Annotated in this window: 50 protein-coding genes and 1 other RNA gene (2 of these 51 running past the window's edge); 20 read left to right on the top strand and 31 right to left on the bottom strand. The window is 69.0% G+C overall.

Features of this window, described 5'->3' with window-relative positions:
* The 3 genes in view from PGB34_RS01675 to nirB are tightly spaced (at most 27 nt apart) and all read right to left on the bottom strand, a layout consistent with a single transcriptional unit that may run on beyond the window.
* Positions 1-744, bottom strand: partial view of a nitrate reductase gene (locus tag PGB34_RS01675; protein WP_271426329.1) — the 5' end (the start) only. It extends 2,061 nt beyond the left edge of the window; 744 of the gene's 2,805 nt are visible here — the first part of the coding sequence; it begins with the start codon at positions 742-744; its stop codon lies beyond the left edge, outside the window.
* 23 nt (positions 745-767) lie between these two features.
* Positions 768-1,145 carry a nitrite reductase small subunit NirD gene (gene nirD / locus PGB34_RS01670; protein ID WP_271426328.1) on the bottom strand — a complete coding sequence of 126 codons (378 nt, stop codon included), beginning with the start codon at positions 1,143-1,145 and terminating at the stop codon, positions 768-770.
* Positions 1,146-1,172: 27 nt separating this feature from the next.
* Positions 1,173-3,632: a nitrite reductase large subunit NirB gene (gene nirB / locus PGB34_RS01665; RefSeq protein ID WP_271426327.1), complete on the bottom strand. Its 2,460-nt coding sequence runs from the start codon at positions 3,630-3,632 to the stop codon at positions 1,173-1,175.
* 63 nt (positions 3,633-3,695) lie between these two features.
* On the opposite strand from nirB, the gene PGB34_RS01660 reads away from it, so the two are divergent.
* A complete protein-coding gene (locus PGB34_RS01660; RefSeq protein WP_271426326.1) occupies positions 3,696-5,414 on the top strand; it encodes a bifunctional protein-serine/threonine kinase/phosphatase in 1,719 nt (572 codons plus the stop codon).
* 44 nt (positions 5,415-5,458) lie between these two features.
* On the opposite strand, the gene PGB34_RS01655 is transcribed toward PGB34_RS01660, so the two are convergent.
* A complete protein-coding gene (locus PGB34_RS01655) occupies positions 5,459-6,730 on the bottom strand; it encodes an MFS transporter (RefSeq protein ID WP_271426325.1) in 1,272 nt (423 codons plus the stop codon).
* A 247-nt stretch (positions 6,731-6,977) separates the two neighbouring features.
* Here PGB34_RS01655 and PGB34_RS01650 point away from each other — a divergent pair, with 247 nt between their 5' ends.
* Positions 6,978-8,252, top strand: coding sequence for a type IV pili methyl-accepting chemotaxis transducer N-terminal domain-containing protein (locus tag PGB34_RS01650; RefSeq protein ID WP_271426324.1), 1,275 nt, complete (start codon positions 6,978-6,980; stop codon positions 8,250-8,252).
* A gap of 55 nt (positions 8,253-8,307) precedes the next feature.
* Here the strand turns inward: PGB34_RS01650 and PGB34_RS01645 are convergent, their stop codons facing one another.
* From PGB34_RS01645 to PGB34_RS01630, 4 genes are all read right to left on the bottom strand, one after another.
* The gene (locus tag PGB34_RS01645; RefSeq protein WP_271426323.1) at positions 8,308-9,126 is read right to left on the bottom strand and encodes an ABC transporter ATP-binding protein; all 819 of its coding nucleotides are present in this window, start codon (positions 9,124-9,126) and stop codon (positions 8,308-8,310) included.
* Positions 9,123-10,046, bottom strand: a complete 924-nt coding sequence (gene ntrB / locus PGB34_RS01640) for a nitrate ABC transporter permease (RefSeq protein WP_271426322.1) — start codon at positions 10,044-10,046, stop codon at positions 9,123-9,125. The genes PGB34_RS01645 and ntrB overlap by 4 nt, the downstream gene beginning before the upstream one ends.
* A 30-nt stretch (positions 10,047-10,076) precedes the next feature.
* A complete protein-coding gene (locus PGB34_RS01635; RefSeq protein ID WP_271426321.1) occupies positions 10,077-11,333 on the bottom strand; it encodes a CmpA/NrtA family ABC transporter substrate-binding protein in 1,257 nt (418 codons plus the stop codon).
* Positions 11,334-11,675: 342 nt separating this feature from the next.
* On the bottom strand, positions 11,676-12,935 hold the full coding sequence (locus PGB34_RS01630; RefSeq protein WP_271426320.1) for a nitrate regulatory protein: 1,260 nt from the start codon (positions 12,933-12,935) through the stop codon (positions 11,676-11,678).
* Between the two features lie 90 nt (positions 12,936-13,025).
* On the opposite strand from PGB34_RS01630, the gene tsaD reads away from it, so the two are divergent.
* The gene (gene tsaD, locus PGB34_RS01625) at positions 13,026-14,066 is read left to right on the top strand and encodes a tRNA (adenosine(37)-N6)-threonylcarbamoyltransferase complex transferase subunit TsaD (protein ID WP_271426319.1); all 1,041 of its coding nucleotides are present in this window, start codon (positions 13,026-13,028) and stop codon (positions 14,064-14,066) included.
* A gap of 31 nt (positions 14,067-14,097) precedes the next feature.
* On the opposite strand, the gene PGB34_RS01620 is transcribed toward tsaD, so the two are convergent.
* Positions 14,098-15,294, bottom strand: a complete 1,197-nt coding sequence (locus PGB34_RS01620) for a helix-turn-helix domain-containing protein (RefSeq protein WP_271426318.1) — start codon at positions 15,292-15,294, stop codon at positions 14,098-14,100.
* A 232-nt stretch (positions 15,295-15,526) separates the two neighbouring features.
* Between PGB34_RS01620 and PGB34_RS01615 the strand changes: the two genes are divergently transcribed.
* On the top strand, positions 15,527-17,638 hold the full coding sequence (locus PGB34_RS01615; protein ID WP_408647807.1) for a PQQ-dependent dehydrogenase, methanol/ethanol family: 2,112 nt from the start codon (positions 15,527-15,529) through the stop codon (positions 17,636-17,638).
* Between the two features lie 140 nt (positions 17,639-17,778).
* Here the strand turns inward: PGB34_RS01615 and lapB are convergent, their stop codons facing one another.
* From lapB to gyrA, 10 genes are all read right to left on the bottom strand, one after another.
* Positions 17,779-18,981 carry a lipopolysaccharide assembly protein LapB gene (lapB, locus tag PGB34_RS01610; protein ID WP_271426317.1) on the bottom strand — a complete coding sequence of 401 codons (1,203 nt, stop codon included), beginning with the start codon at positions 18,979-18,981 and terminating at the stop codon, positions 17,779-17,781.
* The gene (locus PGB34_RS01605) at positions 18,971-19,315 is read right to left on the bottom strand and encodes a LapA family protein (protein ID WP_271426316.1); all 345 of its coding nucleotides are present in this window, start codon (positions 19,313-19,315) and stop codon (positions 18,971-18,973) included. The genes lapB and PGB34_RS01605 overlap by 11 nt, the downstream gene beginning before the upstream one ends.
* A gap of 68 nt (positions 19,316-19,383) precedes the next feature.
* Positions 19,384-19,704 carry an integration host factor subunit beta gene (locus PGB34_RS01600; RefSeq protein WP_271426315.1) on the bottom strand — a complete coding sequence of 107 codons (321 nt, stop codon included), beginning with the start codon at positions 19,702-19,704 and terminating at the stop codon, positions 19,384-19,386.
* A 91-nt stretch (positions 19,705-19,795) separates the two neighbouring features.
* Positions 19,796-21,481, bottom strand: a complete 1,686-nt coding sequence (gene rpsA, locus PGB34_RS01595) for a 30S ribosomal protein S1 (RefSeq protein WP_271426314.1) — start codon at positions 21,479-21,481, stop codon at positions 19,796-19,798.
* A 199-nt stretch (positions 21,482-21,680) separates the two neighbouring features.
* Entirely contained in the window at positions 21,681-23,690 is a 2,010-nt protein-coding gene (locus PGB34_RS01590; protein ID WP_271426313.1) for a bifunctional 3-phosphoshikimate 1-carboxyvinyltransferase/cytidylate kinase, read from the bottom strand.
* A 95-nt stretch (positions 23,691-23,785) separates the two neighbouring features.
* A complete protein-coding gene (locus PGB34_RS01585) occupies positions 23,786-24,670 on the bottom strand; it encodes a prephenate dehydrogenase (protein WP_271426312.1) in 885 nt (294 codons plus the stop codon).
* 63 nt (positions 24,671-24,733) lie between these two features.
* Positions 24,734-25,843 carry a prephenate dehydratase gene (pheA, locus tag PGB34_RS01580; RefSeq protein ID WP_271426311.1) on the bottom strand — a complete coding sequence of 370 codons (1,110 nt, stop codon included), beginning with the start codon at positions 25,841-25,843 and terminating at the stop codon, positions 24,734-24,736.
* A 50-nt stretch (positions 25,844-25,893) separates the two neighbouring features.
* Positions 25,894-26,961 carry a 3-phosphoserine/phosphohydroxythreonine transaminase gene (serC, locus tag PGB34_RS01575; RefSeq protein WP_271426884.1) on the bottom strand — a complete coding sequence of 356 codons (1,068 nt, stop codon included), beginning with the start codon at positions 26,959-26,961 and terminating at the stop codon, positions 25,894-25,896.
* A 50-nt stretch (positions 26,962-27,011) separates the two neighbouring features.
* Positions 27,012-27,587 carry a DUF2059 domain-containing protein gene (locus PGB34_RS01570; RefSeq protein WP_271426310.1) on the bottom strand — a complete coding sequence of 192 codons (576 nt, stop codon included), beginning with the start codon at positions 27,585-27,587 and terminating at the stop codon, positions 27,012-27,014.
* Entirely contained in the window at positions 27,584-30,265 is a 2,682-nt protein-coding gene (gene gyrA, locus PGB34_RS01565; protein ID WP_271426309.1) for a DNA gyrase subunit A, read from the bottom strand. Before gyrA ends, PGB34_RS01570 begins: the two co-directional genes overlap by 4 nt.
* 225 nt (positions 30,266-30,490) lie before the next feature.
* Between gyrA and ompA the strand changes: the two genes are divergently transcribed.
* The 4 genes from ompA (at position 30,491) to ssrA (ending at position 33,029) form a co-directional block, all read left to right on the top strand.
* On the top strand, positions 30,491-31,144 hold the full coding sequence (gene ompA, locus PGB34_RS01560; RefSeq protein WP_271426308.1) for an outer membrane protein OmpA: 654 nt from the start codon (positions 30,491-30,493) through the stop codon (positions 31,142-31,144).
* 101 nt (positions 31,145-31,245) lie between these two features.
* Positions 31,246-31,965 (top strand): bifunctional 2-polyprenyl-6-hydroxyphenol methylase/3-demethylubiquinol 3-O-methyltransferase UbiG, encoded by a 720-nt coding sequence (gene ubiG / locus PGB34_RS01555; RefSeq protein WP_271426307.1) that lies wholly within the window; start codon positions 31,246-31,248, stop codon positions 31,963-31,965.
* Positions 31,962-32,630 carry an HAD family hydrolase gene (locus PGB34_RS01550; protein WP_271426306.1) on the top strand — a complete coding sequence of 223 codons (669 nt, stop codon included), beginning with the start codon at positions 31,962-31,964 and terminating at the stop codon, positions 32,628-32,630. The genes ubiG and PGB34_RS01550 overlap by 4 nt, the downstream gene beginning before the upstream one ends.
* Before the next feature lie 13 nt (positions 32,631-32,643).
* Positions 32,644-33,029: a transfer-messenger RNA gene (gene ssrA, locus PGB34_RS01545) on the top strand.
* 172 nt (positions 33,030-33,201) lie between these two features.
* Here ssrA and PGB34_RS01540 read toward each other — a convergent pair.
* The 9 genes from PGB34_RS01540 to PGB34_RS01500 form a co-directional block, all read right to left on the bottom strand.
* Complete coding sequence (locus PGB34_RS01540) at positions 33,202-33,498, bottom strand: RNA recognition motif domain-containing protein (protein ID WP_271426305.1); 297 nt, start codon at positions 33,496-33,498, stop codon at positions 33,202-33,204.
* Positions 33,499-33,587: 89 nt separating this feature from the next.
* Positions 33,588-33,851 carry a translation initiation factor IF-1 gene (infA, locus tag PGB34_RS01535; RefSeq protein WP_271426304.1) on the bottom strand — a complete coding sequence of 88 codons (264 nt, stop codon included), beginning with the start codon at positions 33,849-33,851 and terminating at the stop codon, positions 33,588-33,590.
* Positions 33,852-33,883: 32 nt separating this feature from the next.
* Complete coding sequence (locus tag PGB34_RS01530; RefSeq protein WP_271426303.1) at positions 33,884-34,099, bottom strand: hypothetical protein; 216 nt, start codon at positions 34,097-34,099, stop codon at positions 33,884-33,886.
* 292 nt (positions 34,100-34,391) lie between these two features.
* Positions 34,392-35,012, bottom strand: a complete 621-nt coding sequence (locus PGB34_RS01525; protein WP_271426302.1) for a class I SAM-dependent methyltransferase — start codon at positions 35,010-35,012, stop codon at positions 34,392-34,394.
* Positions 35,013-35,029: 17 nt separating this feature from the next.
* Positions 35,030-35,779 (bottom strand): PIG-L deacetylase family protein, encoded by a 750-nt coding sequence (locus PGB34_RS01520; RefSeq protein WP_271426301.1) that lies wholly within the window; start codon positions 35,777-35,779, stop codon positions 35,030-35,032.
* Entirely contained in the window at positions 35,779-36,804 is a 1,026-nt protein-coding gene (locus PGB34_RS01515) for an acyl-CoA dehydrogenase family protein (RefSeq protein WP_271426300.1), read from the bottom strand. The genes PGB34_RS01520 and PGB34_RS01515 overlap by 1 nt, the downstream gene beginning before the upstream one ends.
* 93 nt (positions 36,805-36,897) lie before the next feature.
* Positions 36,898-38,076: an MFS transporter gene (locus PGB34_RS01510; RefSeq protein ID WP_333909004.1), complete on the bottom strand. Its 1,179-nt coding sequence runs from the start codon at positions 38,074-38,076 to the stop codon at positions 36,898-36,900.
* Positions 38,077-38,216: 140 nt separating this feature from the next.
* On the bottom strand, positions 38,217-38,474 hold the full coding sequence (locus PGB34_RS01505; RefSeq protein WP_271426298.1) for a hypothetical protein: 258 nt from the start codon (positions 38,472-38,474) through the stop codon (positions 38,217-38,219).
* A gap of 11 nt (positions 38,475-38,485) precedes the next feature.
* On the bottom strand, positions 38,486-39,205 hold the full coding sequence (locus tag PGB34_RS01500; RefSeq protein ID WP_271426297.1) for a glycosyltransferase: 720 nt from the start codon (positions 39,203-39,205) through the stop codon (positions 38,486-38,488).
* 254 nt (positions 39,206-39,459) lie between these two features.
* Here PGB34_RS01500 and PGB34_RS01495 point away from each other — a divergent pair, with 254 nt between their 5' ends.
* Positions 39,460-39,939, top strand: a complete 480-nt coding sequence (locus PGB34_RS01495; RefSeq protein ID WP_271426296.1) for a hypothetical protein — start codon at positions 39,460-39,462, stop codon at positions 39,937-39,939.
* 7 nt (positions 39,940-39,946) lie between these two features.
* Here the strand turns inward: PGB34_RS01495 and PGB34_RS01490 are convergent, their stop codons facing one another.
* Both PGB34_RS01490 and PGB34_RS01485 read right to left on the bottom strand, forming a co-directional pair.
* Positions 39,947-40,255, bottom strand: coding sequence for a plasmid stabilization protein (locus tag PGB34_RS01490; RefSeq protein ID WP_271426295.1), 309 nt, complete (start codon positions 40,253-40,255; stop codon positions 39,947-39,949).
* 44 nt (positions 40,256-40,299) lie between these two features.
* Positions 40,300-40,536, bottom strand: a complete 237-nt coding sequence (locus PGB34_RS01485; protein ID WP_271426294.1) for a hypothetical protein — start codon at positions 40,534-40,536, stop codon at positions 40,300-40,302.
* A 323-nt stretch (positions 40,537-40,859) separates the two neighbouring features.
* Here PGB34_RS01485 and PGB34_RS01480 point away from each other — a divergent pair, with 323 nt between their 5' ends.
* From PGB34_RS01480 to PGB34_RS01460, 5 genes are all read left to right on the top strand, one after another.
* On the top strand, positions 40,860-42,137 hold the full coding sequence (locus PGB34_RS01480) for a phospholipase D-like domain-containing protein (protein ID WP_271426293.1): 1,278 nt from the start codon (positions 40,860-40,862) through the stop codon (positions 42,135-42,137).
* A gap of 180 nt (positions 42,138-42,317) precedes the next feature.
* Positions 42,318-43,838 carry a GGDEF domain-containing protein gene (locus tag PGB34_RS01475; protein WP_271426292.1) on the top strand — a complete coding sequence of 507 codons (1,521 nt, stop codon included), beginning with the start codon at positions 42,318-42,320 and terminating at the stop codon, positions 43,836-43,838.
* A 6-nt stretch (positions 43,839-43,844) separates the two neighbouring features.
* Positions 43,845-44,159: a hypothetical protein gene (locus PGB34_RS01470; RefSeq protein WP_271426291.1), complete on the top strand. Its 315-nt coding sequence runs from the start codon at positions 43,845-43,847 to the stop codon at positions 44,157-44,159.
* A 134-nt stretch (positions 44,160-44,293) separates the two neighbouring features.
* Positions 44,294-44,701 carry a hypothetical protein gene (locus PGB34_RS01465; protein ID WP_271426290.1) on the top strand — a complete coding sequence of 136 codons (408 nt, stop codon included), beginning with the start codon at positions 44,294-44,296 and terminating at the stop codon, positions 44,699-44,701.
* A 320-nt stretch (positions 44,702-45,021) separates the two neighbouring features.
* Entirely contained in the window at positions 45,022-45,444 is a 423-nt protein-coding gene (locus PGB34_RS01460; RefSeq protein ID WP_271426289.1) for a CopD family protein, read from the top strand.
* A gap of 2 nt (positions 45,445-45,446) precedes the next feature.
* On the opposite strand, the gene PGB34_RS01455 is transcribed toward PGB34_RS01460, so the two are convergent.
* Complete coding sequence (locus PGB34_RS01455; RefSeq protein ID WP_271426288.1) at positions 45,447-45,944, bottom strand: DUF2231 domain-containing protein; 498 nt, start codon at positions 45,942-45,944, stop codon at positions 45,447-45,449.
* A gap of 66 nt (positions 45,945-46,010) precedes the next feature.
* On the opposite strand from PGB34_RS01455, the gene coxB reads away from it, so the two are divergent.
* The 6 genes from coxB to PGB34_RS01425 all read left to right on the top strand — a co-directional run.
* Positions 46,011-46,643 carry a cytochrome c oxidase subunit II gene (gene coxB / locus PGB34_RS01450; RefSeq protein ID WP_271426883.1) on the top strand — a complete coding sequence of 211 codons (633 nt, stop codon included), beginning with the start codon at positions 46,011-46,013 and terminating at the stop codon, positions 46,641-46,643.
* Between the two features lie 8 nt (positions 46,644-46,651).
* Positions 46,652-49,171 carry a cytochrome c oxidase subunit I gene (gene ctaD / locus PGB34_RS01445; protein WP_271426287.1) on the top strand — a complete coding sequence of 840 codons (2,520 nt, stop codon included), beginning with the start codon at positions 46,652-46,654 and terminating at the stop codon, positions 49,169-49,171.
* Positions 49,168-49,563, top strand: a complete 396-nt coding sequence (locus PGB34_RS01440; RefSeq protein ID WP_271426286.1) for a hypothetical protein — start codon at positions 49,168-49,170, stop codon at positions 49,561-49,563. Before ctaD ends, PGB34_RS01440 begins: the two co-directional genes overlap by 4 nt.
* A gap of 21 nt (positions 49,564-49,584) precedes the next feature.
* On the top strand, positions 49,585-50,376 hold the full coding sequence (locus PGB34_RS01435) for a cytochrome c oxidase assembly protein (RefSeq protein WP_271426285.1): 792 nt from the start codon (positions 49,585-49,587) through the stop codon (positions 50,374-50,376).
* Positions 50,373-52,427 carry a hybrid sensor histidine kinase/response regulator gene (locus tag PGB34_RS01430; RefSeq protein ID WP_271426284.1) on the top strand — a complete coding sequence of 685 codons (2,055 nt, stop codon included), beginning with the start codon at positions 50,373-50,375 and terminating at the stop codon, positions 52,425-52,427. The genes PGB34_RS01435 and PGB34_RS01430 overlap by 4 nt, the downstream gene beginning before the upstream one ends.
* A gap of 468 nt (positions 52,428-52,895) precedes the next feature.
* Positions 52,896-56,061, top strand: the start of a protein-coding gene (locus PGB34_RS01425; RefSeq protein WP_271426283.1) for a beta strand repeat-containing protein. Its footprint extends 6,080 nt past the window's final position; only the first 3,166 of its 9,246 coding nucleotides appear in the window; the start codon lies at positions 52,896-52,898; its stop codon lies beyond the right edge, outside the window.

Below are 56,061 nucleotides of genomic sequence, written 5' to 3'. Positions count from 1 at the left end.
GGCGATGTAGGCGGCGTCGGTCCAGCCCTCCCACAGCATCAGGTGCAGCATGCCGTGGAACAGCATCACGTCGGTGCCCGGCTGCAGGGGCAGGTGCAGGTCGGCGATCTCGCAGGTGTCGGTGCGGCGCGGGTCGGCCACGATGATCTTCATCGCGGGATTGGCGGCCTTGGCGTCCTCGATGCGGCGGAAGGCGATGGGGTGGGCCCAGGCCGTGTTGCTGCCGGCGATGAACAGGCACTGCGCATGCCCGAAGTCCTCGTAGCAGGCGGGCGGTGCGTCGGCGCCCAGCGTCTTCTTGTAGCCGGCCACGGCGCTGCTCATGCACAGGCGCGAGTTGGTGTCGATGTTGTTGGTGCCCACCAGGCCCTTGGCCAGCTTGTTGAAGACGTAGTAGTCCTCGGTCAGCAACTGGCCCGACACGTAGAAGCCGACCGCATCGGGGCCGTGCTCGCGGATCACGTGGGCGAACTTCTCGGCGGCGTTCTCCAGCGCCTCGTCCCAGCCCAGCGGCTGCGGCGCTGCGCCGCGCTGGGCACGATGCATCGGCTGCAAGAGCCGCGTCTGCCGCGTCACCGCCGCGCTGGCCGTCAGGTGCAGGGTCGAGCCCTTGGTGCAAAGCCGTCCGAAGTTGGCCGGGTGCGCGGGATCGCCGCGCACGCCGGTGATCTGCGCGCCATCGGATTCGATGATCACGCCGCAGCCTACGCCGCAGTAGGGACAGGTCGATCGCGTTTCAGTCATGTGGGTTCGGTCCGCCGCGGCGCTCATGCGTTGCGCAGGCTCGGGCCGGCGGTGGGGCGTTGCAGCTCGATGGCATGGCTGGCCAGCTCGCCGGCATCCAGGTGCACCACGTCGTTCTCCACCCAGACGGCGAACTTCGGCGTGCAGCCCTCGTCCGGCGCCTTGGCGCAGCCGTCCTGAAGGCCGATGGACCAGTTGTGCAGCGGGCAGGCCACGCTGGTGCCGAACACGATGCCCTGGCTCAGCGGGCCGCCCTTGTGCGGGCAGCGGTCGAGCAGGGCGAACACCTGGTTCTCGGCATTGCGGAAGACGGCGACGTCCAGGCCCGCGGGCCGCGCCACGCGGCGCGCGCCCAGCACGGGAATGTCGTCGATGCGGCAGATGGCTTTCCAGTCGCTCATGGGGCTTCCTCTTTTCTTGTTTTTTCTTCAGGCGGCGTGGGTGGTGCCGCCTGCAGGGGCCAGCGGCGTGAACTGCCGCACGTCCACCGAGGCCTGCGCCGATTCGAACCACGGATCGGGCTCGCCATCGAGCGCGAACTGCAGCCGCTCCCACAGGGCCGCGCGGCCGGGCGCGTCCTCCACGATCCTCTTTTTCACGTAGTCCAGGCCCACGCGGCCGATGTAGTGGACCGTGCGCTCGAGGTACCAGCCCTCCTCGCGGTAGAGCTGCAGGAAGGCACCCGCATGCGCCATCACCTCCTCGCTGGTCTTGACCTTCACGAGGAACTGCGCCACGTCGGTCTTGATGCCGCCGTTGCCGCCCACGTACAGCTCCCAGCCCGAATCCACGCCGATCACGCCCACGTCCTTGATGCCGGCCTCGGCGCAGTTGCGCGGGCAGCCCGAAACCGCCAGCTTGACCTTGTGCGGCGCGTACATGGCCCACAGCGCGCGTTCCAGGTCCTTGCCCATCTGGGTCGAATCCTGCGTGCCGAAGCGGCACCACTCGCTGCCCACGCAGGTCTTCACGGTGCGCAGCGACTTGGCATAGGCAAAGCCCGAGGGCATGCCGATGTCCTTCCACACGTTCTCCAGGTCTTCCTTCTTCACACCCAACAGGTCGATGCGCTGGCCGCCCGTGACCTTGACGGTGGGGATCTGGTACTTGTCCACCGCGTCGGCGATGCGCCGCAGCTCGTCGGCGGTGGTGTGGCCGCCCCACATGCGCGGGACCACCGAATAGGTGCCGTCCTTCTGGATGTTGGCGTGGCTGCGCTCGTTGATGAAGCGGCTCTGCGGATCGTCCTTCGCCTCCTTGGGCCAGTTCGAGATCAGGTAGTAGTTGATGGCCGGGCGGCAGCTGGCGCAGCCGTCGGGCGTGCGCCAGCCCATGCCGCGCCAGACCTCGGCGTGGGTGAGCCAGTGCTCCTTGCGGATCGCGTCGCGCACGTCCTGGTGGCTGTGGTCGGTGCAGCCGCACAGGGCCTTTTTCTTCGGTGCGGCCGAATAGTCTCCGCCGGCCGTGAACATCAGGATCTGCTCCACCAGCCCGGTGCACGAGCCGCAGGAGGCACTGGCCTTGGTGTGCTTCTTCACCTCGTCGAGCGTGAACAGGCCCTTCTCCTTGATGGCCTTGCAGATCGCGCCCTTGCTCACGCCGTTGCAGCCGCACACCTCGGCTTCGTCGGGCATGCCGGCGGCCTTGCTGTGGCCCTCGTGGCCGGTGTCGCCGATGTTCGATTCGCCGAACATCAGCTTGTCGCGGATGTCCTGCAGGCTGCGGCCGTCGCGCAGCAGCTTGAAGTACCAGCTGCCGTCCACCGTGTCGCCATAAAGGCAGGCGCCCACCAGCTTGTCGTCCTTGATCACCAGCTTCTTGTAGACGCCGCCGAAGGGGTCGCTCATCACGATCTCCTCGCAGCCTTCGCCGCCCATGAAGTCGCCGGCCGAGAACAGGTCGATGCCCGTGACCTTGAGCTTGGTGGAGGTGAGCGAGCCCGAATAGCGCCCGATGCCGAAGTGCGCCAGGTGGTTGGCCGCCACCTTGGCCTGCTCGAACAGCGGCGCCACCAGGCCGTAGGCCACGCCGCGGTGCGCGGCGCATTCGCCCACCGAGTAGATGCGCGCGTCGGTCACGGTCTGCATGGTGTCGTTGACCACGATGCCGCGGTCGCAGTGCAGGCGCATCTTCTGCGCCAGCTCCACGTTGGGGCGGATGCCCACGGCCATCACCACCAGGTCGGCCGCGACTTCGGTGCCGTCCTTGAAGCGGATGGCCTGCACGCGGCCTTCCTCGTTGCCCACCAGCTCCTGCGTGTGCGCGCCGATCATGAAGTGCAGACCGCGGTCCTCCAGCGACTTCTGCAGCAGCTTGCCCGCCACGTCGTCGAGCTGGCGCTCCATCAGCCAGGGCATGACGTGCACCACCGTGACGTTCATGCCGCGCAGCATCAGGCCGTTGGCCGCTTCCAGGCCCAGCAGCCCGCCGCCGATCACCACCGCGTTCTTGTGCGTGCGCGCGGTCTCGATCATGTAGTCGGTGTCGGCGATGTCGCGGTAGGCGATGACGCCCTTGAGGTCCTTGCCGGGCACCGGCAGCATGAAGGGATTGGAGCCGGTGCACATCAGCAGGCGGTCGTAGTGCGCCTCGGTGCCGTCCTCGGCGCGCACGATGCGCCTGACGCGGTCCACCTCCACCACTTTCTTGCCCGCGTGCAGCGTGATGTTGTGCTCGGCGTACCACTCCCAGCTGTTGAGGATGATCTCGTCCACCGTCTGCTCGCCCGCCAGCACCGGCGAGAGCAGGATGCGGTTGTAGTTCGGATGCGGCTCGGCGCCGAAGACGGTGATGTCGTAGAGCTCGGGCTCGATCTTGAGCAGCTCTTCGAGGGTGCGAACGCCGGCCATGCCGTTGCCGACCATCACGAGTTTCATCTTTTTCTTCATGGGGCTGGACCTTTCTGGGAATCAGGCAAGCGAAGACGCCCGGCGCGCCCGGACAATCGCGCCATGAGCTTTGAAGTCGACATCGGCTACAGCAGCCGGCGCGGGCCGCGCGAGGCGAACGAGGATTTCGCCGGCGCCGTGCATGCGCCGCGCAGTGAGGAATCGCGCGGGCTGATCGCCGCCATCGCCGACGGCGTTTCTGCCGGCGGCCATGGCCTGGAGGCGGCGCAGACCACCGTGATCGGCCTTCTGAACGACTACTTCGCCACACCCGCGACCTGGGAGCCGACGGTGGCCATGGACCGGCTGATCACCGCGCAGAACGCCTGGCTGGCCGACCACAACCGGCGCCGGCGCCAGGACGGTGCGATGACCACGCTCACCGCGCTGGCCCTGCACGGGCAGGGCTACACGCTGGCCCACGTGGGCGACACGCGCGCCTGGCGCGTGCGCCATGACGAGGGCGCGGCCACGCCGCTGACCGTGGACCATGCGCTGGACCATCCGGACCTGCGCAGCCGGCTGACGCGCGCCGTCGGGCTGGACGACTACGTGCGCGTCGACTACATGCAGGGCGAGTTGCGCGTGGGCGACTGTTTCGTGCTCAGCACCGATGGCGTGCATGGCGTGCTCAAGCCCGCGCGGCTGGCCGAGCTGGCGCTGGCCGGCAGCGCGCAGCAGGCCAGCGACGCGCTGGTGGAGGCCGCGCTTGCCGCCGGCACCCGCGACAACGCCACCGCGCTGGTGATCCGCGTGCTGGGCCTGGACGCGCGGCAGCTGCACGACGAACTGGGCGACGCACGCCGGCTGATGCCGCCGGCCGCGCTGAAGGTGGGCGAGCTGCTCGACGGCTACCAGGTCACCGCGCTGGTGGCCGACACCGGCGTGCACCGGCTCTACCAGGCCCGCGAGCTGCAAAGCCAGGCGCTGGTGGCGATCAAGACCCTGCACCCCGCGCGCGCCAGCGACCCCGAGGAGCGCGCCATGCTCGCGCACGAGGCCTGGCTGGGGCAGCGCGTGAGCGCGCGCGGCGAGCCGGGTTTCGTGCGCGTGCATCCGCGCGCCGGCCAGGCCAGCGCGCTCTACATCGTCTTCGACTGGCATGGCGGGCGCACGCTGGAGCAGCTGCAGGCCCAGGCGCGCCAGGAAGGCACGCGTGCGCCCGTGGCGACGGTCGTCGCCGCGGCGGTGCAGATCTGCAAGGCGCTGGGCCGACTGCACCGCCAGGGCGTGGTGCATCGGGACATCAAGCCCGGCAACCTGCACCTGGGCGAGGACGGCCAGTGGCGCATCCTCGACCTGGGCGTGGCGCTTTCGGGCCGCGAGAGCGCGGCGCAGCGCGAGCTGCACGCGGGCACGCCGAGCTACATGAACCCCGAGCAGTGGGAAGGCGGCCTGCCCGATGCCGGTAGCGACCTGTTCGCGCTGGGCGTGGTGCTCTACCAGTGGCTGGGCGCGCGCCTGCCCTACGGCGAGATCGAGCCCTACCAGAGCGGCGGTTACCGGCGCGACCCCGTGGCGCTGTCGCGCATCCGGCCCGACGTGCCCATGTGGCTGGACCACCTGGTGCGCAAGGCCGTCGCGCGCGACGCGCGCCTGCGCTTCGAGACGGCCGAGGAAATGCTGCTCGCGCTCGAGCGCGGAGCGGCCCGGCCGATCGGCGCGCCCGGCGCCACGCCCCTGGTGCAGCGCGACCCCGCCGCGCTGTGGAAGATCGCGCTGGCTGTCTCGCTGATCTTCAACGCGCTGATGGTGGTCTGGCTGCTGTTCCTGCCGCGCTGAAAGGCGGGCCAGGAAGGCGGGCGCGATGCGGGCGGGCATGGCCATCAGCCCTTGGCGCCCCGGCGCAGGGGGCTGGCGGCTTTCGCGGCCGGCACGGCGGGCGCCGTGCGCGCGCGGCCACCCTTTTCGGCCCAGGTGCGGGTCCAGCGGATCTGCATCACGCGCATCACGCCCAGCATCACCAGCGCCAGCACCGCGAACAGCAGAAAGCCCCACAGGTAGGTGCCGAAGTACTGCTTGGACAGGCCCATCGCATTGGGCACCAGGCCGCCGCCCAGGGCGCCGATCTCGCCGATCATCGAGCCCGCCACCGCGGTGGTGGTCGGCCAGCGCAGCGGCACCAGCTGGAACAGGGCGCCGTTGCCGGCACCCAGCGCGGCGAAGCAGACGATCAGCAGCAGCGTGGTGAGGGCCAGCGAACTGGCGCTCAAGCCGATGAGCGCCAGCGACACCGCGGCCACCACCAGCACCACCGTGAGCGTGTTGACCCCGCCCCAGCGGTCGGAGATCCAGCCGCCCATCACGCGCACCGCCGCGCCCATGAAGGCGGCCAGCATCGTGAGCTGGCCGGCCTGCACCTTGCTCACGCTGAACTGGTCGTGGTAGTACGAGGGCAGGAAGGTGATCAGGCCGATGAAGCCGCCGAAGGTGATGCCGTAGATCAGGCTGAAGGCCCAGCCGTCCTTCTCGAACAGGCAGGCCACGTGCTCGCGCAGGCCGGCGTGGCTGTCGACGTCGGGCGGCTCCTGCGCGAACACCACCATCACCACCATCGGCACCAGGATCGCGATGGCGGCCACGCCGTACACCGCCTGCCAGCCCAGCCATTGCGCCAGGGGCGGCGCCACCAGCACCGACAGCGCGGTGCCGACGTTGCCGGCGCCCACCAGACCCATCGCGAGGCCCTTGTTCTGCGGCGGGAAGGAGCCCGAGCCCAGCGACAGGGCCACGCCGAAGCTGGCCCCTGCGATGCCCAGCAGCACGCCCATGGCCAGCAGGTCGTTGAAGCTGTGCACCATGAAGAAGCCGAACAGCATCGCGACCGCGATCAGGCCCATCTCGACCAGCGTGGCGTTCTTGCGGCCGATGTATTGCGCCAGGATGCCCAGCGGAAAGCGCATCAGCGCGCCCGCGATGATCGGGATCGACAGCATCAGGCCCTTCTGCGCGGGCGTGAGCTGGAAGCTTTCGCTGATGAACGGCGCCATGGCCCCGTTGAGCACCCAGATACAGCACGAGAACGTGAAGTACAGGAAGGCTGCGAACAGGGTGGGCGAGTGCCCGGAGCTCAGGAAGGTCTTGAAGCGGTTGGACATGGCTGCGGGTTCTTCGTCAATGCGAATGCCCGCCGCAGGGCCGGTGCGAGGCCGCGCGGGAAGGCAAAGGCATGGGGAGTGGACCGCCGGGAGCCGGCGGCGCAGGAGGCGGCGAGGTGCCGGCGCTGCGGCCGGGGGCTTCACCAAAGCGGTGCTTCGTTACACCGCTGCTGTCGTCAAGCAAGGCGCGTGCCTGCCGGGCTTGCCCTATGCTGCGCGCCCGCCGTTCTTTGACAATGCGTTCGCCATGACCCGACTGCTGCTCGTTCTGCCCGATGCCGACGCCGTTCCCGAGGCGCTGCACGGCCTGCTGGCGCCGGCCGATGCGCAGGCCGTCGGCACCGCCACATGCGACAGCCTGGTGCAGCAGGCCGCCACGCTGGTGCCGCAGCAGGTGCTGGCCTGGCAGCCGGCTTCCATCGCCGGCCTGCGCGATGCGCTGAACGCCGCCTGGGCCGGTGCGCCGCCGTTTGCCGTGAGCCTGGTTTGCGGCACGCTGGCCGCTTCGCAGCACGAGGAACTGGTGGACGCCGGCGTGAACGCCTGGGCTGCAGCCGAGGGCCTGGACGCGCCCGCGCTGCGCGCTCTGCTGGCGCGCGCGGCGGCGCGGTGGCGGCGCGAGGCCGCGCTGCGCGAGGCCCAGGCGCGCGTGCACGCGCAACTGGACGAGCGCAAGTGGGTGGACCGTGCCAAGGGCTTGCTGATGTCGGCGCGCGGCATCGACGAGGACGCCGCCTTCGTGCTGCTGCGCGGTGCGGCCATGCATGCCAACCTGCGCGTGGGGGCGCTGTCGCGCTCGGTGGTGGAGGCCGCCCAGTGGGCCGAGGCCATCAACCGTGCCGGGCAGCTTCGCATGCTCTCGCAGCGCCTGGTGCGGCTGGCGGCGCAGGCGCTGGCGGGCGTCGATGCGCCCCGCAGCCGCACGCTGCGCACTGCGTCGGCCGCGCGGGTGAAGGACAACCTCGCTCATCTGGCGGCCCTTTCGCTCGACGAGCCGGGCCGCGATGCGCTGCAGCGCGTGCGGGCCGCCTGGGAGGCGCTGGGCACGGCGCTCGAGGCGCGCATGTCGCCCGCGACGCTGGCCGCCATCGACGGCCATGCGGAAGCGCTGCTGGCGAATGCCGAGGCACTGACGGACGCCCTGGAAGCGATGGCCGGACGCCGTGCCCTGCGCATCGTCAACCTGTGCGGCCGCCAGCGCATGCGCGCGCAGCGCCTGGCCAAGGACGCGCTGCTGGCCTCGCTGCTGGGCGGCGGCGAATGGCGATCGCGGCTGGCGCCCACCATGGACGCCTTCGAGGCCTCGCTGCTGGAGCTGGAGCGCGCGCCGCTGAGCTCGCCCGACATCCGCGCCGCGCTCGGCGGCGCGCGCGACGAATGGCTGCGCCTGGTGCGCGGCGTGCGCGAGGCCGACCGGGCCGAGGGCCGCGCCGACCTGGTGCGCGCCAGCGAGGTGCTGGCGGACACCTTCGACCGGCTCACGGCCTCGTATGAGCACAGCCTGCAGGTCATCATGGCTTGAGGAGCCGAGAACGTGAACACGTTCCGAGTCCGTGGCGGGTGGCTGCCGGCCCGGCTCAGGCGGCCGTTTTCTCCACATGCCCTTGGCGGGTGTAGAGAAAGTCGATCACGGCCTTGCGGCAGCGCACGTAGCCCGGGTGCTCGGCCAGTTCCACGCGGTTGCGCGGGCGCGGCAGATCGACGCTGAGCACCTCGCCGATGGTGGCGGCCGGGCCGTTGGTCATCATCACGATCCGGTCGGCCAGCAGCACGGCCTCGTCCACGTCGTGGGTCACCATGACGACCGTGCTGCGCGTCTTGTGCACGATGGCCAGCAGCTCGTCTTGCAGCCGGGCGCGGGTCAGCGCGTCCAGTGCGCCGAAGGGCTCGTCCATCAGCAGCACCTTGGGCTCCATGGCCAGGGCGCGCGCAATGCCCACGCGCTGCTTCATGCCGCCCGAGATTTCGCCGGGGCGCTTGTGCGTGGCGGGCGTCAGGCCCACCAGCGCCAGCGCCGCGTCGGTGCGCGCCTTGAGCTGGGCCCGACTTTCGCGGGCGCCGAAGACGCGCTCCACGCCCAGGTGGATGTTCTCGAAGCAGGTCAGCCAGGGCAGCAGCGAATGGTTCTGGAACACCACCGCGCGCTCCGGTCCGGGGCCGGCGATCTCGCGGTTGGCGCACAGCAGCGCGCCCTGCGTGGGCCGGGTCAGGCCTGCGATCAGGTTCAGCAAGGTGCTCTTGCCGCAGCCCGAGTGGCCGATCAGCGCCACGAACTCGCCCTTGGCCACCGTGAGGTCGATTCCGCGCAGGGCGACGAAGCGGCCTTTGGGTGTCTTGAACGCCTGTTCGACGCCCTGGATCTGGATGTACCTGGAATCGTGGGTATCGGGGCTCATGACTTCACCTCCTCGAACGTGAATGCGGTTGCGAGCTTGACCAGTGCGTACTCCAGCACCAGGCCGACGATGCCGATCACGAAGATCGCGATGATGATGTTCTTGACGTTGAGGTTGTTCCACTCGTCCCAGACCCAGAAGCCGATGCCCACGCCGCCCGTGAGCATCTCGGCCGCCACGATCACCAGCCAGGCCGTGCCCACGGCCAGGCGCACGCCGGTCAGCATGTAGGGCAGCACGGCCGGGAACAGGATCTTGGTGACGATCTTCCATTCGCTCAGGTTCAGCACGCGGGCCACGTTCAGGTAGTCCTGCGGCACGCGCTGCACGCCCACGGCGGTGTTGATGACCATGGGCCAGATCGAGCAGATGAAGATGGTCCAGATGGCGGCCGGGTTGGCGCCCTTGAACACCAGCAGGCCGATGGGCAGCCAGGCCAGCGGCGACACCGGGCGCAGCAGGCTGATCAGCGGGTTGAACATGCGCGCGAGGAAGTCGAAGCGGCCGATGGCAAAGCCCGCCGGAATGCCCACCAGCGCCGCCAGGCCGAAGCCCAGGGCCACGCGCTGCAGCGAAGACAGCACGTTCCAGCCCACGCCCTGGTCATTGGGGCCCTTGCTGTAGAAAGGGTCGCCAAAGACCTGCACGGCCTGCTGCCAGGTTTCCATGGGCGCGGGGAAGCTGCCCGCGCTGCGCAGGGCCACCATCTCCCACACCAGCAGCAGCAGGCCGAAGCCCATGAGCGGGGGCAGCACGTGCAGCCAGAAGGCGCCGAAGTCCGGCAGCGGAGTGCGCGCGCGGGCCGGGACATCGACGCTGGGCGCCCGGGGCGCGGTCCGGGCGGAGGGGCTCGCCGCGGCGGGTGCGGGTGGCGAAGGCGGTTCGGCCTCCAGGGGCAGGTGAAAGACGGCGGCAACCATGGTGCTCTCCGGTGGGTGGATGGGGCGCGCTCAGGCGCGGACCTTGAAGGCGTCGGCGTACTTAGCGGGCTCCTTGCCGTCCCACACCGTGCCGTCGATCAGCTTGCTGCTGCGCATGGGGCTGGCCGGCAGCGGCGTCTTGGTGGCCGCGGCCGCCTGCTTGTAGACATCGACGCGGTTGATGGCCGTGGCCACCTTCAGGTAGTCCGGATGCTCCTTGAGCAGGCCCCAGCGCTTGTGCTGCGTGAGGAACCACATGCCGTCCGAGAGGTAGGGGAAGTTCGCCGCGCCGTCGTTGTAGAACTTCATGTGGTTCGCGTCGTCCCAGTTCCGGCCCAGGCCGTTGGTGTAGCGGCCCAGGATGCGCTGGTTGATGGCGTCCACGCTGGTGTTGACGTAGCTCTTCTCGGCGATGGTCTCGGCCATCTTGTTCTTGTTCGTGAGGCCGGCATCGATCCACTTGCCCGCTTCGAGGATCGCGGCCGTCACGGCGCGCGCGGTGTTGGGGTACTTGCTGACGAAGTCGGCCGTGGTGCCCAGCACCTTCTCGGGGTGGTCCTTCCAGATGTCCTGTGTGGTCACGGCGGTGATGCCGATGCCGTCCATGATGGCGCGCTGGTTCCAGGGCTCGCCCACGCAGAAGCCGTCCATGTTGCCCACGCGCATGTTGGCCACCATCTGCGGCGGCGGCACCACGATGGCCTTGGCGTCCTTCATCGGGTTGATGCCGTGGCTGGCCAGCCAGTAGTACAGCCACATCGCATGCGTGCCGGTGGGGAAAGTCTGGGCAAAGGTGTATTCGCGCTTGTCGGTGGCCATCAGCTTGGCCAGCGAGGCGCCGTCCACCGCGCCCTTGTCCGCCAGCTTCTTGCTCAACGTGATGGCCTGGCCGTTGTTGTTCAGCGTCATCAGCACGGCCATGTCCTTCTTGGGGCCGCCGATGCCCAGATGCACGCCGTACACCAGGCCGTAGAGCACGTGGGCGAAGTCCAGCTCGCCGTTGACCAGCTTGTCGCGCACGCCGGCCCAGCTGGCTTCCTTGCTGGGCACGATCTTCACGCCGTACTTCTTGTCGATGCCCAGCACCGAAGCCATCACCACGCTGGCGCAGTCCGTCAGCGGGATGAAGCCGATCCTGACCTCTTCCTTCTCGGGCTTGTCCGAGCCCTGAGCCCACACGGCGGCGCGCAGCGCGGGGTCGAGGGTCAGGGCGCCGGCGGCGGCGGTCTGCAACACGCGGCGGCGGCTCAGGCGCTGGGCGTCGGGGGCGCGGGGGGCTTCGGTCATGGAGGCACTCCAAAAAAGAGGATCGAGGGGCGAGAGACAAAAAACAAAAAGGCGCCCTCGCCGCATCGGCCCTGTCGCATGGCGCGAACAGTTCCGGTGGCGAGGACGCCTTTGTCCTGGTGTGACCACAGCTCCCGCCGTTGGGAGCATTCGGCCTTCAGACCTTCGTCGGTCTCAGTCTGGCTGAGAGCAAGCCCCGTGCCAGGGCTGGAGCCTGCGCCGATGCGCCGGCTTTGCAGCAGCGTTGCCCAGGGGGGCGCGCGGGGGAGGGGCGCGGCCGCGGAGCCTTTGCCGCGTGCGTGCGGTTTGTGCGCTGCACCAAATTGGCGTGCGCGCGCTGCGTCAGTGCGGGGCGCCGCGCGGCAGGAAGTCGGCCATGGCCAGCACCGATTCGGCCACATCGACCAGGCGCCGGTTCTGGTTCATGGCGGTCTGGCGCAGCATCTTGTGCGCTTCTTCCTCGCTGAGATGGCGGTGCGCCATCAGCAGCCCCTTGGCGCGTTCGACCACCTTGCGCTCGTTGAGCGTGGCGCGCACCTGCTGCAGCTCGTCGTTCATGGCCTGCAGGCGCTGCGACTGCTCCTGCACCAGCTGCAGCACCGAATGCTCGAGCTGACGGCCGTAGCCGGTGCCGGGCAGGGCGGCGGGTTCGGCGCTGGGCGCTTCGGCAAAGAAGTGGCCGGACTGCACGCTGTTGCCCATCTTCAGCGCCTCGTCGCGCTGCAGCTCGGCACGCGCCTGCGCGACCTTGCGTCCGCACAGCGCACGCAGCTCCTCGGCCAGGGCGTCCTCCACGGCCTGCATGGCGTCGATGCGCTGGGTGCAGGCCTCGAACCATTGGGGGCCGAGGTTCGCGTCCAGCACGGTGCCGGCCGGCGAGGTGCAGCCAATGCGGCGCAGCCGCTCCAGCTCGGCCAGCTGGACCGCCGACGCGCCGGCGTGCCAGCGCGCGCGCAGGGCTTCGTTGCTGAAGTCGCGAAAAACGCGAAAGCAGCGCTCCTGCGATTCGATCAGGTGCAGCCAGTGCTGGCGCTGCACGTCGTCGTTGCCGCCGCGCAGAAAGGCCGCCACGCCGAAGGCACGCTCCTGGCCGGCGAATTCCTTGCCCTGCATGAAGTTGAACAGCGCCACCAGCCAGCGCGAGATGTCAGGGTCGGTGGCGCCGTCGGCGGCCTCGAACACCACGGCCAGCAGGGCGCTGAGCAGGCGCACGAAGGCGGCCATCGCCATCTCGGGCGACAGGGCCAGGCTCTGCACGCGCTGGCGCAGCGCGGGCAGCGCGTCCAGGCCCTGCAGCGCATAGGCCACGCGCGGAAAGAGGCGGGCGCCGCCGGCCAGGCGGCGCGGATCGTTCACCAGCGGGTCCAGCGCCGCGCGCACCTGCGCCTCGCGCTGCAGGCTCTCGGCCACCTGCGCCTGCCGCTCGGCCGCATAGCGCCGGCCGCCCGAGCCCAGGAACACGTTGCTCAAACCGCGCTCGCGCTGCAGGGCATGCACCAGCCGGCCGATGGTGCTGACCAGCTCGCTGGTGCGCGCGAGCTGGTCCAGCTCGTCGATCTCGCAGCGGCGGGCGGCCAGCAGGAAGCCTAGGCTGTTGGTCATCGAAGCGCTTGGGTCCGGATCCATGGGGTGAGGCGGTCGTGCAATTTCCATGCCGAAAGCCGGAAAACCGCGCACGCCTACACTCGGCAGATGCGAATTCTGGGCATCGAATCTTCCTGCGACGAGACCGGCGTGGCGCTGGTGCAGACCGAGGACGGCCCAGGGTTGCCTCGCCTGCTGGCCCATGCGCTGCACAGCCAGATCGCCATGCACCAGGCCTACGGCGGCGTCGTGCCCGAGCTGGCCAGCCGCGACCACATCCGCCGCGTGCTGCCGCTCACGCAGGCCGTGCTGGACGAGGCCGGCCTTGCGCGCGAGGCCATCGACGTGGTGGCCTTCACGCGCGGGCCGGGCCTGGCGGGGGCGCTGCTGGTGGGGGCGGGCGTGGCCTGTGCGCTGGGCGCCTCGCTGGGCAGGCCCGTGCTGGGCGTGCATCACCTCGAAGGCCATCTGCTGTCGCCCTTCCTGAGCGCCGATGCGCCCGAGTTTCCCTTCGTGGCGCTGCTCGTGTCGGGCGGCCACACGCAGCTCATGCGCGTGGAAGGCGTGGGCCGCTACGAACTGCTGGGCGAGACCATCGACGATGCCGCAGGCGAGGCTTTCGACAAGAGCGCCAAGCTCATGGGCCTGCCCTACCCGGGCGGCCCCTGGCTGGCCAAGCTGGCCGAAGGCGGCGATGAGCAGGCCTTCAGGCTGCCCCGGCCCCTGCTGCACAGCGGCGATCTGGATTTTTCTTTCGCCGGCCTCAAGACGGCCGTGCTCACGCAGGCCAGGAAGCTGGGCGAGGACCTGGAGGCCCGCAAGGCCGATCTGGCCGCGTCCACCCAGGCGGCCATCGTCGAAGTGCTGCTGCGCAAGTCGCTCACGGCGCTGGACCGCACGGGCCTCAGGCGCCTGGTGGTGGCGGGCGGCGTGGGCGCGAACCGGCAACTGCGCGCGCAGCTCGATGCGGCCTGCAAGCGCCGCGGTGTGCGCGTGCATTACCCGGAACTGCACCTGTGCACCGACAACGGCGCCATGATCGCCATGGCCGCCGCCATGCGCCTGCAGGCCGGCCTGGAACAGGCGCAGCCGCGCTATGCCTTCGACGTGCGGCCGCGCTGGCCGCTGGATGCGCTGGCGGCAGGCTGATCCCGATGATCCGGCGCCGCGCGCCTGGGCATCAGCCCTGGACGCTTCCCCACTGCCGCAGCCGGCGGTAAAGCAGCCCGCGCGACACGCCCAGCACGCGCGCAGCGCGCGACACATTGCCCTGGCACTGGGCCAGGGTCTGCTCGATCAGGCTGCGGTTGGCTTCGTCCAGCGAGGGCGATGAGGCGGCTGATGCGGGCGTCGTCGCGCTGTCCTCTTGCGGTTCGTGGGCCAGCGCTGCGGCCTGGGTGAGCGGCGACTCGTCCGTGCGGCTGTCGCGCGCGTCCAGTTGCGCCGCCATCCAGAGCGTGAGGCCGCAGGGCAGCATCCGCGGGCGGGCGCGGCCTGCATGGGACAGGGCCAGCAACTGCGGCAGATCCAGCCCGAACACCGCTTCGGCCTCCAGCCCCGCCTCGGGCACGCGCGGATGGCCGAGCAGCCGCGCGCCCACGCCATTGAACCAGAGCAGCCGCCCCTTGCCGTCCACGGCGGCCAGGCCTTCGAGCGGCGTGTCGAACATGGCCGGGCTGGCCTGGAAGCGCAGCAGCAGCTGCGCGCGCGCCGAGCGGGTCAGCAGGCGGTTCTCGATGCTGGTGGCGTACATGTGGGCCATGGCGCCGGCATCGAAGCGGAACGGCCCCTGTTCGGTGCTCAGGTCCAGCATTGCGACGATGCGGCCGCTGGCATCGCGCACCGGCGCCGCGGCGCAGTACAGGCTGGCCAGGCAGCGGAAGAAGTGTTCCGCACCCTGCACGACGCAGACCTCGCCGGTGTCGACGGCGACACCGGGCGCACCCGTGCCCACGGTGGTCTCGCCGATGCTCACGCCCACGCGCGCGACCGATCGCAGCAGCGGGCCATCGCCTGCGGTGGGCTGCGAGGCCAGCACCACCACGCCCTCGCTGCTGGTCAGCATGACGCGGGCCTGGCTGCCGGTGATCACGGTTTCCAGCTCGGCGATGGGGTCGGTGGCGGCCTCGAGCAGCGCGCGGTTCCTGGTCAGCACGGTCGCCACGCGCAGCTTGCTGATGGGGTCGAAGCTGAGGGTCTCGCCCGGGTCTCGGCTGGCGCCCAGGCAGCGGGCCCATGACTGGATGACCGGCTCGGGCACGAGCCCCGAGGGGCGCTCGCCGTGCTCGAAATAGCGTTCGCGCGCCAGCGCCACGCGGTCTTCCTGCGTCGCGAAGAAGGGGTTGGGCAGCGCTCGGGGCGAGATCGTGGGGCGCATGGTGGTGCCGTGCCGGCTGCGATTGTGTTGGCGCGCCGCCGCAGGGCATGACTAGGGGAATCACCCATGGTCGGGCGCCGCCCTGTGCGGCCTTTGTGTTCCGTGGCGGTACACATCGGGCCTAGGGTTCGTCCGGGTGTTGAGCGTCGGGGACGCATTTCTTAAGGTCCGTCCGTGGAGCCGCGCGCCGGTCTCCATGAACGCAGAACAAGTCATGCAGGAGGCACCACGAATGAATCTCCGTTCCATCCCTGCCGTGCTGTGGGCAACTGCGCTGCTGGCGCTGCCGGCCGGCGCCTGGGCGCAGGCCAAGGCCTCGCCCGAGCACATGCGCAGCGTGACGGCGCGCATCGACACCCAGAGCATCCGCGACAACGCGCAAGCCACCAGAGACTGGCCCAGCCACGGACTGGACCATGGCGAGACGCGCTTCTCGCGCCTGAAGCAGCTCGACACCGAGAACGTGAAGAGGCTGGGGCTGGCCTGGTCCTACGACCTGGAATCCACGCGCGGCGTGGAGGCCACGCCGGTGGTGGTGGACGGCATCATGTACGTCAGCGCGAGCTGGAGCGTGGTGCATGCCGTGGACGTGCGCAGCGGCAAGCGGCTGTGGAGCTTCGACCCCAAGGTGGACCGTGCCAGCGGCTTCAAGGGCTGCTGCGACGTGGTCAACCGCGGCGTGGCCGTGTACCAGGGCAAGGTTTTCGTGGCGGCCTTCGATGGTCGCCTGATCGCCCTGGATGCCGCCACCGGCGCGAAGGTGTGGGAGAAGGACACCATCGTCGACCGCAAGTACAGCTACACCATCACCGGTGCGCCGCGCGTCTTCAAGGGCAAGGTCATCATCGGCAACGGCGGAGCCGAATACGGGGTGCGCGGCTACATCACGGCCTACGACGCGGGCAGCGGCGAGCAGAAGTGGCGCTGGTTCACCGTGCCGGGCGATCCCTCGAAGCCCTTCGAGAACGAGGCCATGGCCCAGGCGGCGAAGACCTGGGACCCGGCGGGCAAGTGGTGGGAGGCCGGCGGCGGCGGCACGGCCTGGGACACCATGGCCTTCGACCCCGAGCTGAACCTGATGTACATCGGCACCGGCAACGGTTCGCCCTGGGCGCGCAGCAAGCGAAGCCCGGGCGGGGGCGACAACCTGTACCTGGCCAGCATCGTCGCGCTGGACCCGGACACCGGCAAGTACGTGTGGCATTACCAGGAGACGCCGGGCGACAACTGGGACTTCACGTCGACCCAGCCCATGATCCTGGCCGACCTCAAGATCCAGAACAAGCTGCGCAAGGTGATCCTGCACGCGCCCAAGAATGGCTTCTTCTTCGTCATCGACCGCACCAACGGGCAGTTCATCTCGGCCAGGAATTTCGTCGACGTGAACTGGGCCAGCGGCTACGACGCCAAGGGGCGGCCCATCGAGACGGCCATCGCCCGCAGCGGCGACCGCGCGCGCGACATCATCCCCAGCGCCTTCGGCGCGCACAACTGGCACTCCATGTCCTTCAACCCGCAGACGGGCCTGGTCTACCTGCCTGCGCAGCATGTGCCGCTGACCTTGCAGGACAACAAGAACTGGCGCTTCAACGCCGGTTCGCTGCCCGAGCCGCACAGCAACATCGGCTGGAACACCGCCACGCTGGTCAACATGGAGCCGGCCAAGAGCAAGCCCTTCGGCCGCCTGATCGCCTGGGACCCGGTGGCCCAGAAGGAGCGCTGGCGCGTGGAGCATGTGTCGCCCTGGAACGGCGGCACCCTGGCCACGGCGGGCAACCTCGTGTTTCAGGGCACGGCCGACGGCCGCTTCGTGGCCTATGACGCGCGCAACGGCAAGAAGCTGTGGGAGAAGCCTACCGGCACCGGCGTGGTGGCCGCGCCTGTGACCTACGAGGTGGATGGGCGGCAGTACGTGTCCATCGCCGTGGGCTGGGGCGGCGTCTATGGGCTGGCGGCCCGCCACACCGAGCGCAAGGGGCCGGGCACGGTCTACACCTTCGTGCTCGACGGCAAGGCCGAGCCCCCGTCCTTCGTGGCCTACCAGCAGGGCAAGCTGCTGCAGGGCGTGCCTTACGACAAGAGCCAGGTGAGCGCCGGCACGGCGCTGTACGTGAGCAACTGCGCCTTCTGCCATGGGGTGCCGGGCGTGGACCGCGGCGGCAACATCCCCAACCTGGGCTACATGGATCCGGCCTTCATCGAGCACCTCGACAAGTTCGTGTTCAAGGGACCGGCCACCTCGCGTGGCATGCCCGACTTCACGGGCAAGCTGAGCCCGCAGGACGTGGAGAAGATCAAGGCCTTCATCCAGGGCACGGCCGACGCCGTCCGGCCCAAGAACTGATACGGTTTTGCCTTCAAACGCATAGCTTCGTTGGGGTGCCTCGCCGTGCGTCAGCACTGTCTTCGGCACCCCGCCTCGCTCTGCGCTTGAATGCAAAACCGTATGAAGCCTTCGCGCCCCGGGCGGCGGGGCGGGGCTTGCTACAGCTCTTCGACGCGGCGCGGCGGATAGCTGTCCCAGGCCTGGCAGCCGGGGCAGTGCCAGAAGTACTGGTGCGCCTCGAAACCGCAGGCCGCGCAGCGGTAGCGCAGCAGCGGGCGCGCCGCCTGGTCCAGCGCCTTCTGGACTGGCGCGTGGGTCTGCGCGTCGTCCGTGAAGCGTTCGCGGCTGAGCCAGCGCGAGGCCGCGACCAGCGAGGACGGCTGGTGTCTGAGGTGCTGCAGGTAGCCGTCGCGCGGGTTGTCGCCAGCGCCTGCCGGTGCTGCTGCTGCTGCTGCGCCGTCTTCGGCCTGGGACGGGCTCGCTCCGAGCGCCATCAGCGCTTCCAGCACGTCGATGGATGGAGCCTGTGCATAGCGCGCGCGCAGCAGGCCTTGTGCCTCGGCGACGCGCTGGGCGCCCTGGGCGGCCTGCTGCAGCTGTGCGGCGTAAAGGGGCAGGGCCAGTGGCGCCACTTCGCTGAGCCGGCGCAGGGTCTCGAAGGCGGCTGCGGCATCGCCCGCGCGCAGCTGCAGGGCCGCCAGGTCGATGGCCGGGCGCGGCGCCTCGGGCGCCAGCTCTGCGGCCTGGCGCAGCAGGCCCAGCGCGGCATCGACGGCGCCCTGGCTGCTGAGTTCCTGCGCCTGTTCGCACAGGTGGTGGGCGCGGCGCGTGGCATAGCTGGCCTGGCCTGCGGCGTCCAGCTTCTGGGCCACGGCTTCGGCCTGCGCCCACTCGCGGGAGCGCTCGTAGATGGCCAGCAGCGCCAGCCGGGCTTCGTTCTCGTAGGCCGTGCCCTCGAGCTTCTGCAATGCGGCTTCCGCGCGGTCAAGCAGGCCGGCGCTGAGGAAGTCGCGCGCCAGCGCATGCTGGGCGCGCTCGCGGTCGGCGCGGCTGAGGTCGCCGCGCGACAGCAGGTGCTCGTGCACGCGCACGGCGCGCTGGTATTCGCCGCGGCGGCGGAACAGGTTGCCCAGCGCGAAGTGAAGCTCCTGCGTGTCGGGGTCGTTCTGCACCGCCTCGATGAAGGCGTCGATGGCCTGGTCCTGCTGTTCGTTGAGCAGGTAGTTCAGGCCGCGGAAGTAGGCCTTGGGGGCCTGGCGGTTCTCCAGCCGCAACTGGCGCAGGTCCAGGCGCGAGGCCAGCCATCCCAACACGAAAGCGATGGGAAGGCCCAGCAGGAGCCAGCTGAAATCAAAGTCCATGGTGGCGGGCGATGGTCGGTTCCGGGGCGCCGGTGCCGTGCAGGGCGGATGGCGGCGTGGTGGCAGGAGGCAGCGGCGGCGTCTCGGGCTGCGCCTGTTGTTGCTGCTGCTGGGCCTGTTGGGCCGCGAGCCGGTGCCGCCACCACAGCGGCAGCATGCCCAGCACGCCCACCACCATGCCGCCGGCAAAGGCCGCCAGCACCACCAGCACCAGCGGCGCGCGCCAGTAGGTGCCGAAGAAGAAGTTCACCGTCGCATCGTGCTGGTTGTTCAGCGCGAAGGCGAAGAGGGTAAAAAAAATGGCTGCCTTGAGCAGCCACAGGAAATATTTCATGCCGATCCCGTGAGCCGGGTCGGATTCTAAGAAAGCCGTGCGCCACGCCTTGCGGACGTGGGCATCGGTCAGTCGTCGCTGGTGTCGTCGTCGTCCACCGCTGCACCACCGCGGCCATCCACCGCTTCGCGCAGGGCCTTGCCCGGCTTGAAGTGGGGGACGCGCTTTTCAGGCACCTGCACGCTCTCGCCCGAACGCGGGTTGCGTCCGATGCGGGGCGGCCGGCGGTTGACCGAAAAGCTGCCGAAGCCACGGATCTCGATGCGGTGACCACGCACCAGCGCGTCGCTCATGGCGTCGAGCATGGTCTTGACGGCCGATTCCGCATCCCGATGCGTGAGTTGCGGGAATCGTGCAGCCAGTTCTTCAACGAGGTCGGAGCGGGTCATGCGGGCACGTCGAGCGCCCGGCGCCTTGCGTTGGTCGGCGTGTTTCCACGCTCAACGCGAAGCGCCAGACGCTCAGGCTCTTGTTGCGTGCTTACTTGTCGCCGCCGTCCAGCTTGGCGCGCAGCAGGGCGCCCAGGCTGGTCGTGCCGGCGTTTTCACGCGCCGACTGCTGGCTCAGATGAGCCATGGCTTCCTGTTGGTCAACCATGTCCTTCTGCTTGATCGACAGCTGGATGTTGCGGGTCTTGCGATCCACGTTGACCACCACGGCCGTGACTTCGTCGCCTTCCTTGAGCACGTTGCGCGCGTCTTCCACGCGGTCACGGCTGATTTCGGAGGCGCGCAGGTAGCCCACCACGTCGCTGCCCAGGTCGATCTCGGCACCACGCGGGTCCACGGTCTTGACCTTGCCGGTCACGGTCTGGCCCTTGTCGTTCACGGTCACGAAGGTGGTGAACGGGTCGCCGTCGAGCTGCTTGATGCCCAGGCTGATGCGCTCGCGGTCCACGTCCACGGCCAGCACGATGGCTTCGACTTCCTGGCCCTTCTTGTAGTTGCGGACAGCGGCTTCGCCAGCTTCGTTCCACGACAGGTCGGACAGGTGCACCAGGCCGTCGATGCCGGCAGCCAGGCCCACGAACACGCCGAAGTCGGTGATCGACTTGATCGGGCCCTTGACGCGGTCGCCGCGCTTGGTGTTTTGCGCGAATTCCTGCCAGGGGTTGGCCTTGCACTGCTTCATGCCCAGGCTGATGCGGCGCTTGTCTTCGTCGATCTCCAGGACCATGACTTCGACTTCGTCACCCAGCGACACGATCTTGTTCGGGGCCACGTTCTTGTTGGTCCAGTCCATTTCGGAGACGTGCACCAGACCTTCGATGCCGGGTTCCAGCTCGACGAAGGCGCCGTAGTCGGCGATGTTCGTGACCTTGCCGAACAGGCGGGTGGCCTGCGGATAACGGCGCGACACGCCCATCCACGGGTCGTCGCCCATCTGCTTGAGGCCCAGCGAGACGCGGTTCTTCTCGGTGTCGAACTTGAGGATCTTGGCCGTGATTTCCTGGCCGGCCTGCACCACTTCGCTCGGGTGGCGCACGCGACGCCATGCCATGTCGGTGATGTGCAGCAGGCCGTCGATGCCGCCCAGGTCCACGAACGCACCGTATTCGGTGATGTTCTTGACCACGCCATGCACCACGGCGCCTTCCTTCAGGGTCTCCATCAGCTTGGCGCGTTCTTCGCCCATGCTGGCTTCGACCACGGCGCGGCGGCTCAGCACCACGTTGTTGCGCTTGCGGTCGAGCTTGATGACCTTGAATTCCAGGGTCTTGTTCTCGTAGGGGGTCAGGTCCTTGACCGGACGCGTGTCGATCAGCGAACCGGGCAGGAAGGCGCGGATGCCGTTGACCAGCACCGTCAGGCCGCCCTTGACCTTGCCGCTGGTGGTGCCGGTGACGAATTCGCCGGATTCCAGGGCCTTCTCCAGCGCCAGCCACGAAGCCAGACGCTTGGCGGTGTCGCGCGAGAGGATGGTGTCGCCGTAGCCGTTTTCGACGGAGCCGATGGCCACGGACACGAAGTCGCCGGCTTGCACTTCGAGCTCGCCCTGGTCGTTCTTGAACTCTTCGATCGGCACGTAGGCTTCGGACTTCAGGCCGGCATTGACCACCACGTGGTTGTGCTCGACACGCACCACCTCGGCGGTGATGACCTCGCCTGCGCGCATTTCAGAACGCTTGAGGGACTCTTCAAAGAGAGCGGCAAAAGATTCGGACATGAGTGTTCCTGTTCCATCCGCCAGGTTTCCAGTTGCCCATGCAGGATCGCTCGCAACTGTTTCTATGGCTGGGGACGGTGGTTGTGGGCTTGCGCCCGGGTTGTAGGTTGAACAACCGGCAGGCCAGTGCGCTGACGCGCGAGGAGAGCCTGCCGGGACCAGAAAGACCGCCCCACAGGGAGTGGAGCGGCCCGGCCCTTCAGCCTTCGCTGAAGGGCTGCACCTGCCGCCACCAGTGCAAGACCTGATCCACCGACTGCTGTGCGGTCTGATCGGAGTTGTCCAGGAGGCGGGCATCCTCGGCCGGCTTCAAGGGCGCCACGCTGCGGGACGAATCCCGCGCATCGCGCGCCTCCAGGTCGGCACGAAGGTCGGCGATGTTAGCCGAAATTCCCTTGGAAATCAATTGCTTATGGCGTCGCTCGGCGCGATGCGCGGCGCTGGCCGTGAGGTACACCTTCAGCGGGGCGTCCGGGAAGATCACGGTGCCCATGTCGCGGCCGTCCGCCACCAGCCCCGGCAGGCGCCTGAAGCCCTGCTGCAGGGCCTGCAGCGCCTCGCGCACGGCGGGCAGTGCCGATACGCGGGAGGCGTCCATGCCGGCGGCTTCGGTGCGGATGGCGTCACTGATGTCCTCATCGCCCAGCCACACGCGGCCGGCGTCGAAGCGCAGGGGCAGGGCGCGGGCCAGGTCGGCAATGGCGGCTTCCTGCGATGGCTCCAGCGCCAGGTGGGCGCGCCGCGCGGCCAGGCCCGCGACGCGGTACAGCGCGCCTGAGTCCAGGTAGTGGTAGCCGAGCTGGCGCGCGAGTTCCGCGGCCAGCGTGCCCTTGCCCGAAGCCGTGGGGCCATCCACGCAGATCACGGGCACGGCCACGGGTTCCACCACCTCGAACAGGGTCTCGAAATAGTCAGGGAAGGTCTTGGCCACGCACTTGGGGTCGAGGATGCGCACCGGCAGACCATCGGGGTTGAGCGCGGCCAGGGAGAAACACATCGCCACGCGATGGTCGTCGTAGGTGTGGATCGCGGCGCGCCGCCATTGGCCGGTGGGCAGCGGCTCGATGCGCAGGAAGTCCGGCCCGGCCTCCACCGTGGCGCCCAGCTTGCGCAGCTCGATGGCCATGGCGTCGATGCGGTCGGTTTCCTTGACGCGCCAGCTCGCGATGTTGCGCAGGGTGCTTGGGCCGTCGGCGTACAGCGCCATCACCGCCAGGGTCATGGCGGCGTCGGGGATGTGGTTGGCGTCCAGGTCGATGGCCTTGAGCGGCCAGGCGCCGCGCCGCACCTGCAGCCAGTTGGGGCCGCTGTCCACCTGCGCGCCCATCTGGCGGGCTGCATCGACGAAACGGATGTCGCCTTGGATCGAGGCCGCGCCCACGCCTTCGATGCGAATGCCGTCGTGGCCCGCGCGCGGCGCCGCCAGCGCGCCCAACGCGATGAAATAGCTGGCCGACGAAGCATCGGCCTCCACATGGATCTGGCCTGGCGACTGGTAATGGCTGCCCGCAGGGATGGTGAAGCGTTGCCAGCCCTCGCGCTCGATGGCAATGCCAAAGCGCGCGAGCAGGTTCAGCGTGATCTCCACATAGGGCTTGGAGATCAGCTCGCCCACCACCTCGATGACGATGGGCCGCTGCGTGGCTGCGAGCGGCAGGGCCAGCAGCAAGGCAGTGAGAAACTGGCTGGAGACATCGCCGCGCACGCGGATCGGCGCATCCAGATGCAGCTGCGCCTGCGCCACGGGCCGGATGCGCAGCGGCGGGTAGCCGGGGTTGCCCAGGTACTCGAGCTCGCAGCCCAGCTGTACCAGCGCATCCACCAGATCGCCGATGGGGCGCTCGTGCATGCGCGGCACGCCGCGCAGTTCGAAGTCGCCGCCCAGCAGTGCCAGCGCCGCCGTCAGCGGGCGCATGGCCGTGCCCGCGTTGCCCAGGAACAGGGAAGCCTGCGCTGTGCGCACCTGGCCGCCCAGTCCGTCGATCTCCAGCACCGGGCCCTCGCGCCGCAGGCCGCAGCCCAGCGCGCGCAGCGCATCGAGCATCACGCGCGTGTCGTCCGAATCCAGCAGGTCGTGCACGCGCGTGGTGCCGCTGGCCAGCGCGGCCAGCAGCAGCACGCGGTTGGAGATGCTCTTGGAGCCCGGCAGATGCACCGTGCCCCCGGCACTGAGCAGCGGCGGCAGATCGAGGAAGTGTGTGGCGTACATGGCAGGAAGGCGAAAAGGGGCGGCGCGACACGGCCCTGGTGGAAAGGGGGCTGCAGTCGGCGTGCGCGGATCTTGGTCAGGCGAGACGCGCGCGCCTAGTGCTTGGCGCTGTTGGCCCGGCCTGCGCTGGGCCATTGCCGCCTGGCATTGCGTGCTGCACCGATGGATTCGTCCAGCGCCGCTGCATCGCCGTTGGAGATCATTGCCTCCATCTGCAGCAGCGTGTTGCGAAACAGCTGCGACTGGCGCAGCACCTCTTCGTTGTTGGCCAGCAGGATGTCGCGCCACACGGTCGGGTCGCCGCCCGCGATGCGCGTGAAGTCGCGAAACCCCGGGCCGGCCAGTTCCAGATAGCGCTTGCCATCGGGTTGCGCCTGCATGGCGTTGACGAACGCGAAGGCCAGCAGATGCGGCAGATGGCTCACGGCCGCGAAAGCCGCGTCATGCGCCTCGGGCGTCATGGTCAGCACCTGGGCGCCGATCTTGCGCCAGAGTTGTTCGGCCTTCTGCGCCAGGGCAGGGCGCGTGCCTTCCACCGGCGTGAGGATGACCTTGCGGTGCTGGAACAGGTCGGCTTCGGCATGTTCCACGCCCGCCACTTCCTTGCCTGCGATGGGATGCGCGGGCACGTACTGGCTGAAGTGGTTGTGCAGCCCCCGCTCGGCCGCTGCGATCACGTCGCACTTGGTGGAGCCCACGTCCATCAGCATCGCATGGGGAGAAAGACCGTGGCGGATCGCGCGGAAGGTGGCTTCGCTCGCGCTCACGGGCACGGCCACCAGCACCAGGTCGGCGCCCGAGACGGCCAGCAGCGCCGAAGGCGCTTCCACGTCGATCACGCCGAGCTGGCGTGCGCGCTCGGTGGTGGAGGGCGACTTGCTGTAGCCCACCACGCGCCTGACCAGGCGGGCGCGCTTGAGCGCCAGTGCGAACGAGCCGCCGATGAGGCCGCAGCCGATCAGCCCCAGTTGCTCAAACATGCAGTCTCCCTCTTGTCATGCGTGCCTGCTGCCGATGCAGCAGCGCCTTCAACGCGTTCGCCCTCATGCCTTCACCGGGTAGGCGCCGATGATCTTGAAGAATGCGCTGAGCTCGCGCAGTTCCTTAAGTGCCGCCGCCACATGGGGCTGCGACGGATGGCCGTCGAGGTCGATGTAGAAGTAGTACTCCCACTGCCCGGTGCGGGCAGGGCGCGATTCGAAGCGCGTCATCGAGACCTTGTGCGTCTTCAGCGGCACCAGCAGATCGTGCACCGCGCCGGGCTTGTTGGGCACCGACACCACCAGGCTGGTGCAGTCGCGACCCGATGCGGGCGGCATGCCCAGGGTCTGGGGCAGGGCGATGATCGCAAAGCGCGTGCGGTTGTACGGATCGTCCTGGATGGCGTGCGCCACGATGTGCTGGCCGAACTGGGCCGCCGCGCTTTCGCTGGCGATTCCAGCCCAGGCCGGGTTGGTGGCGGCCTGCCGTGCGCCTTCCGCGTTGCTCGATACGGCGCGGCGCTCGGCATGCGGCAGGTGCTTGGACAGCCAGGCGTGGCACTGCGCCAGCGCCTGCGGGTGGGCCAGCACGGCTTCGATGCCTTCGAGCGAGTTGGTGCTGCGCAGCAGGTTGTGGCGCACCAGCAGGCTCACTTCGCCCACTACATGGGCCGGCGAATGCAGGAACAGATCCAGCGTGCGGGCCACGGCGCCTTCGGTGGAGTTCTCGACGCCCACCACGCCGTACTGGGCGCTGCCGGCGGCCGTGGCGTGGAAGACTTCGTCGAAGTTGGCGCAATAGATCAGGTCGGCCGCGCCGCCGAAGTATTCGATGGCGGCCTGTTCGGTGAAGGTGCCTTCGGGGCCCAGCACGGCCACGCGTTGCGGCGATTCGAGGGCCAGGCAGGCCGACATGATCTCGCGCCAGATGGCGGCCACATGCGCTTCGCGCAGCGGCCCCGGGTTGGCGGCCTTGACCTTCTCGATCACCTGCGCCACGCGGTCGGGTCGGAAGAAGGGTGTGCCTTCGCGCTTCTTGATCTCGCCCACCTGCTCCGCCACCTTGGCCCGCGCGTTGAGCAGTTGAAGCAACTGCGTGTCGAGGGAGTCGATCTGCGTGCGCAGATCGGTCAGGCTGGCGGAAGGATCGTGAGGGGGCGTGGAAGCAGTCATCGGCGGGGCGGAAAAAGGCGGCTGCACCGCCCCGCGCGAAGATGCGGAGCTCAGGCGTGCAGGCGCTCGAATTCTCGCATGTAGGACACCAGCGCCTGCACGCCGGCCAGAGGCATGGCGTTGTAGATGCTCGCCCGCATGCCGCCCACCGACTTGTGGCCCTTGAGCTGCAGCAGCCCGGCCTCGCGCGCGCCGTCCAGGAAGGCCTGGTTGCGCGATTCGTCCCGCAGCTGGAAGGGCACGTTCATGCGCGAACGCCAGGCCCTCGCCACCTTGTTCACGTAGAGCTGCGAGCTGTCGATGGCGCCGTACAGAAGATCGGCCTTGGCGATGTTGCGCTGCTCCATCGCAGCCACGCCGCTGAGCGAACCTTCACGTTGCGCGAGCAGCCACTTGAAGGTGAGCCCCGCCACGTAGATGCCCCAGGTCGGCGGGGTGTTGTACATGGACTGGTTGTCGGCCACCGTGCGGTAGTTGAAGGCGCTGGGGCAGATCGGCAGCGCATGGCCCAGCAGATCCTCGCGCACGATCACGATCGTCAGCCCGGCCGGGCCGATGTTCTTCTGCGCACCGCCGAAGGCCAGGCCTACGCGCGACCAGTCCACGGGCCGCGAGGCCACGTGCGACGAGAAGTCGATCACCAGCGGCGCCCGGCTGCCCAGGGCAGCCAGGTCGGGCAGTTGCTGGAACTCGATGCCGTTGATGGTCTCGTTCGAGCACAGGTGCACGTAGCTGGCCGATTCGCTCAGCGCCCATTGCTCGGGCGCCGGCACGTCGGTGTGGCCGCTGTCGGCATTGCTGGCCGCCAGGTGCGGCTGCGCGTAGCGCGCCGCTTCCTTGTGCGACTTGGCGCTCCAGCTTCCGGTGACCACGAAGTCCACCACGCCGCCGCGCGAGAGGTTCAGCGGCACGATGGCGTTCTCGCCCAGGCCGCCGCCCTGCATGAACAGGATCTGGAAGTGCGCAGGTACCGCCAGCAATGCGCGCAGATCGGCTTGCGCCTCGGCCAGGATCTGGCCGAACTCCTTGCCGCGATGGCTCATTTCCATCACGCCCATGCCGCTGCCTTGCCAGTCCAGCATCTGCTCGGCGGCCTGGCGCAGCACCTCTTCCGGCATCGCGGCCGGGCCTGCCGAAAAGTTGTAGGGCCGCTGGCCCTGAGGCGCGCTCACTTCTTGGCGGGTGCAGCAGCGGGCGCCTTGGCGCCGCCGGCGGGCGCTGCGGGCGCGCCCAGGGCCTTGGCCACGGCCTTGTCCAGTTGCTCGAGCTTGGGCTCGATGCTGGTGCGCGTGTCGGCCACCACCTTCTCGGCCAGCGCGGCCTGCAGCTGGGGGTTCACTTCCTGGTACTTCTTGCTCACGGGCGAGTTGATCCAGGCCACCAGCTGGCGCAGTTCTTCTTCGCTGAAGTTCTGCTCCAGCACCGGCGTCAGTGCCGCGGGGGCCACTTGCACGGCCTTGTCGCGCACGATGGGGTAGGCCGAGTCGAAGTACTTCTTGAGTTCTGCGTCGGCGGCCTTGCCGGCTGCTTCGCGCTTGGCTTCGGGCACCTGGGTCTGCAGGTAGCCGGCGCCGGCGCGTGCGACGGGCAGGCTGGACTCTTCAACCAGGCCGCGGGCCAGGGCCTCGACGCCGGGGCGCTGCAGTTCCAGGAACTGCTTGATCAGCGCGGCCTTGTCCTGGGCCATCGCCAGGCTGGAAGTGGCCAGCGTGGCGGCCAGCAAGGAGAGTTTGAGTGCTTTCATTCAGGACTTTCTGTGGAAGAGTTGGAATCGCCCTCTGCTTCCGCCGAGGCGTTGGCGTCGTTCTCGACGATGCGCTGCAGGCCGCTGAGCTTGGCACCTGCATCCAGGCCGATGAGCGTCACGCCTTGCGTGGCGCGGCCCATCTCACGGATTTCGCTGACGCGGGTGCGCACCAGCACACCCGTGTCGGTGATGAGCATGATCTCGTCGTCGGCCCTCACCAGGGTGGCTGCAACGACCTTGCCGTTGCGCTCACTCTGTTGAATCGCGATCATGCCTTTGGTTCCCCGGCCGTGGCGCGTGTACTCATTGATACTCGTGCGCTTGCCGTAGCCGTTCTCGGTGGCCGTCAGCACGCTCTGAGCGGCGCCGGCCTCGGCACCGGCGTCGCCGGGCTGCTCGGACTCGGCTGCGTCTGCCACCAGCATGGCGATCACGCTCTGGCCATCCTCGATGTTCATGCCGCGCACGCCGCGCGCGTTGCGACCCATCGGGCGCACGTCGTTTTCATCGAAGCGCACGGCCTTGCCGCCATCACTGAACAGCATCACGTCGTGCTTGCCGTCGGTAAGCGCGGCGCCGATGAGGAAGTCGCCCTCGTCCAGGCCCACGGCGATGATGCCGGCCTTGCGCGGGTTGTTGAATTCCGTCAGCGGCGTTTTCTTCACCGTGCCCATGCTCGTGGTCATGAACACGAAGTGGTCTTCGGGGAAGCTGCGGTTGTCGCCCGTGAGCGGCAGCACCACGTTGATCTTCTCGCCTTCCTGCAGCGGGAACATGTTGACGATGGGCCGCCCGCGCGAGCCGCGCGAGCCGGCCGGCACTTCCCACACCTTGAGCCAGTAGAGGCGGCCGCGGTTGGAGAAGCACAGCAGGTAGTCGTGCGTGTTGGCGATGAAGAGCTGGTCGATCCAGTCGTCTTCCTTGGTCGCCGTGGCCTGCTTGCCGCGACCGCCCCGCTTTTGCGCGCGGTACTCCGACAGCGGCTGGCTCTTGATGTAGCCCGAATGCGAAAGCGTCACCACCATGTCGGTGGGCGTGATCAGGTCTTCGGTGGAAAGGTCGTAGGCGCTGTGTTCGACCTGGCTGCGGCGTGAGCCCAGCTTGGTGTGGCCGAACTCCTGCTTCACGGCCGCGAGCTCGTCGCCGATGATGGTGGAGACGCGCTCGGGCCGTGCCAGGATGTCCAGCAGGTCCTCGATCTCGGCCATCACTTCCTTGTACTCGGCCGTGATCTTGTCCTGCTCCAGGCCCGTCAGGCGCTGCAGGCGCATCTGCAGGATTTCCTGGGCCTGCGTTTCCGACAGCCTGTACAGCCCATCGCCCTGCAGCCCATAGGCGCGCTCAAGGCCTTCGGGGCGGTAGTCGTCGGCATTGACCACGCCGCCATCGGCGCGCGTGCGCGTGAGCATCTGGCGCACCAACTGGCTGTCCCAGCTGCGCGCCATCAGCTCGGCCTTGGCCACCGGCGGGGTGGGCGATTCGCGGATGATGCGGATGAACTCGTCGATGTTGGCCAGTGCAACGGCGAGACCTTCGAGCACATGGCCGCGTTCGCGGGCCTTGCGCAGGTTGAACACCGTGCGGCGCGTCACCACTTCGCGGCGGTGCTGGAGGAAGACCTCGATCAGGTCCTTCAGGTTGCACAGCTTGGGCTGGCCGTCCACCAGCGCCACCATGTTGATGCCGAAGGTGTCCTGCAGCTGCGTCTGCTTGTAGAGATTGTTGAGCACCACTTCGGGCACTTCGCCGCGCTTGAGCTCGATCACCAGCCGCATGCCCGACTTGTCGGACTCGTCCTGGATGTGGCTGATGCCCTCGAGCTTCTTCTCGTGCACCAGTTCGGCCATGCGCTCCTGCAGCGTCTTCTTGTTGACCTGATAGGGCAGCTCGTCAACGATGATGGCCTGGCGCTGGCCCCGGTCGATGTCCTCGAAGTGGCACTTCGCGCGCATCACCACCTTGCCGCGGCCGGTGCGGTAGCCTTCCTTGACGCTGTTGATGCCGTAGATCACGCCGGCCGTCGGGAAATCGGGCGCCGGGATGATGTCCATGAGGTCATCGATGCTGGCGTCGGGGTGGCGCAGCAGATGCAGGCAGCCATCCACCACCTCGTTGAGGTTGTGCGGCGGAATGTTGGTCGCCATGCCCACCGCAATGCCGCCGGAGCCATTGACCAGCAAATTGGGCAGGCGGCTGGGCAATACCAGCGGCTCTTTTTCGCTGCCGTCGTAATTGGGGCCGAAGTCCACCGTTTCACGGTCGATATCGGCCAGCATTTCATGCGCGATTTTCGCCAGGCGAATTTCGGTATAGCGCATGGCCGCGGCACTGTCGCCGTCCACGGAGCCGAAATTGCCCTGTCCATCCACCAGCATGTGGCGCATGGCGAAATCTTGGGCCAGCCGCACGATGGTGTCGTAGACCGACTGATCGCCGTGCGGGTGGTACTTGCCGATGACGTCGCCGACGATACGCGCCGACTTCTTGTACGGGCGGTTCCAGTCGTTGTTGAGCTCGTGCATGGCGTAGAGCACACGGCGATGCACGGGCTTGAGGCCATCACGGGCGTCTGGCAGTGCCCGGCCCACGATCACGCTCATGGCGTAGTCGAGGTAGCTGCGGCGCATCTCCTCTTCCAGACTGATGGGCAGCGTTTCTTTGGCGAATGAAGTCATCAAGGCACAGGCGATGGCGGAACAGGGGATTTTACGTCGGCGAAGGTGTGGCGACCAAGCAACAAAATAAGTGGGATTCCGCCGCCGTCCTACGCTTGGCGCAGGGGGGCAACCCGGTTTGCCAAAGACCCTATGGCACAATGATTCGAACGTTTTGGGTGGTGGTCACTTGAGACGTCCTTGATTCGCAGCGCGGCTGCGGCTTTTTCCCCCAAGAGGAGAACCATGAAGAAACTGAACAAAGTGGCGATGATCTTTGCAGTCGCTGCGATCGCCACGGCCGCCGGCGCGCAGACCCGTGTGACAGCCGCCAACGGTGGCCCCGTCATCGACAACTGGCAAAACGGCACCAGCGAGCTGGTGTGGAAGAACGGCACCAACGAGCTGTGCTGGCGCGATTCCAACTGGACGCCCGCCACCGCTGCCGTGGGTTGCGACGGTGCTCTGGTTCCCGCTGCTGCTCCTGCTCCTGGCGTGGCACCTGCTGCTCCGGCTCCCGCTCCGGCCCAGCCCCCGGTGGCTGCCTCGAAGGTCACCTTCGCTGCTGATGCCTTCTTCGACTTCGACAAGTCGGTTCTGAAGCCCGAAGGCCGCGCCAAGCTGGACGACCTGGTTGGCAAGATCCGTGGCATCAACCTCGAAGTGATCATCGCCGTGGGCCACACCGACTCCATCGGTGCAGACGCCTACAACCAACGCCTGTCGGTGCGTCGTGCTGAAGCCGTGAAGGCCTACCTGGTCTCCAAGGGCATCGAGCGCAACCGCGTGTACACCGAAGGCAAGGGCGAGAAGCAGCCTGTGGCTGACAACCGCACCAAGGAAGGCCGCGCCAAGAACCGTCGCGTTGAAATCGAAGTGGTCGGCACCCGCGCCAACTGATTCGGATCTCGCGATCTTCGAAACCCCGCTTCGGCGGGGTTTTTTATTGCCTGAATTTTGAGCAACTCAAAGCATTTTTCTGGCTCCCCCATAATTCATTCATGACCGCAGAAAAGCTCAATGCCGATCCGGCTGAACTGGCCAAATTCTCCGAACTCGCCCATCGCTGGTGGGATCTGGAAAGCGAATTTCGACCCTTGCATGACATCAATCCATTGCGCCTGGAGTGGATCGAGTCGCTGGCCCCCGTTTCGGGCCAGCGGTTGGTGGATGTGGGTTGCGGCGGCGGCATCCTGGCCGATTCGCTGGCGCGTCGGGGCGCGCAGGTGCTGGGGATCGATCTGGCCAGCAAGGCGCTGAAGGTGGCCCAGGTGCACGCGCTGGAAGCCGGCACCAAGGGCGTCAAGTACCGCGAGATCAGCGCCGAGGCGCTGGCCGCCGAGATGCCGGGCCAGTTCGACGGCGTGACCTGCATGGAGATGCTCGAGCATGTGCCTGACCCTGCTTCGGTGGTGCGGGCCTGCGCCACCTTGGTCAAACCCGGTGGCTGGGTCTTCTTTTCAACGATCAACCGCAATGCCAAGGCTTTCGCCCTGGCCATCGTCGGCGCCGAGTACGTGATGGGCATGCTGCCGCGCGGCACGCATGAGTACGCCAAGCTGCTGCGACCGAGCGAGCTGGCTGCACATTGCCGCGGGGCAGGCCTGGAGCTGCAGCAGATGCGGGGCCTGCAGCACAACCCGCTCACGCGCCGCTACTGGCTCAGCGAAGACACCGGCGTCAACTACATGGTGGCTACGCGTCGCCCGCTGGCCTCGTGACGGCGCGCACCTTGCAGGCAGTGCTGTTCGATCTGGACGGCACGCTGGTCGACAGTGCGCCCGAGCTGGGTGCGGCAGCAGACGAGATGCGCACGGCTCGGGGCCTGCGCTCGCTGCCGATCGGGCAATACCGGCCGATGGCCGGCGCAGGCGCACGCGGCATGCTGGGCGTGGCTTTTGGTCTCAGCCCCGACGCGCCGGAGTTCCCGGCCATGCGCGAGGAGTTCTTCCAGCGCTATGAACGGCGCATGCTGCATGGCACGCCGGTCTTCGATGGCGTGCCTGCAATGGTGCAAGCACTGCAAGCGCGTGGCTTGCGATGGGGCGTGGTCACCAACAAGCAGCGCCGCTTCACCGAGCCGCTGACGGCGGCGATGCCGCTGTTCGCCACTGCGGGAGCCATCGTCAGCGGTGACAGCACGCCTTTTTCCAAGCCGCATCCCGAGCCGCTCTTCGAAGCTGCGCGTCGCCTGGGCGTGCCTGCGCAAAGCTGCATCTACGTGGGCGACGACGAGCGCGACATCGTGGCCGGCCGGGCCGCCGGCATGGGCACGGTGGCCGCTGCCTATGGCTACATGGGCGCGCAGGCCGACCACACCTTGTGGCAAGCCGATGCCGCGATTTCATCGCCGGGCGCGCTCTTGAAAGTGCTCGGTCTGGCCTAAAATGCTCAGTCCAGGGGCTGCACTGGTTTCGACGTGGGTTCGGGATCGCAGCGGGGCATGTCGAGCTGAATGCGCTCGTTAAACAGATTCAAACAAACTAACTGCAAACGACGAACGTTTCGCACTCGCCGCTTAATCCCGGTGAGCCTTGCAACAGTTGGCCGATGGGCTGGGCAAGGGGGCACTAGAGCAATCTAGCGCCTCCCGGCTGCAAGGGAATCTACATTGGCTGGCCGCAGTCCGGGCACCTTGGACGGCGGCGAGACTCAAGGGTGCTGGCTGCCGAGGGAGCGTGCGACTGCGCGCCAGCGGTGGCGAGATCCAAAACAGATCGCTAAACATGTAGAACTGCGCGACGAAGGCTTGCGGACGGGGGTTCAAATCCCCCCAGCTCCACCATTCACTGGCTGCCCGGCATCGGCCGGCAGCACGCACAAAAAAACCCGAGGGTTCGCAGGAACCTTCGGGTTTTTTCTTGGCTGAACCTTGTCTGCATGCGCGCAGCAGCAGACGAAGTGGGCTGGGCCTGATGCCCGGGCCCGCGCCGCGATCAGCGATCAGCGATCAGCGATCAGTAGCGGTTGTTGCTGCCGCCGCGGAAGGAACCGCCGCTGCGCGGCTCCATCGGGCGCGCGATGTTGACGGTCAGCGCGCGGCCATCGACCTGGCGGCCGTTCAGGCCTTCGATGGCGGCTTGCGCTTCTTGCGCAGAGCCCATTTCCACGAAGCCGAAGCCCTTGGAACGGTCGGATTCGCGCTCCATCATGACCTTGGCCGAGTTGACGCTGCCGAATTCCGAGAAGGCGCGGCGCAGGGAGTCGTCGCGGGTCGAGTAGGAGAGGTTGCCGACGTAGAGTTTGTTGTCCATGTGATTGTCCGGATTGAGAGGGATGGGTGCCGCTGTGCGACAGCGGCGTTGGGGAAAAAGTCGAGCAGGTGCGCGCCCGGGCCGATGACTCAGCGCGGGCTCTTTCTGGCGGGGCCGCCGCCGTCACGCCGCGGCTCCAGGTGGCGGAAGGTGAGCCGGCCCTTGTTCAGGTCATAGGGCGACATCTCCAGCGACACGCGGTCGCCTGCCAGCACGCGGATCCGGTGCTTGCGCATCTTTCCGCCCGCATAGCAGACCAGCGAGTGCCCGTTGTCGAGCGTCACGCGGAACCGGGAATCGGGAAGCACCTCTTCGACGCGGCCCTGGACTTCAATCAATTCTTCTTTGCTCACATTGCTCCATGGAAGGGTCGTGGGCCTGCGCCTCAGACCAGTTGGTTGCTCAGGATGAGTTGCTGCCCCTGCTTCAGGGCATAGCCGCACGCCTGGTCGGCGCTGGCAAATCGGGGGATGAGGCGAAACACGCGGTCGTGCATGCCTTGGCGAATGGACACCGAAGCGGCGTATTCACCGGAGTCGGTCAGCCGCGTCATGGGCGTGACCAGGTATTTGCCCATGCGAAGGGCCGTGATCGAGATCATTGGAAGGAAAGGAGGGCCTGCAGGAGGCATGGGCCTGCACGGTCTGCAGCAAGGGCAGCAAACGTGGAGGCGGGGGCTGGTCCGTGCGTTTGGATGCGGACCGGCGTGAGGCTCGCCGAGAGAGGGATGACGGCCGGGCAGGCGGTTCGGGGGGGGCGCCTGTCAACGATCCGGGCGGGCGAGGCCGCGAGGATGTCAAACAAGGACTGAGGCAACGAGCAAGCCGCAGTCGATCGCGCGATTATAGGCGCTTGGTCGCGAAGGGGCCGGCGCACGGCGCGCGGCCGGCGCCTCAGGCCGCGCGGATGCCCTCGCGCTGCGCGCTCGATCGCGCATCACGCGACCACAGCTGCAGCACGAAGTCTGCCTCCTCATGCAGCACATGGCGGTGCAGGCCCAGCGCGCCCAGCGTGGCGTGCACCTGCGGCGTGGACTGCGTGCGCTGCGCGAAGTCGTGGCGCCAGTCGCAGGCCACCAGTTCGCCGTCGTCCGACAGGCTTGCCGCGCAGGCCTGGGCGACCTGCTGCCAGGCAGCGGGGCTCATGAAGTAGCCGATTTCGCTGAGCACGATCAGGTCGAAGGGGCCCTGCGCATGCGGCCACTGCTGCGGCAGCGTGTGCAGGGCCACCTGCACCTGCGGCAGATGCGCGAGCCGCGCCCGCGCCGCTGACACCGCACTGGGGCAGAAGTCGCTGGCCAGCAGATGCGCGCAACGCGGCGCCAGCGCCTCGCTCAGGCCCGCTGCGCCGCAGCCGGGTTCGTAGGCCCTGCCGTAGCGCGGGCGCAGCAGGCTGGCCAGCAGCAGCGCGCGCTTGCGCGCTTCGTACCAGCGCTGATGCACGCCATAGGGGTCGTCGCTGCGCGCGTAGAGCTGCTCGAAGTAGGTGCTGTGGTCCTGTGCCGGTGGCTGCATGGTTTTTTTCTCGTGCTTCAGACAAACAGCAGCTCGAAAGGCCGGGCGGCGCGGGCGCGCGAGGCCGCGTCCAGGATGGGCGCGGCGCCCGTGCTCGGGTCGGGCCGCAGCTGGGTGCGGAAGGCCCGCAGCGCCAGCTGCTTGGCACGGAGATCCTGTGCGTCCAGTGCCAGGCGGCGCGCACGCGGCCAGGGCATGGGCGCATCTTCGGGCCTGGACCAGTGCCAGCCCCAGACCGGCACTTCCACGCACTGCGCACCGCAGCGGGCGGTGGCATCGGCGCATGCCGCACCCGTGGCCTCGTGGTCGGGATGGCCGTCCAGGCGCCAGGTGGTGAACACGATGTCGTTGGGCTGCAGCAGCCTGCGCAGCGCTTCGGCCAGCGCCTGCTGCCGTGGCGCCACGCCGCCGTCGGGAAAGCCGAGCCGCTGTACGGGCGCGGGCACGCCCAGCACGCGCAGGGCGCGGCCTTGCTCGCGTGCGCGGGTTGCAGCCAGCCGGCCTGCAGGCCAGCAGGACGAGCCGGGGTGGCTGGCTTCGCCGTCAGTCACGGCCAGCACGCACAGCGTCCGCTGCAGGCGGGCCAGCTGGCGGATGAGCCCGCCCACGGCAAGCACTTCATCGTCCGGATGCGGCGCGAGCACCACGGCACGATGGCCCGCAGGCACCAGTTCGGCAGCGTGAATGGCGGGCGCAGTGCGCAGGGCCTCGCAGGCCAGCCAGCGCGCTTCGGGCGTGGCCTGGCCCGCGTGGATGAAGCGGTCCATCAGAGGCTCCAATGCAAGGGGATGGCCGCGCCTGCGGCCTGCCCGTGCTGCGCCACCTCTGCGCCCAGTGCGGCCAGGTCGCGCTCTGCATGGCTTTGCCGAAGGAACACCGGCAGATCGGCCAGCGCCTGCGCGAAGCGTGCATGGCGGCACAGCGGCCCTGCGCCCAGCGCGCGCGTGGCGTGCCGCATCACGGCCTCCGCGGCGGCCTCACAGGCCAGCCGGGCGCGCAGGGCCTGCGGGCGGGCGCAGGCCCTGGGGTGTTCATCGATCCAGGCCGCGCACTCGCGCAGGAGGGCAGCGCTCTGGCTCAACGCCACATCGATCTGCCCCAGATGGGCGCGGGCATGGGGCTCGTCGCGCGCGCACAGGGCTTCGCGGGCCATCTGCGCGATGCCGCTGGCGCCGCCCCACCAGCACGCGGCGATGCCGGCGCCGCCCTGCCAGAAGCCGGGGCGGCTGGTGTAGTCGCCGGGCTGGCCCAGCGGCATGGCCCGCACATTGTCGAAGTGCAGGTCCCAGCTGGCCGTCTCGCGCATGCCCACCGCCTGCCAGCCTTCCTGGCTGCGCGTGATGCCCGGCTGCTCGAGCCACACGCGGGCCAGGCAGGGCTGGCCCTGCGCGTCCCAGCCGCTGACCACCGCGTGCGTGAGCTGGGCTGCGCCGGAGCACCAGGCCTTGGCGCCGTGTAGCCTGTAGTCCTGGCCGTCGCGCGCCATGTGCAGCCGGGCCATCGGCGGTTCGGCGCACCAGGTGCCCCAGCGGCTGCCCGGCGGCACGTCGGGCGCCCCCAGCTCCGCCTGGATGGCCAGCGCATCGGTGTGGCCTTCATAGAGCTTGACCAGGCTCAGGTCATGCGCGGCCACGCAGGCCAGCAACTGCCAGCGCGCGAGGGTCTGGCCCTGGGCCGGCAGCGGCAGCCGGTCAAGGCCGGCCGTCACCAGCTCTGCAAGCGAGACACGGGCGCCGGTGCGTGCGCGCAGAAAACGGTGAAGGGCTTGGGCGTCGGTGGCAGGGGCATGCATGCCACCCATGCTGCGTGGGCGCCGCGGCCGCTGGCGTCGGTGCGCGTCACCAGGCGCCGTAGGCCGGCCCACTGGCCGCGCATCTCGCAGTCGCTACGCCGAAGTTGTGGCGGCTTCTCTGGAGCCGGGCCTGAGCAAACGGCGCATGCACCAGAGTCCCACCAGGGGGCCGGGGAGGAGCAGCCACGAAACCCGGTCTCCCAGCAGCGCGTAGGTGGAGGTCGCCAGCTGGATCGAGACGGTGGTCAGAAAGAAGCCGGCGCTGTTCTGGATGGCCAGCGCGCCGCCCACCAGGCCTGGAGGGCACGCGTGGACGGAGAGCGCGGAGAACTGAGGCGAGTCGGCCACGACCGCGAAGCCCCAAACGAGCAGCAAGGCGAGAACAGCGGCGGGATGCGCCTTGGCCACCAGCGGGAAGAGAAGGCATGCGAGTCCGGAGGTCGCAAGCGCGGCCCACGCGACCTTGGCGCTGCCGATCTTCGAGCTGAGCACTCCGCCCACCATGCTCCCGAGGCAGCCGATGCCGATGATGGCAAAGGCCCAGCCCGACACGGCCGACGCCTGCGCCGTGGCGTTGCGCGCCAGGACCGGCATCACCAGCAGTGGCGCCAGCGTCCAGAAGGCGTAAAGCTCCCACATGTGGCCGAAGTAGCCGAAAGCCGAGGCCCGGAAGTCGGGCGTGCGGAATGCCGCCAGCGCACCCAGGCGGGGGGGCGCGGCGGCGCCACGCTTCAGATGGGGCCCGTCGCCCAGCAGGCCCATCATGACGGCGCCTGCCAGCGCCAGAGCCGAAGAGACCAGGATCACGGCCTGCCAGCTGAAAGAAGCGCCGAAGGCCCGGATGCCGTGGGGCAGTGCGGTCCCCAATGTCAGCATTCCCACGAGCAGTCCGAGGCTTCGGCCCGCGCGCGCCGGATCCCAGCTCACGATCAACTTCATCCCCAGCGGATAGATCCCGGCCAGCGCCAGCCCGACGCCGAAGCGAAACAGCATCGCATCCGCCAAGCCGCGGCTCCACAGCGCGAACGAGGCATTGAGCAGGGCACCGGCAACGCTGCAGGCGGCAAAGATGCGACTGGCCGGGAAGCGGTCGGCCAGCCCGCTCAGGGCGAAGACGAGCGTGCCGATGATGAAGCCGGCCTGCACGGCATTCGTGAGCCAGCCAATGTCACTCGTGGAGAGGCCCCACAGCTGCCGCAGCTCATCGGCAGCGCTGTTGGCACTGAACCAGAGCGATGTGCCGCACAACTGGGCCAGCACGATCCAGAACACAGGACTTCTCTTCATGGTTCGCCTTGCGTCCCGAGCCCGCGCGCGCCACCGTGCGCGCCCTGCTGCAACAGTGTGGGCAGGCCCTGGACAGGGCGCCTATTCTTCGCGCCCCGCGATGAACCCGCAACAGATCGTTTTCGTCAGTCCGGGCCCTGGGAGGCGGCCGCCTGGTCCTCGGTCTTGAAGAGGCCGCGCACGTTGAGCACGACCAGCCCCAGCTGCAGCGCGATCAGCGCCCAGGCCTGGGTGTGCCAGCCCCAGGCGATCCACAGCACATTGCTCAGCAGGAACACCCAGAAGCCGATGTTGCGGCGCCGCCGCGTGTTGGAGCCCACCAGCCAGGCGGCCGCCAGCGACGCGGCAAAGGCCGGCCACTGCAGCCATGAAAGCCACGCCATGTCCGCGGGCCTCAACCCGGCGCCACCGGCAATGCGGGCAGCGAGGGCAGCGAAGGTAGCGAAGGCAGCACCGCGTCGAGCGCCGCGCACAGCGTGTCGCCGAAGCCGCCGCGCACGCGCGCCTGCCGGCGCGCACTGGTCCAGACGCGCGGCTGCGCGCTCCATGCGATGCGCGCACCCTGCGCCTGCAGCGTGCGCACCAGCGCCACGTCTTCGTGGCAGCCCAGCGGTGCGAAGCCGCCGGCACGCAGATAGGCCTGCGCCGACACGCCCAGGTTGGCGCCATGCACATGGCGATGGCCATCGACGTCGCGATACGTGGCTTCGAAGCAGGCCTGGGCGTAGGCGGCATGGCTGCCGTGGCAGGACCAGTCCTGCACGGCCACGCTGCCGCACACCGCGTCGGCCCCCAGCGCAAGCTGCTGCACCAGCCAGCCTTCGCTCACGACCGTGTCGGCGTCGGTGAAGGCGAGCCATCGTGCGCCGGCGGCCAGCAGCACGTTGGCCGCCATGGCGCGCGCCTGCCCCACGCTGCGGGCCGCCAGATCCACCGTCCAGGCGCCGGCCTCGCGGGCCTGCGTGCCCGTGGCGTCGCAGCAGTGGTCGAGCGCCACCACGACCCGGCATTCCTCGCCGTGAAGGTCGGGGTGCGAGGCCGCTCGCCAGGCCGCGGCCACCGCTGTCGCAATGTTCTGTTCTTCGTTGTGCGCAGGAATGGCAATGCCGATCATGGGAAGCCTGGCGGGAGTGGAGGGGAAGGCTGCAGACCTTGGGGGGTGCAGGCCGGGCCCGGCGTCGGCACGCACAGCGTTGCCGTGTCAGTGAACCCGCGGCCGCACAGGCCTGCGGAGTGCTGCCACGGGCCGCCCTGGCAGCGTCCTACGCGCGATGGCGCGCTGCACCGCCGCAGCGGCGGCGCGCCGCAGGAAAGAGTGCATCGCCACGCCGCCCATCAGCGGCCCACCTTCTTCAGCCCCGCACACCCATGAGCCTTCGTGACCTCATTCCCTCTTTCCTCATCGGCGCCGTGGCCAGCGCGCGCTCGATGACGCCCATGGCCACCCTGGCCACGGCGCGCCTGCTGGGGCGGCCAACGCCCGGCCCGCTGGTGCTGCTGGACAGGCCGCTGTTCCGCTTCGGCGCGCTCGCGCTGGGCCTGGGCGAACTGGCGGGAGACAAGATGAAGAGCGCCCCCGACCGCACCGTGTTCCTGGGGCTGCTGGCCCGCACGCTGAGTGCGGGCATCGCCGGCGCTGCGCTCGCGCCGCGTGATCGCAGCGCCGCGGGCGCCGGCATCGCGGTGGGCACGGCGGTGCCCATGGCCTACCTCACGCTGGCCGGCCGCAAGCGCGCCATGGCCCGCATGGGCCAGACCCGCAGCGGCCTCATCGAAGACCTGTTGATCGTCGGCGCAGGCGCTGCGGTGGTGGCGCTCGGCGTGGGCGCTGCGCGCCACCGCCGCTGAAGACGGCCTACGCGTGGGCCTTGTTGCGCTTGCGGGTCGCGGCGGCCTTCTTGGCGGAAGCGGAGCGCTCGGCCGCCGTCCTGTGGGCCGAAGCGGCGCCACCGGCCTTGCCGCCCTTGCGCGAGGGGGCATGGTTCTCGGCCTTTCCGCGGCCCGAGCCCGATTTCTTGCCGCCGCCGGTTTCGGCATTGACCGTGGCCCAGGCGCGGCGCTCGGCCTCCTGTTTGGGCACGCCGCGGTCCTCGTAGCCTTCCTCGATGTGCTCGGCCTGCCGTTTCTGCTTGTCCGTGTAGGCCGACTTGTCGCCTCTGGGCATGGGGGGCTCCTGTGTGTGTTGGGAAGGGGGCGGTGCGCGCCGGCTCAATGCGCGTTGTCAGCCACGCCCGTCACGCCCGAGCTTCGGGCGCAATGCGCGCAGCAGTAGCGCTGAGAGCCGGCCTCGATGCCGTGGCCGATGATCCGGCAGCCGCAATGGCCGCAGCGCGGCGCCAGGCCTTCGATCGCGCATTCGAAGCTGTCGAAGACATGCTCCGTGTCGTCCACCTTGATCAGCAAGGGGCGGTGGTATTCGTTGCCGCAGACTTCGCATTGACTCATCGCAGGCTCCTGTGGGTGGTGGTCGTTGGTGAAGGGTCGCTTTCAATCTAGTCCCGTGCGCCCGGCTGGCTGTAGTTGGATGTCCCGTGCGAGGTAGGAATTGGCGCCATGCCGTGCCGCCGTGCGGGCCCCGGACATGGCCGACGGGCAGCGCTGTTCGTTGCCTACACGCAGGCTGGCCAGCGTCGATAAGGTGGGTGTTTCGAGGTCGCCCGCGTTGCGGGCCTTTGCCCACCTGAGCGGTGGGCGTTTTTCGCTCGCCAGTTTTCGCCCGCCAATTTCGTCATGGAACTGACCCGCGCCGCCTCGGAAAGCGAAACCGGATGAACCCCTGGCTGCTCTGGGCCGCCGGCGTGCTGGCGGCCATCGCGGCCGTGCTGCTGCTGGTGCTCTGGTCGGTGCGGCGCCATCGCGCGCCCGTGCTGGAGATGCAATGCGAGGGCGACATGCACGCGCGCATGGTGTCGCTGGCCGGCCTGAGCCTGGGCACGGTGGTGGCCGGCAACTCGGCACAGCTGGTCTTCGACGATGCCTTCTTCGAGGCGGCCGAGCGCCAGATCGACGCGGCGCGCCACAGCGTGCACCTGGAGAACTTCCTGTGGAAGCGCGGCCAGGTCGCCACGCGCATGAGCCGCGCGCTGTGCGATGCGGCCCGCAGGGGTCTGCAGGTGCGCATCCTGCTCGATGCCATGGGCGGGCGGCGCATGGGACGCGCGGGGCGGCGCCAGCTGCGCGAAGCCGGCTGCCAGTTGGCCTTCTTCCACCGCTGGTCCCTGCGCAACCTGGGCGTGCTGACCGACCGCGACCATCGCAAGCTGGTCATCACCGACGGCCGCGAGGCGCTGCTGGGCGGGCACTGCTACACCGATGCCTGGCTGGCCGAGCGGGCGCCGGCCACGGAACCGCTGCGTGCCTACGACGTGAGCGTGCGCGTGCGCGGGCCCATCGTGAGCACGCTGCAGGGCGCGTTCAGCGAGAACTGGGCCGCCGAGACGGGCGAGCTCTTCGCGGGCGAAGCGGTGTTCCCGGTGCTGGCGCCGGCCGGCGGGCTGGCCATGCATGCGGCCTACGCCAAGCCTGAACGCTCCGCGCCGGCCGTGAAGATCCTGCACCATGCGGCCATCTGCATGGCGCGCCAGCGCATCCAGGTGCAGAACCCCTATTTCATTCCCAAGCCTGAAGCCATCGATGCCTTCGGCGCCGCCGTCAGGCGCGGCGTGCAGGTGCGCGTGCTGATGCCTGCGATCCAGGCCACCGACAACGTGGTGGTCAACCTGGCTGCGCGGCGCAACTTCGGCAAGCTGCTGCGCTGCGGCGTGCAGCTCTTCGAGTGTGAAAAAGGGCTGATCCACCAGAAGATCATGACCATCGACGGCGCATGGAGCGCCGTGGGCTCCAGCAACTTCGACGACCGCTCCTTCGACACCAACGACGAGCTGACCCTGGGCATCTTCGATGCCGACACCGCGGCCCAGCTGGACGCGCTCTTCGATCGGCTGCTGCAGTGTGCACGGCCGGTGTCCCTGCGCGAATGGGAGCGGCGACCGTGGTGCCGCAGGCTGCAGGAGCATGCCTGCTATTCGCTGCGGCAATTGCTCTGAAGCGCTCTCCTGCCTTGGCCTTCCTCCACGCCTAGGGCCACATGGAGCACCGGCCTACGCCGCCCGGCCCGCGGCCTTTTCACCATGCGCAGCGTCCCCCCTCAGGCGCGGTGCGCGCGTGCGCAGGTGACGCGAACCGTCGCGTCCAGCGAGCGGGCGCAGTGCGACAAGGCGTAGCGAATGAGTTTCTTCAGATCGTCGGACTTCAGGCGTCGCGAGGCGGGAGTGGTCCGCCTGGCGCGGGTGTTCGTGCTCTTCGTCAGTGCCGTCATCCTGGGCGCGAGCGCCTGGATGGCCTGGCGCGGCCATGCCGACCGGGAACAGCAGATCGTGCAGGCCAATGCCAACCTGGCCAGCGCCGTGGCGCAGCAGCTCGATGCGCTGATCGGAGATACGCAGAACCTGCTGGGCAATGTCGCCTTCGCGCTGGATCAGCAGGCGCTCACGGCCGAAGCGCTGGCGCGCATCCAGCCCAACCTGGTCAACGCGGTCGCACAGGTGCGCCAGCTCGGCGGGCTGTTCATCTTCGACGCCCAGGGACGCGCGGTGGTCCACACGCAGCCGCAGGCCCTGGACGACCTGGACGTGCGCAGCCGCGACTACTTCGTCCACCATCGCGAGTCGCTCAGCGAGTCGGTCCACATCGGCGAGCCGCTGCTCGGCAGCATCTCGGGGCGCTGGCTGATCCCCATCTCCAGGCGCCTGAACGATCCGGCCGGAGCCTTCACGGGCGTGGTGCTCGCCACCCTGAGCGTGCACGAGCTCCACGCGCTGCTGGCGGCCTATGACGTGGGGCAGCAGGGCGCCATCGCCCTGCTGGACAAGAAAGGCACCGTGCTGCTGCGCCGACCTCTGCACGAGGCCGACCTGGGCCGCAGCATCGCGGGCAGCGAGGTGCATGCGCAGCTGCTGGGCAGGTCGCAGGGCACGGTGCGCGCGGCCTCGCCCATCGACGGCGTGCAGCGGCTCATCACCTTCCAGCACCTGCGCCACTACCCGCTGTACGTGACCGTGTCGCTCTCCACCCATGAGGCTTTCCGCTCGTGGCGGCAAAGCGCCGTGATGCAGACGGCCTGGGCGGTGGTGCTGTGCGCGATGGTGGGCGGCTCGGGCATCTACCTGGTGCGCGTGATCCGCCGGCGCGCGCGGGCCGAGGCCGATTCCCGGCAGGCCCGCGTGGCGCTGGAGGCAGCCAATCTCAAGCTCGATCACATGGCGCGCCACGATGGCCTGACGGGCCTGGCCAACCGCCGCCATTTCGATGCCGAGATCGAGCGCCTGCTGGCGCCCGGCCGCAGCCCGGGCGCGGCGGTGGCCCTGCTGATGATCGACGTGGACCACTTCAAGGCCTACAACGACACCCACGGGCACCTGGCCGGCGACGAATGCCTGATCCGGGTGGCGCAGGCCGTGCGCCACCTTGCCGTCAGCTCCGGCGGCCTTGCCGCACGCTTCGGCGGCGAGGAACTGGCCGTCCTGCTCGAGGCGCACCCGTGCCCCGCGGCCGTGGCGCAGGAGATCCGACGCGCGGTCGAGGCCCTGCGCATCGGCACCGCGGCCGACCCGGCCGCGCGGATCACCGTCTCCATCGGCATCGCCGTCGCGGCGCCCGGGCAGGGGCCCGCCCAGCTCATCGCCCGCGCAGACGGCGCGCTCTACGCCGCCAAGCGCGGCGGGCGCAATCGAATCGAGCAGGCCTGAGCCCGCATGCCGGTCACCGCATTCCTCCACCAGCACCACGTCCTCAAGATGCCGCTGATCCGCGCCGAAGCCCAGCCCACCGAGGTTGACATCCTGACCGCCGTGCAGGCCTTGCCGGACGCCTGCCCCGTGTGGCGTCCCTATGTGTGCGTCACACTGTACGCACGTTATTCAGGCGAGGTCCGGCTGGACTTCTCGCTCAAGGCTGCGCAACTGCATGGCCGGCTGCGATGGTTCTGGCGGCTGGTCAGGGTGACCCGGCTCGGACCCAAGTCTGCGGCCGGGAAGTCTGCGCGCGCGCCCGTCGTCCATTTCCGCTGAGAACGCGGCGCGTCGGCGCTTAGCCATCGCGCCAGTCACGCACCGACTACAGCCGCGTTCCCGATGCACCTACAAGGTGCCCATTTCAGCCGCCGCACACTTCATCCCGCACCACAACCCAAGGAGTCGCACACATGAAGACCAAGACCCTCGCCATTGCCATCGCCACCAGCCTGTTCGCGCTGTCGGGTGCACATGCCCAGTCGATGACGGGTGACCAGCACAAGGCCGCCAAGCAGCAGATCGAAGCCGACCACAAGGCTGCCAAGGCGCAATGCGACACGCTCAAGGACAACGCCAAGGACGTGTGCCAGAAGGAAGCCGACGCCAAGCAGAACGTGGCCAAGGCCGAGCTGGAACAGCAGTACAAGCCCAGCGCAAGCAACACGCGCAAGGTCGCAGAAGCCAAGGCCAAGGGCATGCATGAAGTCGCCAAGGAAAAGTGCGACGACAGCAGCGGTGAAGCCAAGGACGCCTGCAAGAAGCAGGCAGACGCCGACTACACCAAGGCCAAGGCCGACATCAAGGCCATGAAGTCCTGATCGCGCGCGGCCGGCTCGGTCGCGCAACCCACAAGGCCCGGACACCTCGCGGTGGCCGGGCCTTCTTTATTGGAATGGCGCGCGTCTGCAGGCGCCCGCTCACTTCACCTGTTGTCCGACAGGGCCGCCGCTCGCGAATGCCTAGGATGCATTCAAGGGAAGCGACCGAGCCAGACAAGGACAGACAGCGATGAGCAGCCACCCCGGCAACCAGACCCCCGCAACCCTGTTCGAAGGCCCGCCCGACCTGGCCGCCCGTGGCCGCGCAGCGCCCTTGTGCCGGCATTGAACGCACCCCGCCTTGCTGCCCGGAGGCCGCCATGCCGTGGCTGAAGCTGCTGCACATCTGCGCCGTCATCCTCTGGTGCGGCGCGCTGCTGTACCTGCCGCTGGCGGTCGCAGCGGCCGGTGGCGCGCAGCGCCGGCCCGTCGCGCTCGGTGCCGCCGACGACGAGATCCTGCGCGCGCTCTTCGTGTGGGGCGCCACGCCTGCGGCGCTGCTGGCGATTGCCTCGGGCACGCTGATCTTCATCTGGCACGGCACGCTGGGCGTGTGGTTGCTGGCCAAGCTGGCGCTGGTCGCGCTGCTGGTGCTCGGGCATGCGAGCTTCGGCCTGCTGATCCTGCGCCTGGAGCGCGGGCAGCCCGCGCGCCACGCCGCGCTGGGGGTGGGCGCCTTGCTGCTGCCGCTGCTGCTGACCATTGCCTGGCTGGTGCTGGCCCAGCCCGGAGCACGGCCTTGAATTCAGTCGGCGCCCAGGTCCACGGCCACACCCTTCTCGTACACCAGCCGGCCTCCCAGGTAGGCCGCCATTGCGATGAACAGCGCCGTCAGGCCCGTGATGGCCGCGCCCCAGGGCCACAGCCACTGCGCCGGGTCGTCGGCGCGCCAGCGCAGCGCCCAGTTCATCGAGGCCAGCGACAGCATCATCACGGCCAGCAGTGCATGGCCCCAGGCCGTGACCAGGCGCCGGATGCGCGCCACGCCCAGCAGGTCGACCAGCCCCGCGATGCTGGCCAGCCAGCCGCCGGCCGCGCCCGTGCCGGCCAGCCACAGGCCGGCACGGGCCCAGAACGGGTCCTGCGTCCAGAGCCAGGCGGCATCGGTGCCCAGCAGCCCGATCAGCGCCGCGACCGGAAAGTGGATCAGCATCGGATGCAGCGGATGGCCCGCAATGGCGGCCCGGCTCAGGATGGGCTCGGGCAGGGCGGCAGGCGCATCGGCGGCGCGCGTGTCAGGCATGGGCATGCCGCAGTGTGGGCCCTGGCGCTGCTGCCCGCGCTCGGCGCATGTCGCGGACCCTTGTCGGTGCTGGACCCGGCCGGCCCCTCGGCGCAGGCCATCGCGCAGGTCTGGTGGTGGATGTTCGGCGTGGCGGCCCTGGTGCTGGTGGGCGTGTGCCTGGCCGGTGCCTGGGCCATGCGCAGGCGCGCGCCGCTGCCGCCCGTGCAGGCGCAGCGCGTGGCGCGGCGCTGGCTGGTCGGTGGCGGCCTGCTGCTGCCCGGCGTGGCCATCACGGCGCTCTTGATCTTCGGCTCGCCCGCAGGCCTGCACCAGCTGCCCTGGCCCGGCGCGGCGCAGGCGCCACTGCGCGTGGAGGTGACGGGCCATCAGTGGTGGTGGGAGGTCCACTATCCCGACACCGGCGCGCGCCTGCGCGGCGAAATGCGCATCCCGGCCGGCCGGCCCGTGGACGTGCACACGCGCAGCGCCGACGTGATCCATTCCTTCTGGGTGCCGCGCCTGGGCGGCAAGCTCGACGCCGTGCCGGGCCGCACGCTGGTGCTGCGCTTGCAGGCCGATGCGCCGGGCCTGTACCGCGGCGTGTGTGCCGAGTTCTGCGGCACGGGCCATGCGCAGATGCCCATGCAGGTGCAGGCCATGTCCGCCGAGGCTTTCGAGCAGTGGCTGCGCGCCGGCGCGACGGGGGCGGCGCCATGAGCGGCGCGATGCCGGAAGAAGGCCGCGCCCTGCGCGACGCGCTGCATGCCGTGTGGCGCAACCCGCCGGGCTGGCGCACGCTGGCCGCGGTGAACCACGGCACCATCGCGCTGCGCTTCATGCTCACGGCCGCCTTCTTCTTCGTGGTGGCGGGCGTGCTGGCCATGCTGCTGCGCGCGCAGCTGGCGCTGCCGGGCCATGACTTCATGGGGCCCGGGGCCTACAACCAGGCCTTCACCATGCACGGCACCTTGATGATGTTCCTGTTCGCCGTGCCGGTGCTGCAGGGGCTGGCGGCTTACCTGCTGCCCAAGATGCTGGGCGCGCGCGACCTCGTGTTCCCGCGCCTTTCGGCCTTCGGCTACTGGTGCTACCTCTTCGGCGGGCTGATCTTCACCAGCTCGCTGGTGTTCGAGCTGGCGCCCGACGCGGGCTGGTTCATGTACACGCCGCTGTCCAGCAACCGCTACTCGCCGGGCATCAACGCCGACTTCTGGCTCATCGGCATCACCTTCGTCGAGATCGCCACGCTGGCCGCGGGCATCGAGCTGGCCGTGTCCATCCTGCGCACGCGCGCGGCCGGTATGGCGCTGCAGAAGATGCCCATCTTCGCGTGGTCGATGCTGGTCACCTCGCTGATGATCGTGATCGGCTTCCCGCCGCTGGTGCTGGGCTCGCTGCTGCTGGAGCTGGAGCGCGCGGCCGGCTGGGCCTTCTTCGACCCCACGCGCGGCGGCGACCCGCTGCTGTGGGCGCACCTGTTCTGGCTCTTCGGCCACCCCGAGGTCTACATCATCTTCCTGCCGGCCGCGGGCGTCATCTCCACCCTGGTGCCGGTCTTCGCGGGCCGGCCGCTGGTGGGCTATGTGTGGGTCGTGGCCTCGCTGATCGGCGTGGGCTTCCTGAGCTTCGGGCTGTGGGTGCACCACATGTTCACGCTGGGCATTCCGGCGCTGGCGCAGGCCTTCTTCTCGGCCGCGAGCATGCTGGTGGGCGTGCCCACGGCGGTGCAGCTGTTCGCCTGGATCGCCACCCTGTGGACCGGCCGGCCGCGCTGGGAGGTGCCCATGCTGTGGATCGGCGCCTTCCTGCTGGTCTTCGTGGCCGGCGGGCTCACCGGGGTGATGCTGGCGCTGGTGCCCTTCAACTGGCAGGTCCACGACACGCACTTCGTGGTCGCGCATTTCCACTACGTGCTGGTGGGCGGCATGCTGTTTCCGCTGCTCGCGGGCCTGTACCACTGGCTGCCGCACGTCAGCGGGCGCATGCCTTCGCGCCGGCTTGCACGCGCGGGTTTCTGGCTCACCTTCATCGGCTTCAACGGCACCTTCCTGGTCATGCACTGGACGGGCCTTCTGGGCATGCCGCGGCGCGTCTACACCTACGAGGCGGGCCTGGGTTGGGAACTGCCCAACCTCGTCTCCTCGGTCTTCGGCTTCGTGATGGCCTTCGGCATCGTCACCGTGCTGATCGATCTGGCGCTGCACTGGCGACTGGGCGCGCGTGCGGGCGTCAACCCCTGGGGTGCGAGCACGCTCGAATGGGCCACGGCCACGCCGCCCGAGCCCTACAACTTCGCCTCGCAGGCGCCGGTGCGCGCGCGCCACCCGCTGTGGGCGCGGCCTGCGCTGCCGCAAGAGATGGCCGAAGGCGCGCATGCGCTGGCGCGCGCCGACGCGGGCCGCGAAACCCTGGGCAGCAGCGCCGTGGCCGCGCGGCCCACCGAGCTGATCGTGCTGCCCGGCAACAGCTGGCTGCCGCTGCAGTCGGCCGCGTTGCTGGCGCTGTTGTGCGTGCTGCTGCTGTGCAAGCTCTACCTGCCGGCCGCGGCGGTGGCCTTGCTGGTGCTGGTGCAGCTGCTGCGCTGGTCCTGGGTCAATGGCGAGCATCCGGCCTATGGCGCGGCGCAGGGCGGGGCGCCCGCACCGCTGGTGGTCGATGGCAGGGCCGTGCGCCCGCACACCCACGGCCTGGACGGGCCGGGCCACTGGGGCATGAACCTGAGCCTGCTGGCCGACGGCGCGCTGTACGGCGCCTTGCTCTTCGGCTGGTTCTACCTGTGGACGGTGGCGCCGCAGTGGCAGGCACCGGCCCGGCCCATGCTGGGGCCCGGCGCCATGGGAGGCGTGCTGGCGCCCATGCTGGCGGGCGTGCTGCTGCTGTGGCGCGTGCGCCGCGGCCTGGCCCGGGGCCACGCGCGCCATGCGGCCCTGCAGCTTGCGCTGACCGGCGTGCTGGGGCTGGCGGCCACGCTGGCGCTGGCCGCGCTGCTGTGGCAGTTGCCGCTGCAGCCGCGCCGCACTGCGCACGACGCCGTGCTGGCCGTGGCCCTGATCTACCTGGGCCTGCATGCGCTGGTGGCGGGCCTGCTGGCGCTGATGCAGGCCGCGCGCGTGCAACGCGGCTGGGTGGGCGTGCACCGGCCTTATGAGCCGCGCGTGGTGGCGGCCTGGTGGCACTACAGCGCGGGCGCCACGGCCGTGGCCTGGCTGGCCTTTTCGCTGGCGCCGATGGGCTTCGCGCCATGAAGGGCTCGCGCGTGGCATGCGCCTGGCTGGCGCCGCACCGGGCCTGGCATGTGGCGGCCGGCTTCACGCTGTGGTCGCTGTGGTTCGTGGCGGCCTATGGCGCGCTCTCGGTGGCCTGCGCCGTGGCGCCGCCCGCGCCGGCGCGCGGCCCCTTCACCGGCGTGAATCTCTCGCTCCTGCTGCTCACGCTGGCCACGGTGGCCCTGCTGCTGGCCGCGGCCTGGCAATGCTGGCGCGGCCGCCGCGCGCTGCGTCCCGAAGGTCCGGCGCACCGCGAGCGTGCCGTGCGCCGCCGCTTCCTGGCGGGCCTTTCGGCCCTGCTGTACCTGACGGCCGCAGCGGCCACGGCTTTCGTCGGCCTGCCGCTGCTGTGGCTGCCGCCCTGTGTCTGAAGCGAAGGAGGGGAACACGCCATGTCCGGCACGCTGATGAGCCTGTGTACCGTGGATGCGCTGCCGGCCCTGCCGCAGGGCTGGTGGCGGGCCTGGAGCCTGGCGCCCGCCACGCTGGTGCCGCTGCTGCTGCTGGCCGCCTGGGCCCTGGCGCCGACGTGGCGCAGCGGGCTGCCGGCCGGCGCGGCCCGGCGATGGCGGCTGGTCGGCCTGCTGCTGCTGGCGCTGGCGCTGGTCTCGCCGCTGTGCCGCCTGGCCGCCACGCTGGCGGGAGCCCACATGGCCCAGCTCATGGTGCTGGTGGCCGGCTGCGCGCTGCTGGCCGCGGGCTGGCGCGCGCCGCGGCATGCGGGCGGCGCGCGGCTGGGCGCCGCGGCCACGCTGCACGGGCTGTTGCTGTGGCTGTGGCACCTGCCCGTGGTGTATGCGGCGGCACTGCTTTCCGGCCCGGTGCACGTGGGCCTGACGACGGCGCTGGCGCTGGCCTCCTTCGCGTTCGGGCGGCAGGCCTTTCATGCGGGGCCGGCGCAGCGCGGCGCGGTGCTGGTGGCCCTGCTGCTGAGCCTGGCCCACACCGGGCTGCTGGGCGCGCTGCTGACCTTCGCCGGCACGCCGCTCTATGCGCTGCAGGCGCCCGGGGCGCGGGCCTGGGGCCTGTCGCCGCTGGTGGATCAACAACTGGCCGGGCTCATCATGTGGGTGCCCGGCGGCATGGCCTACATGGCGGCCGCGCTTGGCGTGTTCCTGCGCCGCACGCCGCGCGCCCCCACAATGGGCCCACGCATTCCAACCTGGCAAAGGCCCCTGCGGTGAGCGCTGCTTTCTCCAACAACTTCCCGGCCGCCCCGGGCCCGATGAGCGAGGCGGTGCGTGCCTTCGACTGGTCCGGCACGCCGCTGGGCCCCATTGCGCAGTGGCCGGTGCATCTGCGCATCCCCGTGGAGATGATGCTGGCCTCGCACTTCCCCAAATGCATCGTATGGGGCGAGAGCCTGACGATGATCTACAACGACGCGTTCAAGGTCATCCTGGGCAACAAGCCGGACACCCTCGGGCGCTCCTTCGCGCAGGCCTGGGCCGAGGCCTGGGATGCGATCGAGCCCTTCGTGACGCGGACCTTTGCCGGCGAGGCCGTGTTCATCGAGGACTTCCCGCTGCAGATCAACCGCCACGGCTACGCGGAGCAGGCCCACTTCACCTTCTGCTACAGCCCGCTGCGCGACGAGCAGGGCCGCATCGTCGGGCTGATCGACACCGTCATGGAGACGACCTCGAAGTTCCTGGCCACCGAGCGGCTCGAGCGCTGGGTGCAGTCGCAGGACGAGCTGATCGCGCAGCGCACGGCCGACCGCGACCGCATGTGGCGGCTGTCCACCGACCTGATGCTCATCTGCGACCGCTCCACGCAGATCCGGCAGGCCAACCCGGCCTGGGAGCGGCTGCTGGGCTGGAGCACGGCCGACCTGCTGGGGCGCCCGCTGGCCTGGCTGCTGCATCCGCAGGACCGCGAGGTCAGCCATCGCGTGATTCCAGGGCTGCCCGAATCCGGCGCGTCCTTCCGCTTCGAGACCCGCTGCCGCGCGCGCGACGGCGCCTACCACGTGATCGAGTGGAGCACGGTGCCCGACGAGCAGCTCCTGCTGCTGGTGGGCCGCGACGTCAGCGCCGAACGCAGCGCGGCCGAGGCCCTGCGGGCCTCCGAAGCGGCGCTGCACCACGCGCAGAAGATGGAGAGCGTGGGCAAGCTCACGGGCGGCGTGGCGCACGACTTCAACAACCTGCTGCATGTCATTTCGGGCAACCTGCAGCTGCTGAGCCGGGTGACGGGCGGCAACCCGAGCGCCGAGCGCCACCTGGCCACCGCGCTGGAGAGCGTGAAGAAGGGCGCCAAGCTCGCCAGCCAGCTGCTGGCCTTCGCGCGCAAGCAGCCGCTGGAGCCCGAGGTGCTCAACATCGGCAGGCTGATCCCGGGCATCGAGGACATGCTGCGGCGCACGCTGGGCGAGAGCGTGGAGGTCGAGGCCGTGATCTCGGGCGAGCTGTGGAACTGCTTCGTCGACGCGGCGCAGATGGAGAACGCGCTGCTGAACCTGGCCATCAACGGCCGCGACGCGATGCAGGGCGTGGGCCAGCTCACCATCGAATGCGCCAATGCGCACCTGGACGATGCCTATGCGCGCCTGCACGACGACGTGGAGCCGGGCCAGTACGTGATGGTCGCCGTGAGCGACACCGGCGTGGGCATGAGCCCGCAGCTCATGGCGCAGGTCTTCGAGCCCTTCTTCACCACCAAGGAAGAGGGCCGGGGCAGCGGGCTGGGCCTGTCGATGGTCTATGGCTTCGTCAAGCAGTCCGGCGGGCATGTCAAGCTCTACAGCGAGCCGGGCCATGGCACCACGGTCAAGCTCTACCTGCCGCGCTCGATGGAGCCCGAACGCCTGTCGTCCGGCAGCGAGTCCACGCGGGTGCTGGGCGGCCATGAAACGGTGCTGGTCGCCGAAGACGACGACGCCGTGCGCGAGACCGTCAGCGACCTGCTGCAGGACCTGGGCTACGAGGTGCTCAGTGCGCGCGACGCGGCGTCGGCCATGGCCATCCTCGAAAGCGGCGTGCAGGTGGACCTGCTGTTCACCGACGTGGTCATGCCGGGGCGCATGCGCAGCACCGAACTGGCCAGCCTGGCCCGGCAGCGCCGGCCCGAGCTGGCGGTGCTGTTCACCTCGGGCTACACCGAAAACGCCATCGACCATGGCGGACGGCTGGATGCCGGGGTGGAGCTGATCGGCAAGCCCTACACGCGCGAGGCGCTGGCGCTGAAGGTGCGCAGCGTGCTGGCCAGGCAGCGCACCCAACGACAAATCTAGGGCCTGCGCAGCACGCGCCGGCTCGTGCTGCCGGGCATTCCTTTTTGTCTTGCCGGCGCTGGTGCGGCTGGCTGGTCGCAGCCGGCGTCTGCCCAATAGAGACATTGTTTGACTTTTAAAAGCCAAATCTTCGCTCTTCGCAGGCACTCGAGAAACAATATTTGTCGATTAAAAACTAGAAAGACCATTAAATACAAAAACGTTTCTCGTCGTTTGAGTTTCCCCTGGCCACAGCCCCTCAGGCTTTACCAAATGCGCTGTCACAGAAAATTCACTAAAAATAAAGTGTTACTGCGGAACCGGAGGACGTTCTTCAAATAAATAATGGCGCGCTTTTTGGGTGTGTGGCACTCGATTCCATTGCCAAGAAAAGCACCTGCTGCGCCATGTGCGCTGCGCCGTTTGCCCGCCTGCGTCAGGGCTGCGGTTTGAATCAAACGTCAATATTAGTCAACAGGGATTGAAATCATGCCAACTGAAGATTCATCGCAAGGCGGCTGGCGCGCTGCCGGCGCAATTGCCCACGGTAATTACCTGGGCCCCGGCTGGACCGGCGGCGCCTGGGGCGGCAAGTTCAACGTGGCGCCCGCTGACAAGCAGGACCTGATGGGCTTCAGCCATGACTATGCCTATGGCAAGGCAAAGAGCGTCTACGACACGATAGACGCAGACCGCAAGCTGGTCGACAACATGAAGAGCTACCTGAAGGATGGGGTCTACAACGTCGATCCTGCGAACAAGACCTTCCTGGACAAGCTCAGCGACGAGACCTACGGCCGCGGCCTGCTGGCGGCCTTCAATGCCAAGCTTGCGCTGACGCAGGCCGTGACCTTCGCCAAGGATCTTTTTGACGACAACAAGATCAACAAGTCCGTCGGCACCTATACCCCGGGGGCCGCCTTTGCGAAGGCAATGGCGCAGCCCGGCAACTACCCCACCAATACGCACATCACCTACTCCGTCGGCGCCCCGCCCACGGTGACGCAAAAAGCGAACCCGCAGTACGCCTACACAGGCCCTGCGCTCGCCGCAAAGGCCGCTGGGGCCTTGCCCGACTACAGCGGCTTCGACACGCCCTCCGAGACCAATGCTGCCAATCGCCCCTCTCCGGGGGCGGCTGCGCCCTATGCAGGCGCGGCCTTCGGCCAGGCAATGGCCAACCCCAACAACAGCCCCTACGCTTCGCAAGGGGCCCCCTACGCCAATCCGCAGTTCGCCTACACCGGCTCGGCGCTGGCAGCGAAGGCGGCCGGCGCGCTACCGGACTGGAGCGGCTTTGACACGCCCTCGGAGACCAACGCTGCCAACAGGCCTTCGCCGGGCGGCGCGGCAGCGGCGGTGACCAATATCGGTGCCGTGGGCTACGGGGGCTACAAGAGCGAGGCCGCGATGGCGGCCGCCGCGGCACAGGCCGCGCAGGCGTCGTCCGCATCCAAGGGCTGGAGCAGTTCGGGCGGTGTGATGGGCACCGAGGGCGGCGCGAAGTCGGGCAGTGGCGGCAAGTCTTCGTCAGGCAGCTACTCGGGCGGCGGTGGCGGCTGGACCAGTTCGGGCGGCGTGGCCGGTACGGAGGGCGGCGCGAAGTCGGGCAGTGGCGGCAAGTCTTCGTCAGGCAGCTACTCGGGCGGCGGTGGCGGCTGGAGCAGCTCTGGCGGCGTGGCCGGCACCGAGGGCGGCGCGAAGTCGGGCAGTGGCGGCAAGTCTTCGTCAGGCAGCTACTCGGGCGGCGGTGGCGGCTGGAGCAGCTCTGGCGGCGTGGCCGGCACCGAGGGCGGTGCGAAGTCGGGCTCAAGCAGCAGCTCTTCCTCAGGCAAGGGCTCCAGCTCCAGCAAAGGCGGCTCCTCCTCCAGCGGCGGCTACTCTAGCGGCGGCTACGCCAGCGCCGACCGCGGCATGGGCGGCAAGGGCATCGGCAGCCAGCCCGTGCTGCTGGACCTGGCAGGCAACGGCCTGAGCGTCGAGAGCCTGGGCTCATCCTCGCACTTCGTGGACCTCAAGGGCGACGGTCAGGAGCACCGTGCGGCGTGGGCCGGCGAAGGCAACGGCGTGCTGGTTTTCGACGCCGATGCCAACGGCAAGATCAGCCGCTCCAGCGAGATCGTCTTTACCGAATGGGACAAGAGCGAGACCAGCGACCTGCGCGCCCTCAAGAAAGTCTTCGACAGCAATGGCAATGGCCAACTCGACGCCGGCGATGCGCGCTGGGCCGACTTCAAGGTGGCGGTCGGAGACGAACTGGTGTCACTGGATTCGCTGGGCATCAAGTCGATTGACCTGACGCCTACCGGCAGCGGGCAGAGCTTCGAGGACGGGTCGGCCATCACGGGCACGGCCTCCTACACCAAGGCTGACGGCAGCAAGGGCCTGGTCGGTGACGCCACGCTGGCCATGGACGCAAGCGGCTACACCGTCAAGCGCAGCAAGCTGGTGCTGGGCGATGGCTCCACCAGCGAAGACGTGCGCGGCTATCACAAGGACGGCAGCCTGGCCTTTCACCACCAGATCGAAACCAGCGCAGATGGCGCGCACCGGCAGACCCGGTTCGATGACGACGGCAACGGCAGCTTCGACCGCTCGCAGACCGTGGACTCGAGCGTGCTGGCCGACGGCACCCGCAGGCGCGTGGTGGCCGACTTCCATGCCAGCGGCGCCCTGCGCGGCAAGACCACCACCCTGACCAGCGCGGACCTGCGCGTGGTCACGACGCTGATCGACCAGGACGGCGATGGCCGCGACGACCAGAGCCAGGTCTTTGTCACGAACGCCGACGGTTCCACCTCGACGACGTTCAAGAAGCTTGCCGCCAACGGTGCGGTTCTGCAACAGACCGAGACCACCTCGAGCGCAGACGGCCTGCGCAAGACCATCCGTCTTGACGAAACCGGCAGCGGCAGCTTCAACCTGCAGACCAGCGAGGTGACCGTGGTGGCAGCCGACGCCAGTCGCACCCTGACCATCGAGCGAAGAAGCGCCGATGGCAGCCTGATCGGCAGGACCGTCACCATCACCAGCGCCGACGGCCGCACCCAAACCATTGAGCACGACCGCACCGGCAACGGCCAGATCGACGAGCGCGAAGTCTCGGTCACCGGCACCGTGGCCGATGGCTCGGTGGTCAACACCGTCACGTCCTACAACGGCGATGGCACCCTGCGCAGCAAGACCGTGGCCACGACCAGCGGCGACGGCCTGAGCCACACGCTGGCCGAAGATCTCAACAGTGATGGCGTCGCGGACCGCCAGACTTCCAACGTCACGGTGGTGGCGGCCGATGGATCGAGCACACAGACGGTGCAGCAGCGCAGCGCCAGCGGCGCGCTGCTGTCTTCGCAGGTCACGAGCATCAACGCCGACCGATCCAGGACCCTGGTGCGCGAGGACTTCGATGGCGATGGCGCGGACGATCAGATCACGGACACGCAGGTCGCCGCCGATGGCACCAGCCTTGTCACCGTGTCGAACTTCAATCCGAATGGCTCCAGCGTGGGCTTGACCTCGTCCAGCACTTCTGCGGACGGCCTGACCCAGACGGTGCGCGAGGACCTGAGCGGTGATGGCACCATCGATGCCGTCACGACGGACACGACGGTTCTGGACACCGATGGCAGCCGCACCCAGACCGTCAAGCAGTACA

It is taken from the genome of Xenophilus arseniciresistens, assembly GCF_028023875.1.
GTDB lineage: Bacteria > Pseudomonadota > Gammaproteobacteria > Burkholderiales > Burkholderiaceae_C > Xenophilus > Xenophilus arseniciresistens.
Note: the sequence above shows the minus strand (reverse complement) of the source record. Positions and strands in the feature narration are given on the sequence as shown.

Excerpts from the sequence above, each read along its gene's own strand:
- nirD (WP_271426328.1), bottom strand. The coding sequence starts at position 1,145 with ATGAGCGACTGGAAAGCCATCTGCCGCATCGACGACATTCCCGTGCTG.
- nirB (WP_271426327.1), bottom strand. The coding sequence starts at position 3,632 with ATGAAGAAAAAGATGAAACTCGTGATGGTCGGCAACGGCATGGCCGGC.
- PGB34_RS01660 (WP_271426326.1), top strand. The coding sequence starts at position 3,696 with ATGAGCTTTGAAGTCGACATCGGCTACAGCAGCCGGCGCGGGCCGCGC.
- PGB34_RS01655 (WP_271426325.1), bottom strand. The coding sequence starts at position 6,730 with ATGTCCAACCGCTTCAAGACCTTCCTGAGCTCCGGGCACTCGCCCACC.
- PGB34_RS01650 (WP_271426324.1), top strand. The coding sequence starts at position 6,978 with ATGACCCGACTGCTGCTCGTTCTGCCCGATGCCGACGCCGTTCCCGAG.
- PGB34_RS01645 (WP_271426323.1), bottom strand. The coding sequence starts at position 9,126 with ATGAGCCCCGATACCCACGATTCCAGGTACATCCAGATCCAGGGCGTC.
- ntrB (WP_271426322.1), bottom strand. The coding sequence starts at position 10,046 with ATGGTTGCCGCCGTCTTTCACCTGCCCCTGGAGGCCGAACCGCCTTCG.
- PGB34_RS01635 (WP_271426321.1), bottom strand. The coding sequence starts at position 11,333 with ATGACCGAAGCCCCCCGCGCCCCCGACGCCCAGCGCCTGAGCCGCCGC.
- PGB34_RS01630 (WP_271426320.1), bottom strand. The coding sequence starts at position 12,935 with ATGACCAACAGCCTAGGCTTCCTGCTGGCCGCCCGCCGCTGCGAGATC.
- tsaD (WP_271426319.1), top strand. The coding sequence starts at position 13,026 with ATGCGAATTCTGGGCATCGAATCTTCCTGCGACGAGACCGGCGTGGCG.
- PGB34_RS01620 (WP_271426318.1), bottom strand. The coding sequence starts at position 15,294 with ATGCGCCCCACGATCTCGCCCCGAGCGCTGCCCAACCCCTTCTTCGCG.
- PGB34_RS01615 (WP_408647807.1), top strand. The coding sequence starts at position 15,527 with ATGAATCTCCGTTCCATCCCTGCCGTGCTGTGGGCAACTGCGCTGCTG.
- lapB (WP_271426317.1), bottom strand. The coding sequence starts at position 18,981 with ATGGACTTTGATTTCAGCTGGCTCCTGCTGGGCCTTCCCATCGCTTTC.
- PGB34_RS01605 (WP_271426316.1), bottom strand. The coding sequence starts at position 19,315 with ATGAAATATTTCCTGTGGCTGCTCAAGGCAGCCATTTTTTTTACCCTC.
- PGB34_RS01600 (WP_271426315.1), bottom strand. The coding sequence starts at position 19,704 with ATGACCCGCTCCGACCTCGTTGAAGAACTGGCTGCACGATTCCCGCAA.
- rpsA (WP_271426314.1), bottom strand. The coding sequence starts at position 21,481 with ATGTCCGAATCTTTTGCCGCTCTCTTTGAAGAGTCCCTCAAGCGTTCT.
- PGB34_RS01590 (WP_271426313.1), bottom strand. The coding sequence starts at position 23,690 with ATGTACGCCACACACTTCCTCGATCTGCCGCCGCTGCTCAGTGCCGGG.
- PGB34_RS01585 (WP_271426312.1), bottom strand. The coding sequence starts at position 24,670 with ATGTTTGAGCAACTGGGGCTGATCGGCTGCGGCCTCATCGGCGGCTCG.
- pheA (WP_271426311.1), bottom strand. The coding sequence starts at position 25,843 with ATGACTGCTTCCACGCCCCCTCACGATCCTTCCGCCAGCCTGACCGAT.
- serC (WP_271426884.1), bottom strand. The coding sequence starts at position 26,961 with ATGCCGGAAGAGGTGCTGCGCCAGGCCGCCGAGCAGATGCTGGACTGG.
- PGB34_RS01570 (WP_271426310.1), bottom strand. The coding sequence starts at position 27,587 with ATGAAAGCACTCAAACTCTCCTTGCTGGCCGCCACGCTGGCCACTTCC.
- gyrA (WP_271426309.1), bottom strand. The coding sequence starts at position 30,265 with ATGACTTCATTCGCCAAAGAAACGCTGCCCATCAGTCTGGAAGAGGAG.
- ompA (WP_271426308.1), top strand. The coding sequence starts at position 30,491 with ATGAAGAAACTGAACAAAGTGGCGATGATCTTTGCAGTCGCTGCGATC.
- ubiG (WP_271426307.1), top strand. The coding sequence starts at position 31,246 with ATGACCGCAGAAAAGCTCAATGCCGATCCGGCTGAACTGGCCAAATTC.
- PGB34_RS01540 (WP_271426305.1), bottom strand. The coding sequence starts at position 33,498 with ATGGACAACAAACTCTACGTCGGCAACCTCTCCTACTCGACCCGCGAC.
- PGB34_RS01530 (WP_271426303.1), bottom strand. The coding sequence starts at position 34,099 with ATGATCTCGATCACGGCCCTTCGCATGGGCAAATACCTGGTCACGCCC.
- PGB34_RS01525 (WP_271426302.1), bottom strand. The coding sequence starts at position 35,012 with ATGCAGCCACCGGCACAGGACCACAGCACCTACTTCGAGCAGCTCTAC.
- PGB34_RS01520 (WP_271426301.1), bottom strand. The coding sequence starts at position 35,779 with ATGGACCGCTTCATCCACGCGGGCCAGGCCACGCCCGAAGCGCGCTGG.
- PGB34_RS01515 (WP_271426300.1), bottom strand. The coding sequence starts at position 36,804 with ATGCATGCCCCTGCCACCGACGCCCAAGCCCTTCACCGTTTTCTGCGC.
- PGB34_RS01505 (WP_271426298.1), bottom strand. The coding sequence starts at position 38,474 with ATGGCGTGGCTTTCATGGCTGCAGTGGCCGGCCTTTGCCGCGTCGCTG.
- PGB34_RS01500 (WP_271426297.1), bottom strand. The coding sequence starts at position 39,205 with ATGATCGGCATTGCCATTCCTGCGCACAACGAAGAACAGAACATTGCG.
- PGB34_RS01495 (WP_271426296.1), top strand. The coding sequence starts at position 39,460 with ATGAGCCTTCGTGACCTCATTCCCTCTTTCCTCATCGGCGCCGTGGCC.
- PGB34_RS01490 (WP_271426295.1), bottom strand. The coding sequence starts at position 40,255 with ATGCCCAGAGGCGACAAGTCGGCCTACACGGACAAGCAGAAACGGCAG.
- PGB34_RS01485 (WP_271426294.1), bottom strand. The coding sequence starts at position 40,536 with ATGAGTCAATGCGAAGTCTGCGGCAACGAATACCACCGCCCCTTGCTG.
- PGB34_RS01480 (WP_271426293.1), top strand. The coding sequence starts at position 40,860 with ATGAACCCCTGGCTGCTCTGGGCCGCCGGCGTGCTGGCGGCCATCGCG.
- PGB34_RS01475 (WP_271426292.1), top strand. The coding sequence starts at position 42,318 with ATGAGTTTCTTCAGATCGTCGGACTTCAGGCGTCGCGAGGCGGGAGTG.
- PGB34_RS01470 (WP_271426291.1), top strand. The coding sequence starts at position 43,845 with ATGCCGGTCACCGCATTCCTCCACCAGCACCACGTCCTCAAGATGCCG.
- PGB34_RS01465 (WP_271426290.1), top strand. The coding sequence starts at position 44,294 with ATGAAGACCAAGACCCTCGCCATTGCCATCGCCACCAGCCTGTTCGCG.
- PGB34_RS01460 (WP_271426289.1), top strand. The coding sequence starts at position 45,022 with ATGCCGTGGCTGAAGCTGCTGCACATCTGCGCCGTCATCCTCTGGTGC.
- PGB34_RS01455 (WP_271426288.1), bottom strand. The coding sequence starts at position 45,944 with ATGCCTGACACGCGCGCCGCCGATGCGCCTGCCGCCCTGCCCGAGCCC.
- ctaD (WP_271426287.1), top strand. The coding sequence starts at position 46,652 with ATGCCGGAAGAAGGCCGCGCCCTGCGCGACGCGCTGCATGCCGTGTGG.
- PGB34_RS01440 (WP_271426286.1), top strand. The coding sequence starts at position 49,168 with ATGAAGGGCTCGCGCGTGGCATGCGCCTGGCTGGCGCCGCACCGGGCC.
- PGB34_RS01435 (WP_271426285.1), top strand. The coding sequence starts at position 49,585 with ATGTCCGGCACGCTGATGAGCCTGTGTACCGTGGATGCGCTGCCGGCC.